Below are 49,401 nucleotides of genomic sequence, written 5' to 3' on the forward strand. Positions count from 1 at the left end.
CGCAGGCTGGGCGGCGGGCTGGGCCGCCGGTGTCGTCGGCGCCGCCTCGGGCTTGGGCGCCTCAGCGGGCGGCGCGGCGTTCTCCGCCGCCATGGCGCGGGCGGCCATCTGCTGGGCTTGGAAACGCGCGGCCAGCTTTTCGGTCAGTTCCTTGGCCTGCGCCGGCGTCATCTGGGCCATGATGGCGGCCAGGGTGCGCGGCCGCATGGCGGCGGCGACGGGAAGACGCACCCGATCCTCCAGCGACGCCATCACCGGTGCGGCCTCCTTGGGCCGCATGGCGGAATAGACCTGGACCAGGCGATCGATCTCGGCCTTTTCGCGCTCGTCGACCTGGCCCAGCATCTGCTTCATCTCGGCCTTCAGCGCCTCAAGCGCCTGAACCTTGGCGTCCAGCTTCTGCTCCGCCGCCGTCATCAGGGGCAACATGGTGGCGAAGTCCTGATCGCGCGCATCCAGCTGGGAGCGGCGCTGCGACAACGACTGGATGATGCGAAGCTCGGCCGGCGAGATGCCCGCTTGCTGGGCCAGTTGCTCCGGCGTCAGGGCGCAGGCGGCGGCCGCCGGCTTGGCGGGCGCGGCGGCGGCGGACGGCGCGGCTTCCTCGGCCCAGGCCTTGGCCCCCTCGAACAGGCCCGGCGCAACGCCGACGGCGCGCACGGCGACCACGCCGCCAATGGCGACGGCGATCAGAGGCAGAAGACGGGGAATGCGGGCCATGGGGCGGTCTTTCGGTCTCAGGCGGCGAACAGGTCGTCGTCCAGATTACGACGCGCGGCGTTTAGGCTTTGTTTGGCGGTTTGGTTAGCGTTCCGCCCGGCGGTCAGGGCCTGGACGATCGAGGCGACGTTGTCGCGCCCCGGCGCAGGCGCGCGTCGCGCGGCCGACGGCCCCGCCAGACCCTGGATCCGCTTGGCCAGCGCGGCCATGCGCATGGTGCGCGCCTCATCCTCGCTCGCGACCGGCTGAGCCGGCGCCTGCATCGCCTGCAGCTCCTCGACCGGCCTGGCCGCAGGTGTGGGCGCGCGCGCGATCAGGCCTTCTAGCTGATGCTTGATCTCGCGGGCCTTGATGATCCGGTCGTGCAGCAGATCCGTCTCCTGACCCGAGGCGCGCAGGGTGGCCAGCGCCGTCTCGGCCCGCCCTGCCGCCGCGTTGAGGTCCGTCACCGCCTGGGCGAAGGCCAGCTGGCCCGCGCGCAGGGCCGTCAGCTTGCGTTCCAGCTTCACGCCGTAGCCGACCGCCGCAACCAGCAGCAGCATCAACACCGCATCCATGATCATGCCGGCCATCACGCGCTCCTCCGGGTCAGACGCGTCGCCGCGTCGGTTGTGATCGGGCCCTCGACGCGTACGGCGACGTGCTGGCCCTTGCGGCCGATCCGACCGGTCGTCAGCGGGACCGAACCCGCGCGGATGGAGACTTCGGACTCCGGTCCGGCGTTCAGCATCAGGGTGTCGCCGACCTTCAGGTTCAGAACGCTGGACAGCGGCGCCTGCTGTTCGTCCAGCACCACCCGCACCTCGGTTTCGGTGGTCCAGAGTTCCGTCGCCAGGTGGCTTTCCCAGATGTTGTCGCGACCGAACTTCTCGCCCATGAACTGCTGCAGCAGCATCTTGCGGATCGGCTCCAGCGTCGCATAGGGCAGCAGCAGCTCGATGCGGCCGCCGCGATCTTCCATGTCGATGCGCAGCTTGATCAGGATGGCCGCGTTGGCGGGCCGCGCGATGGCGGCGAAGCGCGGATTGGTCTCCAGCCGGTCCAGGTTGAAATGCACCGGCGTCAGCGGCTCGAACGCCTGGCGGGCGTCGTTCAGCACCACCTCGATCATCCGCTGCACCAGCACCCGCTCGATGGTGGTGTAGGGCCGGCCCTCGATTCGCAGCGCCGCCGTGCCGCGACGTCCGCCCAGCAGCACGTCGACGATCGAATAGATCAGGTTGGAATCGACCGTCAGCAGGCCGTAGTTGTCCAGCTCCTCGGCCCGGAAGACCGCGAGGATGGCGGGCAGCGGGATGGAGTTCAGATAGTCGCCGAACCGGATCGAGGAGATGTTGTCCAGCGACACCTCGACGTTGTCGGAGGTGAAGTTGCGCAGGCTGGTCGTCATCAGCCGCACCAGGCGGTCGAAGACGATCTCCAGCATCGGCAGCCGCTCATAGCTGACCAGGGCCGAGTTGATGATCGAGCGGATGCCGGACCGTTCAGAGGCGTCGTCCCCGCCCAGGTCGAAGCCCAGCAGGCTGTCGATCTCGTCCTGGTTCAGGACGCGTTCGGACAAGGGGTCGCCCATGTCGCCCAGCGGCTCGAAGCCGGCGCCGCCCAGGGGATCGAGTTCGGCGGTGTCGCTCATCCCTACTGAACCAGCATTTCTTCGATCAGCACGGCGTCGACCTTGCCCGGCGCGGCGATCAGATTGACCCGGCGCAGGATCTCGGCGCGCAGCTGATAGGTGCCGGCCGAACCACTGAGGTCCTCGGGGCGCAGTTCCCGCACGAAGCCGGTGAACATATCCTGCAGGCGCGGCATCTCTTCCTGCAGATGCGTCGCCACCGCGGCGTCGTGCGTCTCGAGCGTCAGCTTCAGTTTCAGGAAGGTCGGGCGACCGTCCGCCGACTGGATGTTCATCACCATGTCGGGCAGCGTGAAGAAGGTGACGCCGTCAGGACCCTCCGCGATCTTGCCCAGCGCAGGGTCCGCCTCGGCGTCCCCGCCGCCGTGGCCGCCGCCTTCCTTCTTCTCTTCGCCATGACCGCCCTTTGCGGCCTTCTCCTCGCCGTGGCCCTCGGCCTCTGCCCCGTGCGCCTCGGCGGATTTCGGCTTCATCATGAAGAAGGCCGCCGCGCCGCCGCCGCCCAGCACCAGAAGGGCGACGGGCGCGATGATGAACAGCAGCGGCAGCTTCTTTTTCTTCGGCGCGGCGTCGCCTTCGGCGGCCTCGCCTTCCGCGACGGCGGGCAGGCCGGCGTCCGCATTCGCGTCGCCCTTCTTCTTGCCCAGCTTCAACATGCGGTCGACTCGCCCCGGATGATCCCAGGGGAAGATCGGTCGGACTTGGTTAACACGGCGTTTACAATCGGCAGGATTTGCCGGGCGCCCACAGGCCCGATCGCCCCGAAAGCCCCGGCGCGCCTGAATTAACCCTGTTGGCACGGCCGTTGCGAGGGTGGTGGCGAAGGAGCACGCCCCTCGTGGAAAACGCCGCCTACATCGGACTGTCCCGGCAGATGACCCTGCGCCGCGAACTCGACATCGTGGCCAACAACGTCGCCAATGCGGACACCACCGGCTTCAAGGTCGAGCAGCTGATGCTGGGCGCGCAGATCGGTCAGCGCGCCCGCAACGAGGCCATCCGGCCCAGCGCCAGCTTCGTTCTGGACAACGGCGTCGGCCGCGACTTCGGTCAAGGAAGCCTGCGGCAGACCGGACGCACCCTGGACTTCGCGCTCGAGGGCGAAGGCGCCTTCTTCGTGGTCCAGGACGGGGCCGGCGGCCAAGCCTATACCCGCGACGGCGGCTTCACCACCGACCCCACCGGGCGGCTGACCACCAAACAGGGCCAGCCGGTGCTGGGCGCCGGCGCGGAGATCGTTCTCGACCCGGAACTGGGCCCGCCGAGCGTCGGCCCCGACGGCACGATCACCCAGGACGGGGAGATCGTGGGCCAGTTGTCGGTCGTGCGCTTCGGCGCCCTGGGCGTGCTCGAAAAGGGCGGCGACGGGCTCTTCCGCAACGCCTCCAATGTCCAGCCGATCCAAGCCAACGACGTCCAGATCCGTCAGGGGATGCTGGAAGGCTCCAACGTCAATCCGCTGCTGGAAATGACCAGCCTCATCGAGATCAGCCGCGCCTACGAGAGCGTGACGCGGATGATCGAGAACACCACCGACCTCAGCCGTCGCGCCGTCGAGCGCCTCGGCAAGGCCGCTTAAGGAGAGCTCCCAAATGCGCGCTCTGAGAACCGCCGCCTCGGGCATGGCCGCCCAGCAGCTGAACGTGGAGGTCATCTCCAACAACATCGCCAACATGAACACGGTGGGCTTCAAGAAGCAGCGCGCCGAGTTCCAGGACCTGCTCTATCAGAACGTCGAGCGCATGGGCGCGCAGTCGTCGGCCCAGGGCAATGTGGTGCCCACCGGCATCCAGATCGGCGCGGGCGTCAAGGCCGGGGCCGTCTATCGCATCACCGAACAGGGCACGCCCCAGCACACGGGCAACCCCTATGACATGGCCATCGACGGCAAGGGCTTCTTCCAGATCACCCTGCCGTCGGGCGAGATCGCCTACAGCCGCGCGGGCAACCTCCAGGTCAATCCGGACGGCCAGATGGTCACCGACGACGGCTATCTTCTGGAGCCCGCCATCACCATTCCGCAAGACGCCGTCGACATCATCATCTCGAAGTCGGGCCTGGTGCAGGTGACCACCGCCGGCCAGGCGGAGCCGACCACCGTCGGTCAGATCGAACTGGCCACCTTCTTCAACGAAGCGGGCCTGGAAGCGATCGGCGACAACCTGCTGCTGGAAACTGCGGCTTCCGGCGCCGCGACCATTGGCGCGCCCGGCGAGGTCGGCTTCGGCCAGATCCTGCAGGCCTACACCGAGGCGTCCAACGTCGACGCCGTGTCCGAGATCAGCGCCCTGATCATCGCCCAGCGCGCTTATGAAATGAACTCCAAGGTCATCAGCACCGCCGACGAGATGCTGTCGGTCACCGCCCAGGTGAAGGGCTAGATCATGCGCCTCCTGAACCGCACGCTCGTCCTCGCCGCCCTCATCGCCGCCGCCGCGAGTCCGGCGCTGGCCGCGCCCGTGACCCTCAAGGTCAATCCCGTCGACCAGGACGGCCGCGTCACCCTGGGCGACATCTTCGACGGCGCGGGCGCGGCCGCCGACGTCATGGTCGCCCGCCGCGTCGGCCCGTCGGTGGTCTTCGAGGCCGGCCAGCTGCAGGCCCTGGCGCGCCAGGCTGGGCTGGACTGGATCAATCCCAACGGCCTGCGCCGCGTGGCCGTCCGCCAGGGCGCCGCGGAGGCCTCCGCCGCCCCGGCCGTCCAGCCCTCCGCATCGTCTCCCGCCCCGGCCCCTGCCCTGGTGCGCGCCTCTGCGCGGCGGCCTGCGGTGCGCGAGACCGTCATCAATCGCAACGACATGGTCCGCGTCACCTACGAGGTCGGCGGCGTGAAGCTGGCCGTCATGGGGCGCGCCATGCGCGACGCCGCCATCGGCGAACCGGTCGCGGTCAGCAACACCACCTCCAACCGCGTCATCGACGCCGTCGCCGCCGGTCCCGGCCAGGCGGTCGCGGGTCCCGCCGGCGACGCCATTCGCGCCAGCGCCGTCCAACAGTTCGCCGCCCGCTAGCCTCGAGCAGAGAGTGTCCGTCATGCGTAAGTCCGTCCTCGCCGCCGCCCTCCTCGCCGCCTCCGGCCTCGGCGCCTGCTCGACCGCGATCGAGGCGGTGCGCGGTCCCGAGCTGGCGCCGATCGGCTATCCGGCCGCGCTGGTGCCGGTGCAGCAGGCCTACCTGCCCGCGCCGCGCGCGGACGCCCAGCCCGCCAGCGCCAACAGCCTGTGGCGCACCGGCGCCCGCTCCTTCTTCGGCGACCAGCGCGCGCGCCACATCGGCGACATCCTGACCGTCCGGATCGACATCGACGACCGCGCCCAGACGCAGAATTCGACCCAGCGTTCGCGCTCCAACGACGCCTCGGCCGGGGTGAACAATCTGTTCGGTCTGGAAAGCGCCGCCAACCGCGCCTTCCCCAACGCCTTCGATCCCTCCCGCCTGGTGGGGCTGGAGGGCGAACTGAATGCGTCCGGCTCCGGCTCGGTCAATCGCTCGGAGCGCGTGTCGCTGACCGTCGCGGCCGTCGTCACCGAAGTGCTGGCCAACGGCAATCTGGTGATCCAAGGCCGGCAGGAGGTCCGCACCAACCGCGAAGTTCGCGAACTGACCGTCGCCGGCATCGTGCGGCCCGAGGACATCTCCTCGGCCAACTCGATCAACCACAGTCAGATCGCCGAGGCGCGCATCTCCTACGGCGGCCGCGGCGACATCAGTCGGGTGCAGGCCACCCCCGCCGCCCAAAGCCTGATCGAGCGCTTCAGCCCGTTCTAGTCGCCGCCGCCCGGCAAAAGGCGCCGGGCGGGACAAGCGGAGCCGTGAACCCTGGACGCCGACCGGCGTTAGACCGTCGGAGGTTCACGTCCGACGATGTTCAAGATTCTGATTCCCGCCGTCGCCTGTGTCGCCCTGGTCGCCGTCAGCGCCAGGACCCAGACGCCCGACGCCGCGTCCGCCGCGCCGGCCATGGCCTGGCGTTTGGCGTACGAAGGCCCGATGGCCAAGCTGACCTACGGCGCCGCGAACTCGGACCAACTGGCCGTGATGATCACCTGCGAGCCCGGCCAGGGCGACGCCGTCGTCTATGGCGAGGCGCACCCCGACAGCCCACGCCTGCTTCAGGCTTCCGCCGGCCCCGTCGCGGTCGATCCGCTGACCGGCGGCGCGGCCTATGAAACCCGCATTTCGCTGGACGACCCAAGCCTGACCGCCCTAGCCTCTCAGGGCGCCCTGCGGCTGGTCGGCGACACCGGACCCGTGGTCCTCGCCGCCGATCGCGCCGACCGCCGACTGGTCTCGGACATGCTGGCCTATTGCGGTTCTTCGCGCGCCTGACGACATTTAGCGCCGGCGCGACAGCACGCGTCGTCGGCCGGGGCTGACCCATGAACCTGTTGCTTACGGTCCTTGTGGCCGCCGCCCTCCAGGCTCCGCCTACGGCTTGGACCTGGACGCTCTACGACGGCGAGGGGCCGCTGGTGCTGGCCAATGAGACGCCCGACACGCCCGATCTTCGCGCCACCCTGCAATGCGAACGCGGCGCCGGCGCCGTCACCGTCTCCGTCTATGGCCAGGACGCCCGGCCCGGCTTCGCCCGCATCAGCGCTGGCGACGCCTCGACCGCCACCGAAACACGTCGCGGTCGTGGCCATCAGTTGAGCTTTGTGGTGCGGGCTGATCATCCTGTGTTCGCCGCCTTCGCGGCGACAGGCGTCATGACGGTCGCCGCCGGCCAGGACCAGAGCCGCGTCATCGTGCAACCGCAGCATCTGTCCAAGCTGCGCCGCTTCACCGATCTGTGCGCCGGCTGAGGGTTTCGATGCGTTTTCATCCCCTCTTGGCACTGACGCTCCTCGCCGCGCTCGCGGCCTGCGCCACCACGCCGACGGCGCCGTCGCCGAGGGCTGACGCCGCGGCGCCCGCGCCGGTGGAGGGATACGACTGGTTCATGCACGTCGAGGGCGGCGAGGCGATGCTGGCCTACGGCGTCGCACAGAGCGACGAGGTCAAGCTGCGCTTCGACTGCGGCGTGGGATCAAGCCGGCTCAATCTGATCGCGCCGGCTATGAAGGGCGAGCGCGAAATCCATCTGGAATCCGGCGGCGACACGGAACGCTATGCGGCTGTGGCCGAACCGTCCGGTCTGCACGAGGGCGACCTGCTGATCGCCGAAGCCGCAGCGGACGCGCCGGTGTTCCAGCGCTTCCGCCGGCTGGGGTGGATCGCCGCCTGGCGCGGCGGCGGCCGGGAGGTTTATGCCGCCCACCCGGGGTCCCAAAAGAGAGTCGCCGACTTCTTCGCCCGGTGCGGATGAGGAACAGGTGAGCGTTTCGCCGACTTGACGCGCCTGCCGCCCTCCGCTTGCCTGCGCGGCCTGTTCCGGAGGGGTTCCATGAAGGTTTCGCATCTGGCCGTCGCGGCCGTTCTCGCCATGGCCGCTCCGGTCGCCGGTCTGGCCCAGACCCCGCCCACGGCCGTTGCGGCCGCGCCGACGCCCGCTGACGCCGCCCTGGCCCAGATCGTCGCCGACTATGAAGCCTATCTGAAATCGATCGACCCGATGTCCGCCAGCGGCGAGGGCGACGTCGAAGCCATGGCCCGCGTGCCCGACGTTTCGCGCGACTTCGAACTGGCCCAGCGGGCGCCGATGGAAGGCTTCGTGCGCCGTCTCCAGGCCATCGACGCCATGGACCTGTCTCACGCCAATCAGATCGACCACGCCTTCCTGCTTTATGTCCTGGCGCGGGGGATCGAGGGTCTGGACTACGACACCGGCCGCCTGGCCTTCGACAGCGAGGGCGGACCCGGAACCTGGGCCATCTACATGGGCTCCAGCACCCGCCTGAACTCCGTTGCGGAGGCGGAGGCCTATCTGAAGCGGATCGAAGGCTTCGCGACCATCTACGCCCAAGTCACCGATAACGCCCGGCGAGGTCTCGACACCGGTCTGGTCCAGGCCCGTTCGGTCACCCAGAGCGCCATCGAACTGGCCCGGAACGAGGTCGAAATCGCTGCGAACGTCGATCCCCTGATCAAGCCGCTGTCCACCCTGCCCGCCACCGTCCCCCAGGCCGAGAAGGACCGGTTGACGGCGCGCGCGGCCGAGGCGATCGCGCGTCACATCGTGCCCGCCCGCCGCGCTTGGCTGACCTTCTTGGAGCGCGAGTACCTGCCCAAGGCGCCGGTCGAGCCTGGGCTTGGAAACCGCCCCGGCGGCAAGGCGATGTACGCCTATCTGGTGCGTGGCCACACCACCACGGCCCTGACGCCCGACCAGATCCACCAGATCGGCCTGGACGAGGTCGCGCGCATCCGCGCCCGCATGAATGTGGAGATGAAGGCGTCGGGCTGGACGGGCGATTTCGCCGGCTTCCTCGCCTTCCTGCGCACGGATCCCCAGTTCTATGCGACCAGCCGCGAACAGCTGCTGGAGAAGGCGTCGGAGATGGCCAAGCGCGCCGACGGCGGTCTTCCGGCCCTTTTCGCCACCCTGCCCCGCCTGCCTTACGACGTTCAGCCCGTCCCGGCGCAGATCGAGCAGAACTACACCACGGGCCGCTACAACGGCGGCTCGATGCAGAACGGCGTAGCAGCCCACTACATCGTCAACACGTCCAAGCTGGATCAGCGTCCGCTGTACGAACTACCGGCCCTGACCCTGCACGAGGCCGTGCCCGGCCACCACATCCAGATCGCCTTGCAGCAGGAGGCCGCCGACCAGGCCTACTTCCGCCGCCAGGCCAATGTCAGCGCCTTCACCGAAGGCTGGGGTCTTTACGCCGAATTCCTGGGCGAGGAGATGGGCTTCTATCGGACGCCATATGAACGGTTCGGCCGCCTGTCCTATGAGATGTGGCGCGCGTGCCGCCTGGTGGCCGACACCGGCCTTCACTGGATGGGCTGGAGCGAGGAACAGGCGCGCGCCTGTTTCCGCGACAACTCCGCCCTTGCGCCGCACAACATCGAAACCGAGCTTCAGCGCTATATCGGCTGGCCCGGCCAGGCCACGGCCTACAAGATCGGCGAAATCCGCCTGCGCGAAATCCGTGCGCGGGCCGAAGGTGAGCTGGGGCCGAAGTTCAACGTCCGCACCTTCCATGACGCCTTGCTGACGGAAGGCCCCCTGCCCCTGGCCCTGCTCGACCAACGCATGGACGCCTGGATCACGGAGCAGAAGGCGAAGTGACCGCCTAGGCCCAATCCGGAACCGGCAGACCCTTCGATGTCAGGAAGGCCGGGTTGAACAGCTTGGACGCATAGCGCGAGCCCGGGTCGCACAGGCAGGTGACGATGGTCTTGCCCGGACCGATCTCGCGCGCCAGCCGCACGCTTCCGGCGATATTGACCCCGGCCGATCCGCCCAGCGACAGGCCCTCGTGCTTCACCAGGTCGAACAGGATCGGCAGGAACTCGGCGTCCTCGATCCGATAGGCGTAATCCGGCTTGAAGCCTTCAAGGTTGCCGGTGATCCGGGCCACCCCGATGCCCTCGGTGATCGACGAGCCCTCGCCCGTCATCTCGCCCTTGGTGAACCAGTTGAACATGGCCGCGCCGGCCGGGTCGGCCAAGGCGATTTTCACCTCCGGCTTGCGCTCGCGCAGATAGGCGGCGACGCCCGAGATGGTGCCGCCCGAACCAACGGCCGAGACGAAGGCGTCGATCTTGCCGGCTGTCTGCGCCCAGATCTCCGGCGCCGTCGTGGTGTAGTGGGCGTCACGGTTGGCGGTGTTGTCGAACTGGTTGGCCCAGATCGCCCCGGCCGCCTCGCTCTCGTTCAGCTCGGTCGCCAGACGGCCGGAATAATGGACGAAGTGATTGGGGCTGGAGAAGGGGGCGGCGTCCACCTCGACCAGGCGCGCGCCCAGCGAGCGGATCGCCGACTTCTTCTCCTCCGACTGGGTGCGAGGCATGACGATGACCACCGGATGCCCCAAGGCCGCCCCGACCAGGGCCAGGCCGATGCCGGTGTTCCCCGCCGTGCCCTCGACGATGGTCCCGCCCGGCTTCAGCGCGCCCGACGCTCGCGCGGTCTGGACGATCGACGAGGCGGCGCGGTCCTTGATCGAGCCGCCGGGGTTCATGAACTCGGCCTTGCCCAGAATTTCGCACCCCGTCTCGTCAGAGAGGCGATTCAGGCGCACCAGCGGCGTGTCGCCGATCAGGTCGATGACGGAAGGCGTGACGGACAATCTGGAAGCTTTCGAGCGAGAGCGGAAATCGGGATCAGGCGGCGGCGCTGCGTCGCCCTAAGTGGATGCCGCACTCCACCTTGTCCATGCCCGACCATCGTCCAGCACGCGCGTCTTCGTCGTTTTCGACGGCCCGGGTGCAGGGCCAGCAGCCGATGGAGCGATAGCCCTGCTCGACCAGAGGATGACGCGGCAGGTCATGCGCCTCCAGCCAGGCTTCCACGTCCGCGGCGTCCCAATCGGCCAGCGGATTGATCCGCAGCACCCCGTCCAGGACCTCGAAGGCCTTCAGCTCCGCGCGGGTCGCGGCCTGGTACCGTTTACGCCCGGTGATCACGGCGTTGCAACCCACAGTCGCCCGCGCCAGCGGCCGCACCTTCCGCAGATCGCAGCAGGCGTCGGCGTCGGTCCGCCACAGGTCGTCTCGCGCGTCCAGCGTCGCCTTCTCGTCCGCGTCCGGCGTGACCAGCCGTACGTCGGTCAGACCCAGGGCCTTCGTCAGCTGGGTGCGATAGGACAGCGTCTGGAGGAAATGTTGACCGGTCTCCAGAAAGACCACCGGCACGTCCCGGTCCGTCTCGGCGACGATGTGCAGCAGGGCCGCCGATTCCGCCCCGAACGAAGATATCGCGCCGACGCGCAGCCCCAGGGCGGGGTCCAGCGCCGCCTTCAGGATCTCCGACGCGTCCTTGCCCGCGGTCTCGCGGTTCAGCCGGTCGGCCAGACCTTGCAGATCGCGGTCGTTCGACGCCGCCCGCCGCCTTTGCCAGATGGTCGGGGCCGGATCGATGGCCGGCTGATAGGACCCGCTGAAGGCCTGATCCATCCGCGCCCAGGCCGCCGTGTCGGCCCCCCGCGCCAGCTCGACCGCGTCGAATCCCGAGCGCCGCAGATGCCGCGCCTGGTCCGGCAGGACCTTGCCGGCCGCGATCAGACGTCCGGCGTAGCCGCGCTCGCGCAGCACCGCCGCCAGCGAGAAGCCGCGCCCGTCGCGAAAGGCGTCGAACTCCAGCACCAGGACGTCGGTCCCGGCGGCGGCGGCCTCGACCTCCTCCAGCGGCGTCGTCACCGACAGGCGCGGCCCGTTCTGAACTCCCTCAAGCGTTTGCAGCATCGAGCGTCTCATAGATGGCGTCGCGGAAGGGGTCGGGTCCGACGCGGCGCACCGTGTCGATGAACCGCTCGCCCTCGGCGCGGATTTGCAGATACCGGTCGAGCGTCCGCTGAATGGCCGGCGCGACCTCGTCGGCGGGCAGGCTCTTGCCGACGATGTCGCCCAGCGCCGCCTGCTCGTCCGGCGAACCGCCGACGGTGATCTGGTAGTATTCCTCGCCCTTCCGGTCGACGCCCAGCACGCCGATGTGGCCGACATGGTGGTGGCCGCAGGCGTTGATGCAGCCGCTCATGTTGATGCGGACCGGCCCCAGCTTTTCCTGATAGTCCAGGTCGGCCAGCCGCTTCGACAGGGCCTGGGCCACCGGTATCGACCGGGCATTGGCCAGGCTGCAATAGTCCAGACCCGGGCAGGCGATGACGTCGGTCGCCAGATCGGCGTTGGCCGTGGCCAGCCCCGCCTCAAGCAGCGCCCGCCACAGCGTCGGCACATCGTCCAGCTTCACATGCGGCAGGACCAGGTTCTGCTCATAGGCGGCGCGCAGTTCGTCGAAGGAATAGCGTTCGGCTAGGTCCGCCACCGCGTCCATCTGGTCCGCCGTGATGTCGCCCGGCACCCCGCCGACCGGCTTCAGCGACACCACCACCGAGGCGTAGCCCGCCTGCCGGTGACGCCGCACATTGTTCCGCGCAAAGCGGGCGAAGTCCGGATCGGCCAGCAGGGCGCGGTCGAACGGCGCGCTGGTCCTGGGCAGGTCCTCGAACGGCGGCGGGGCGAAATAGGCCTTGATCCGTTCGGCCTCGTCCTCCGGGATCCGCAGGTCTTCATGGCGCAGGGTGGCGTAATGCTTGTCCACCTCCTGGCGGAAAGCCTCCAGCCCGACTGCCGCGACCAGGATCTTGATCCGCGCCTTATGGATGTTGTCGCGCCGTCCCAAGAGGTTCCACGCCCGTAGGATGGCGGTCAGATAGGCCAGCAGGTCCGCCGCCGGCACGGCCGAAGCGATCTCCTGACCGATATGCGGCAGACGCCCCTGCCCCCCGCCGACGAAGACGCGGAAGGCCGTCTCGCCGTCCGCCCCGCGCACGATCTGCAGTCCCACGTCGTGGGTGCGGATCGCCGCCCGATCCTTCTCGGCCCCGATCACCGCGATCTTGAACTTGCGCGGCAGGAAGCTGAACTCCGGGTGGATCGTCGACCACTGGCGGATGATTTCGCACCAGGGCCGCGGATCCTCGATCTCGTCCTCCGCCGCGCCGGCGAAGACGTCGGTGGTGACGTTCCTGATGCAGTTGCCGCTGGTCTGGATGGCGTGCATCTCGACCTCGGCCAGATCGCTCAGGATCGCCGGCAGGTCGGTCAGGGCCGGCCAGTTGTACTGGATGTTCGTGCGCGTGGTGAAATGGCCGTAGCCCTTGTCATAGGTCCGGGCGATATGGGCCAGTCGCCGCATCTGCCGGCTGCTGAAGGTCCCATAGGGAATGGCGACCCGCAGCATATAGGCGTGGAGCTGCAGATAGACGCCGTTCATCAGCCGCAGCGGCTTGAACTCGTCCTCCGTGAGGGCGCCGGACGCGCGGCGCGCCACCTGATCGGAAAACTCCGTCACCCGCTCACGCACCAGGGCGTGGTCGAATTCGTCATAGCGATACATCAGGCGTTCTCCCGCCACATGGAGGGATCGAGGCTGTGGCCGACGGTCGGTCCGGCAGAGCGTATCCGCTCCTTCAGCCGGTCGCGGCCCGAAGGCGTGCGCTCCTGCACCTCGACCAGATAGGGGTTCACGAAGATGTCCGGTCGGCCGGCGACCTCGGCCAGCACGATCTCGGCCGCCGCGTCGTCCAGGACCGAGGCCTGATCGATGCCCTCGACTGGCTGGTTGTCCAGGCCCGCATAGATGACGCGGCCGTCCGACAGGCGGTTTGCGGTCACGATCTTCACGCCGCAGCCTCCGCCCGCACGTCCAGCTGGGCCGCCGAGAAGGCCGCCGTCTCGCCGACGAACAGCAAGGTCGGACCCGTCAGGTTTCCGCCGCGCGCCAGGGCGCCCAGGCCGTCCAGGCGGCCGGTCAGCACCCGCTCGTCCGGTCGGCTGCCGTTCTCGACGATGGCCACGGGGGTCGAGCCCGCCCGGCCCGCCGCGATCAGCCTGGCCGCCGTCTCCTCGGCCCGGTCCACGCCCATATAGATGGCCAGCGTATGGTTCGGCGCGGCCAGCCTGGTCCAGTCAGCGTCGACGCCGCCCGGCTTGGCCTGGGCCGTCACGAAGGTCACCGCCTGGGCGTGCTCACGGTGGGTCAACGGAATCCCGGCCGAGGCCGCGCAAGCCAGGGCCGCCGTCACGCCCGGCACCACAAAGACCGGCACGCCCGCCGCCCGCATGGCCTCCAGCTCCTCGCCGCCGCGCCCGAAGACGAAGGGATCGCCGCCCTTCAGGCGCACGACCCGGTGACCGGCCTTGGCCTCCGCGATCATCAGGGCCTCGATCTGGTCCTGAGGCACGGAATGTTCGCCGCGCGCCTTGCCGACATACAGCCGCTTGGCGTCACGTCGCGCCCGCTCCAGCACCGCTTCGGGCACCAGCCGGTCGTGAATGATGACATCGGCGTCCTGCAACACCCGCAGCGCCTTCAGGGTCAGCAGTTCCGGGTCGCCGGGCCCCGCCCCGACGATATGGACCACGCCCTGCTCCGGCGCGGCCACGTTCAGCAGCCGCAGCATCTCGCGCCGCGCCTCGGCCGTGCGGCCCGCCGCCGCCAGATCGGCCGCCGGTCCCCGGAACGCCTTTTCCCAGAACCGTCGGCGGGCCATGAAGTCGGGCACGCTGGCCTTGACCGTGTCGCGAAGCTCGCGCGCCAGCCGGGCGACATTGGCCAGGCCGGCCGGCAGCACGCCTTCGATCCGCGAGCGCACGTCGCGGGCCAGGATGGGCGCCGACCCGCCGGTGGCGACCGCGATCACCACCTCGTCCCGGTCGATCAGCGCCGGGGTCTGGAAGTCGCTCAGATGGGGCTTGTCGACGACGTTGACCTGGGCCCCCGCCGCCCGCGCCAGGGCGCCCAGCCGCGTCAGCTCATCGGCGTCGTCCAGCGCCATGAACACCAGCCGCGCGCCCGACAGATCGCGGGCTTCGGGCGCGCGCAGCAGCGGCTCCGGCGCAGCCAACGGCGTCTCGATCTTCGGCGGCACGCCGTCCGGCGCGAACCACAGCAGTTGCGACGGCGTGTTTAGGAACAGTCGCAGCTTGGCCAGCGCCGGTTCGCCGCCGCCGATGATCACGATCTTGGCGGCCTCCAGCGGGATGGAGGCGAGAAATACACGCATCGTCTTGCTTTCAGCGCCGTCGTGAGGGGAAGAAGGGACGACGGCAGGACGCAAACCTTCGGCTTCCGCGTCCAGACCCGCAAACCAGATTGCCTTTGCCTCGCTGATAGGATTTCTAACGGCGATGGCCCGATCCCTGCTTCCGCTCAACGCCCTGCGCGCCTTCGAGGCCGCCGCGCGTCACCTGAACTTCTCGCGCGCCGCCGACGAACTGGCCGTAACGCCGGGCGCCGTCAGCCAGCAGATTCGCCTCTTGGAAGACATCGTCGGCGGCCCCTTGTTCGTGCGCGAGGCGCGCGGCCTGCAACTGACCGACCTCGGCCGGTCCTCCGTCCCGCTGCTGCGCGAAGGGTTCGAACGGCTGATGGACGCCTCGGCCCTGCTGCGTGAACCGCCGCGCCGCAAGCAGGTGTCGATCAGCGTCGCCCCCGGCTTCGCGTCCAAATGGCTGATGCCGCGCATGGACGATTTCCACGCGTCGCATCCCGAGATCGAGCTGTGGATCTCCGCCGACATGGAGCCCGCCGACCTGACCGAGGGCAAGGTGGACCTGGCCGTCCGCTACGGGCCCGGCGACTATCCCGGCCTGACCGTCGACCGGTTGATGACCGAGACGGTGCTGCCTGTCTGCTCGGCTGCACTTATGGCCGGCGAGCATCCGATCCGCACGCCCGCCGACCTGGTGCGCCATACCCTGCTGCACGACATGTCCAATGACGGCGACCCCAGCCGCCCCGACTGGGCCATGTGGCTGAAGGCGCGCGGCGTACGCCATCCCGACCCGCGCCGGGGCTCGCGCTTCAACCAGTCGGGCCTGCTGATCGAGGCCGCCATGGCCGGCCGCGGCGTCGCCTTGGCCAAACGCACCCTCGCCCAGGCCGACCTCGCGTCAGGCCGCCTGGTCGCGCCATTCCCGGACGGCTCGGAAGCGGTCGGCTTCGCCTATTACGTCGTCCAGCCCCGCGACCGCCCGCCCTCGCCCAGCGCCACGGCCTTCGTCGCCTGGCTGAAGAAACAGGCCGTGGATCACGACAACACGATGGGGCAGTTGTAGGGTCTGGCCGCCGCACGCTGAACGGCGCAGGAAAGACATTCGCCATGGCCGACGAAAAGGCGCCCCGTCTCGCGGTGCTGATCGATGCGGAGAACGCCTCGCACCGGATCGCCGAGGCCCTGTTCTCCGAGATCGCCACGCTGGGCGAGGCCTCGGCGCGACGCATCTATGGCGATTTCGCCAGTCCGCAGGTTGCCGGCTGGACCAAGGTCCTGGCCCGCTTCGCCATCCAGCCCCAGCAGAACTTCGCCAACACCAAGGGCAAGAACTCGGGCGACATCGCCCTGGTCATCGACGCCATGGACCTGCTGCACTCGGGCCGGTTCGACGGCTTTTGCCTGGTTTCGTCCGACGCTGACTTTACGCGCCTCGCGGCCCGCATCCGCGAGGAAGGGGTCGATGTCTACGGCTTCGGCGAGCAGAAGACGCCGGAAAGCTTCCGCCAGGCCTGCACCCGCTTCATCTACACCGAGAACCTGAGCGCGCCGGCCGAGATCGACAACGGCGCCGCCAAGTCGCCCGCCGTCGCGGCCCCGGCCGCCAAACGCAAACCCTCGGAAGCGGCGCGGCTCATCGCCGCCATCATCGCCGACATGGACGAGGACGCGGACGGCTGGGTCGCGGTCAGCGGCATAGGCAATCGCCTGCGCAACGCCTATCCCGACTTCGACCAACGCACCTACGGTTACGCCAAGCTGTCGGACCTGATCCGCGCCACGGGACGCTTCGAGGTCGAAACTGGCGAACGCGGGGCCATGCGCATCCGCGATCGCGCCTGAGGCGCCCGACTGAAAGCACGCGGGTCGCGCAACGATCCCGCGCCCCGGCTGTTCACCGCCAATGGCGGCGCGTCTGAAAGTCTTCACCTGGTCGGACGGCTTCCACGCCTTCACCGTGGCGGCATCCTCGCGGCCCAAGGCGCTGGCGGCCTGGGGCGTGGGGCAGGACCTGTTCAAATCGGGCCTGGCCCGTCAGATCGACGAAGGCCCCGACCACGACGCGGCGCTCAAGTCGCCGGGTCAGGTGATCGAGCGCGGCCTGTCCGTCGACCCCGGCGCCGTGGCCCCCGCCCGCAGGCCAAAGCGCCCGTCGGCCGCCGCCCGCCGCAAGGTCGAGACGCTGGAGACCGAACTGGCTGAACTGGACCGCCGTCAGGCGGAAGAGACCGCCGCGCTTGAAGACGAGGCCAAGGCCTTGGCCCGCCGCCAGGCTGATCTCGAAAAGCGTCACAAGGCCGATCGCGATCGCCTGCGCGACCGGCTCAGGGCCGCGCGCGACAAGGTCTGACGCTCACGGAGCGATTGTCTCCGATCCTTCAGCGCAACGTCGCGCAGACGAAGTCGGACCGTCGCCGCCGCGACATTGCCGCCGGTTACTCACCGCCATTCTGCCTAGCTTGGGGATGAGACATGGCGATCCGACTGAAGACGCGGCTCCTGGCCGCTGCGGCCCTGACCGGCGCGATGGGCGCGGGGAACGCCGCTCTGGCGCAGGACGCCTCTCCGGCCGAGTTGGGCGAGATCGTCGTCACCGCCCAGCTGCGCGAACAGGATCCGATCGAGGTGCCCTTCGCGCTGACCGCCTATTCCGGCGAATTCCTGGAGAACCTGGGCGTTCAGGAGTTCGATCAGCTGTCGGCCTTCGTGCCGGGCTTCCTGGTTCAGAACCAGTCCCCCAACAACCCCGGCTTCGTGATGCGCGGCATCACCTCCGACTCGGGCGCCGCGACCGCCGAACCGCGCGTCTCGGTCTTCCAGGACGGCGTCTCCATCTCCAAGTCGCGCGGCTCCTACGTCGAACTGTTCGACATGGAACGGATTGAGGTGGCCAAGGGACCGCAGTCGACGCTCTACGGCCGTGGCGCCCTGATCGGCGCGGTCAACCTGGTGCAGAACCGCGCCCGGCCGGGGCGGACCGACGCCTACGCGCAGGCTGAATTCGGCGACGAGGGCTACCGTATGGTCGAAGGCGCGCTGAACCTGCCGGTCGGCGATGACGCCGGCCTGCGCCTGGCCACGCGGATGAAGACCCGCGACGGCTACGTCGAGAACCTGCTGGGCGGCGAGGACTACAACTCGATCGAAACCCAGGCCTTCCGCCTGTCGGGCGCCTGGACGCCTTGGGACGCCATGCGCTTCGATGTGATCGCCAACTATCAAACCGACGAGGCCTCGGGCACCTCGTTCAAGTCGATCGCCTATGCGCCGTTCGATCCCGCCACCGGCGCGGTCCTGGGTGACGCGGCTCCCTGGGAGGGCGCGGCCCTGACGCCGGGCGCCGACTTCGACGGCGGCAAGAGCCTGGGTCTGGATCGCGAGGTCTGGGGCGTGACGGGCCTGGCCCGCATCGCGCTGTCGCCGACGCTGACGCTGAACTCGACCACCGCCTATCGCCAGTTCGACTCCTACGAGACCTTCGACGCGGACGGCGTCTCCCTGCCGATCCTGACGGCGGCCGAGGACGCCCACGGCGAACAGTGGAGCCAGGAGTTCCGCCTGAACTACGACGACGGCGGCCGTCTCAGCGCCTTCGTCGGCGCCGGCTGGTTCCAGGAGGAAGGCCGCCAGCGCGCGCCGACCCAGTTCGACGAGCGCTACGCACTGATCCAACTGGCCGCGCCGCTGGGGCCGCAGCGCCTGAAGCTTCCCTATGTCGCGCCGTTGCCGACGGTGGTCGGCGGCGTCCTGACCGGCCTGCTGCCCGCATCGGCCGGGCCGCTGATCCCCCGCCTGCTGAACAATCTCAAGACCAATCACGTCGAGGTCTCGACCAACAGCAGCGACCTGACTTCCTACGACCTGTTCGGCGACGTGACCTACCGCTTCACCGACAGGTTCGAGATGTCGGCGGGCCTGCGCTGGACGCAGGACGACAAGACCACGGGCCTGGCGAACAGCGTCCAGAACGGCCGTTCGATCGTCGGCGGCCTGGTCGCCATCCAGACGCTGGCCGCGCGCGCCCAGGCCCTGGCCCAGGTCGGCGACCTGGCCGGCGCCGGCGCCCTCCAGGCTCAGATCAGCCAGCTTCTCGTGGGCCTGGCCACGCCGGGGGCGGCGAACCTGCCGATCGCCAGCGGCCTTCCGCTGTTCGGCCTGACCGCCCAGCCGACCGCGAACAACGGCGACTTCGTGTATCAGGACCACGAGGACGACGGCCTGACCTGGCGCGTCACCGCCCGCTACGCCCTGTCGGAAAACGCCAGCCTCTACGCCAACTATGCGCGCGGCCGTCGACCGGATGTGCTCAGCGTCAGCGCTCCCTCGGTCCCGCTGGGCGCCCCGAACTTCGAGGTCATCGAGGCCGAGACGGTCGACAGCTACGAGGTCGGCGCCAAGGCGGCCCTGCTGGACGGCCGCCTGCGGCTGGACGGCGCGGTGTTCCACTACGCCTACGAGAACTTCCAGACCACGGAGCAGATCGGCACGGCCTTCGTCACCGTCAACGCCGGCGAGGCCAAGGCCTACGGCTTCGAAGGTCAGGCCTTCTACGGGATCACCCCGGACTTCGACCTATTCGCCACCTACGGCTACAACCATTCGCGGTTCGAGAGCGGCGCGCGCGACGGCAACCGCTTCCGCCTGTCGCCCGACCACATGGCCTCGGTCGGCGCCCTTTGGCGTCTTCCCATGGCTGGCGGGGCGGTGGAGATCCAGCCCACCTACACTTGGCAGTCCAAGGTCTTCTTCGACGACGACAACGACCGTCCGGAACTGCAGACCGGCAACTTCGTCCCCGACCTGATCGTGGACGAGTTCCAGGACAGCTACGGCCTGCTGAACCTGCGTGTCCGCTATGCGCCCGACATGGGGAACTGGGGCGTCGAGGCGTTCGGCGAGAACCTCTTGGACGAGGAGTACATCAAGGACGCCGGCAACACCGGCGACGCCCTGGGCATGCCCACCTTCATCGCCGGACGGCCCGCCGCGTACGGCGTCGTGTTCAAGCTGAAGCTCTGAGGATCGACCGATGAAACTGGATCGCCGCAGCCTCCTGGGCTTGCTCGGTGCGGGCGCCACCACCGCCTGCGCCACCACGCCCGCAGCAACGCAGGCCGCACCGGTCGCCTTCCTGCATGGTGTGGCCAGCGGCGATCCTGACACCCGTTCGGCGGTCTTCTGGACGCGCGTCACCCCGGCCGATCCGGCGGCGGGCGACGTGGCCGTCACTCTGGAGGTGGCCCGCGACGCCGACTTCAGCGACATCGTGCGCCGCTCGACCGGCCTGCGCGCCCGGGCCGAACGAGACTTCACCGTAAAGCACGATCTCGACGGCCAGGGGCTGGAGCCGGGCGAAGAGTACTTCTACCGCTTCGTCTCGGGCGAGGCGATCTCGCCCGTCGGCCGGGTCCGCACCCTGCCCGAAGGCGCCACGCCCGACGTCGTCATGGCGGTGGTCTCGTGCCAGCTCTATCCGGGCGGCCTGTTCAACGCCTACGACGCCATCGCGGGACTGGAGCGGCTGGACGCCGTCGTTCACCTGGGCGACTACATCTACGAGTACGGAGCCGAGGCCGACGACTACGGCATGGTTGCGGGCCAGCGGCTGGGCCGCGTGCCGGAACCCGCGCATGAAATCGTCAGCCTGGCCGACTACCGGACGCGACACGCCCAGTACAAGTCCGATCCCGACCTGCAGGCCGCCCACGCCCGCGCGGCCTTCATCTGCGTCTGGGACGACCACGAGGTGACCAACGACGCCTGGGCCGCCGGTGCGCAGAACCATCAGCCGGCGACCGAAGGCGACTTCGCTATGCGCAAGGCCGCCGCCTTGCGCGCCTATTACGAATGGATGCCGATCCGCGAGCCGAAGGCCGGCGCGATGCGGGAGGCGATCAACCGCGCCTTCCATTTCGGCGACCTGGCCACTCTGGCGATGGTCGAGACGCGCCTGCTGGCCCGCGCGGAACAGCTGTCCTACGCTGACCTGACGATGACGGCCGAGGGGAAGCCGGACGTCGCCGCCTTCGAGGCCCGGCGACACGAACCGTCGCGTGATCTTCTCGGCGACGACCAGCGGCGCTGGCTGACCGACACCCTGGCGCAATCGAAGGCGCATGGCCGCGCATGGCAGGTGCTGGGCAATCAGGTGGTGACCGCACGGGTCAAGGGTCCGCAGATCGACCAGATGATGGCGCCCGCGCAGGTCGCGGGCCTGCTGGCCGGCCTGCCCGCCGACATCCGGGCGCAGGTCGAGGCCTCGATCCAGCTGTTCAAGCTGGGGCTGCCGTTCAACCTGGACAGCTGGGACGGGTACCCGGTCGCGCGTGAACGCCTATACGCCGCCTTCAAGTCCGCCGGGGTCCAACCGATCGTCCTGGCCGGCGACAGCCACGCCTTCTGGGTCAATGAGCTGCACGACGACGCGGGAGAGCGCCGTGCGGTGGAGTTCGGGACATCGTCGATCTCCAGCCCCTCCCCGGCCGATTCCATCGGCGGCCTGCCGCTGGGTCTGGCGCTGATGGCGGCCAATCCGCAGGAGGTGAAGTTCTGCGATCAGTCGTCGAAGGGCTTTGTCCTGCTGACGTTGACGCACGAAGACGCCACGGCCGAACTGCGCGCCGTCTCGACCATCATGGCCAAGCCGTACGAAACCACGACCGTGAAGCGCTACCGCGTCACGCGCGAAGGCGCTGGCCTGGGTCCGCTTCAGGAAGCTTGATCAGGCGCGGGCGGCGCGCACTGCTTCGATCCCCAGCGCCCTGAAAGCGGCGCCGGCGATGTGTTCGGCGTTCAGCCCAGCCTGGGCGTACATGGCGACCGGAGAATCCTGGTCCTGGAAGATGTCGGGCAGGTGCAGGGTGCGCACCTTCAGCCCGCCGTCCAGCGCGCCCTTTTCCGCCAGCAGCTGCAGCACGAAGGCGCCGAAGCCGCCCATGGCGCCCTCCTCGACCGTGATCAGGGCCTCGTGCTCACGGGCCAGGCGCAGGATCAGATCGGCGTCCAGCGGCTTGGCGAAACGGGCGTCGGCGACCGTCGCGGACACGCCGCGCGCGGCCAGAAGATCCGCCGCCTTCAGCGATTCCTGCAGGCGCGTGCCCAGCGACAGGATGGCGACCGAGGTCCCCTCGCGCACGATGCGGCCCTTGCCGATCTCCAGCGGCGCCGCCAGCTCGGGGATTTCCACGCCCACGCCGTCGCCGCGCGGATAGCGGAAGGCGCTGGGCCGGTCGTCGATCTCCAGGCTGGTGGCGATCATGGCGGCCAGTTCCGCCTCGTCGGAGGCCGCCATCAGCACCATGCCGGGCAGCGCGCCCATGAAGCCGACGTCGAAGCTGCCCGCGTGGGTCGCGCCGTCCGCCCCGACCAGGCCCGCGCGGTCCATGGCGAAGCGCACCGGCAGCGACTGGATCGCCACGTCGTGCACCACCTGGTCGTAGCCGCGCTGGAGGAAGGTCGAATAGATGGCGCAGACCGGCTTCATCCCGTCGGCGGCCAGGCCAGCGGCGAAGGTCACGGCGTGCTGCTCGGCGATGCCGACGTCGTAGGTGCGGTCCGGAAACGCCTGACCGAACAGGTCCAGCCCCGTGCCCGACGGCATGGCGGCGGTGATGGCGACAATGGCGGGATCGCGCTCGGCCCGCTTGATCAGCTCGGTCCCGAACACCTTGGTGTAGCTGGGGGCGTTGGAAATGGCCTTGGCCTGCTTGCCCGAGACCACGTCGAACTTGACCACCGCATGCAGCTTGTCTGCGCTGGATTCGGCGGGCGCATAACCCTTGCCCTTCTGCGTCACCACATGGACCAGAACCGGCCGGTCGGTGATGGCCGCCGCATTCTTCAGGATGGGAACCAGGTTCTCCATGTCGTGGCCGTCGACCGGCCCGACGTAGTAGAAGCCCAGCTCCTCGAAGAAGGTGCCGCCCACGATCATGCCGCGCGCATATTCCTCGGCCTTGCGCGCCGCGTCGCGGAACGGGCGCGGCATATGGTCGACGAACTTCTTTCCGACCTTGCGGATGTTGCGATAGGCGCCGCCCGAGACCTGTTTGGCCAGATAGGCGCTCATGCCCCCGACCGGAGGCGCGATCGACATGTCGTTGTCGTTCAGAATGACCATCAGCTGGCCGCTGGTGGCCTCGGCGGCGTTGTTCATCGCCTCATAGGCCATGCCCGCCGACATGGAGCCGTCGCCGATGACGGCCACCACCTTGTTCGTCCCGCCCTTCTGGTCGCGCGCGGCGGCGAAGCCCAGCGCGGCCGAGATGGACGTCGAGGCGTGAGCCGCGCCGAATGGGTCGTACTCGCTCTCGCTGCGCTTGGTGAAACCCGACAGGCCCCCGCCCTGGCGCAGGGTGCGGATGCGGTCGCGCCGCCCGGTCAGGATCTTGTGCGGATAGCACTGGTGCCCGACGTCCCAGATCAGGATGTCCGTGGGCGTCTCGAACACATGGTGCAGGGCGACCGTCAGCTCGACCACGCCCAGGCCGGCGCCCAGGTGCCCGCCGGTCACCGACACGGCGTCGATCGTCTCGGCCCGCACTTCGTCCGCCAGCTGCTTCAGCTGATCCACGTCGAAACCGCGCGTGTCGGCGGGAATCCGGACGATGTCGAGAAGGGGGGTGTCGGGCATCAGACGCAGGAACCTTGGAAGTCTTGATCGATCAACCCGTGAGGTCGAACGACGTTGCCTATCAGGACCGGCGCTTTAGCACAAAGTCCACGCTGGCCCTGAGGATTTCGGCGTCGTCGCCGAACAGGTCCAGATGACTGCGGGCCTGATCGGCCAGGTGCGCGACTCTGTGCCGCGCCTCCGCCAGCCCCAGCAGGGTGACGAAATTGGTCTTGCCCAACGCGGCGTCCTTGCCGCCGGCGGCCTTGCCCATCTCCTCGGGGGACCCTTCGACGTCCAGCAGATCGTCCACGATCTGATAGGCCAGGCCGATGTCATGCGAGAAGTTCATCAGCGCCAGGCGATGCGCCGGCTCGGCGTCGGCGATGATCACCGGAATCTCGAAGGCGTAGGCGAACAGGGCGCCGGTCTTCAGCCTTTGCATCCGCGCCACCCCGCCCAGGTCGTCGCGGACGCCCAGAAGGTCGATCATCTGCCCCCCGGCCATGCCCCGCGCGCCCGACGCCATCGACAGTCGCGCCGCCAGTTCGCAGCGCACCGCCGGATCGTCGTGGGTGTCCTCGTGCAGCAGGATGTCGAAAGCCGCCGTCTGCAGGGCGTCGCCGGCCAGAACCGCCGTCGCCTCGTCATAGGCGCGGTGAACGGTCGGCCGCCCCCGGCGCATGTCGTCGTCGTCCATGCACGGCAGGTCGTCGTGGACGAGGCTGTAGGCGTGAACGCATTCCAGCGCGCAGGCCGCGCGCAGCACCGCCCGCTCATCGATGTCGAACAGGCGCGCCGCCTCCAGGGCGAAGAAGGGCCGCAACCGCTTTCCCGGCCCCAGAGCCGCATAGCGCATCGCCTCGGTCAGCCGCGCCTCCGGACCGTCGGCGCGGGGCAACAGTTCGTCCAGGGCGACCGTGACCAGATCGGCGATTTCGGCCACCCGATCGATCACCGCCTGTTCGGGCGAGTTGGCGGCAAGGACGTGGGTCAAAACAGCCGCCCGCCCAGAGGGATTTCGCGATCGACGCCGACCAGCACCACTTCGCCTTCCGCATCCGGAAAGCCGAGAGTCAGCACCTCGGACATGAACGGTCCGATCTGGCGCGGAGGAAAGTTCACGACCGCGGCGACGTGGCGGCCCTCCAGCTGTTCGATCGTGTAGTGCCGGGTGATCTGGGCCGAGGACTTCCTGACGCCGATCTCGGGACCGAAGTCGATCTGCAGCTTGAACGCCGGCTTGCGCGCCTCGGGAAAGGGCTCGGCCTTGATCACCTGGCCGACACGGATGTCGACCTTCATGAAGTCGTCGAAGGTGATGGTATCCGTCATTCGAACGAAGCCGCTTCGACCCCGCGGGGCTGGCCGTCCGAACCGACGACAATCTTCTCGACACGAAGCTGGGCGGCCTTCAGCCGATCCTCGCAGTGCGCCTTCAGACGGGCGCCCTCCTCGTAAAGGGCGATCGATTCCTCGAGCGGCGCCTGGCCTGACTCAAGGCGCGAGACGATGGTCTCCAGGCGCTGGAGCGCCTCTTCGAAGCTGAGGTCGGCGGGGATCGGAACGGCGTCGGTCATGGAGGCGGACCCTAGAGGCGGCCGCGCCCGGCTTCAACCGCGACGACGGATCAGCGGCGCTCGTAGCGGCGCTGCGACCAGTATTTGAAGCCCTGGTTCTCGACCAGCTTCCACCCGTCGACCTTCAGACGCCGCCCGACCATGTGGTTGAAGTAACCATGGGCGAAGACCAGCACGTCCTTCCCGCCCGAAGCCTTGGCGATCAGCACCTGAGCGGCCTGCTCGGCCCGCGCCTCGGCCTGGTCGCGGGTTTCCTGGCCGCCGTGATGGTTGAAGGCGTGCCACCAGAAGCGCGACACCACCCCCCACCACTTGGGCGACAGCCTGATCCAGTCGGGAATGGGCGGCGGCGGCAGCGGCGCCTCGATGAACAGGGCGTCGGTCATGGTCTCGCGGCCGGCGGCGACGGCCGCAGCCGTCTCCTGCGCACGCTGGCGGGTCGAGACATAGATGGCCCCGGCGCCCTCGGCGGCGGCGACCAGGGCGGCCGGCGGCGTCTGGCCGGCCAGCAGGCCGCCGACTTCATACTTGGCCCACCAGTCGCCGTATTCGCGCGCCGTGATCAGGCATTTGCGCGACAGGGCCGGCTCGCCATGACGGATCAGGATGATCGCCCCGGGGCGCAGCGCCGCAGGCGCGGCGGCGGCCATCGGCGACGCCTCCGCGACGGAAGGCTCTGACGATTCGAGGGACAGGGCGGGGGACGACATGGCGAATGGACGGGCGTTTGGTTTCAAGGCTTTGGCGTCCTCAGTCCTCCCCAAGCGCCATCACATGGGCGACCGCCGAACGGCCGAGCCCTTCAAGGTCGTAACCGCCCTCGAGCGCGGATACAACCTTGCCCGCACACGTCCGTCGCGCGACCTCCAGCACGGCTCGCGTGGCCCAGGCGAAATCCTCGGCTTCCAGAGACTGATGCGCTAGGGGGTCGCGTCGGTGGGCGTCGAAGCCGGCCGAGATCAGGATCAGGTCGGGCCGGAACGCGTCCAGCGCGGGCATCAGTCCGCCGGCGAAGGTCGCGCGCCAGCTCTCGCGCGCCGCATGGGGCGGAACGGGCGCATTGACGATATTGCCCACGCCCGTCTCCGACGCCGCGCCCGTGCCGGGATAGAGCGGCATCTGGTGGATCGAGCCCAGGAACAGGCTGTCGTCGTCCTGAAACGCGGCTTGAGTGCCGTTTCCGTGGTGCACGTCGAAGTCGATCACCGCGACCCGCGCCAGTCCCTCCGCCTGCGCCGCTCGCGCGGCGACCGCGACCGACGAGAACAGGCAGAAGCCCATCGCCTGGTCCGGCTCCGCATGATGCCCCGGCGGGCGCACGGCGGCGAAGGCGCGGTTCGTCTCGCCCCGCGTGACCGCCCGCACCGCATTGATCGCCGCCCCCGCCGCCAGCCGCGCGGCGGGCACGCTGCCCGGAGACAGGACCGTGTCCGCGTCCAGCTGGCGCAGGCCCGTCTGGGGAGAAGCCTCCAGCAGACGCGCTACATAGGCGGCCGGATGCACCCGCTCCAGGTCTGCGACCTCGGCCTGGGCCGCTGCGCGTCGATTGCCGGCGAGCCCTGCGTCAGCCAGCGCATCCAGCACCGCCTTCAGCCGCGCGGGACTTTCTGGGTGGCCTGCGCCTGGGGAGTGTTCCAGCATGGCGGGATGGGTGAAGATCGGCACGGTCATGCCGGAATGATAGGTCGGCGCGCTGCGCCTGTCGCGTGACGAAACGCCGGCTCCGCGCTAGAGCCGCGCCATGACCGACGCCGTGATCCGCCCCGCCCGACCCGATGACGCTGAAGCGCTGGGCGCGCTGGGCCGCCAGACCTTCATCGACACCTTCGTCACCGGCTTCGGCATCCCCTATCCGCAGGCCGACCTGGACGCCTTCCTGAACGCCAGTTTCGAACTCGAGCCGACACGACGGAAGCTGGCTGAGCCCGGTGCGGCCTGGTGGGTCGCCGCGCGCGGAGACGAGTTGCTGGCCTTCGCCAACGCCGGCCCCAACACCCTGCCCCATCCCGACGCCCGGCCCGAACATATGGAGCTACGCCGCCTTTATGTGTCGAAGGCCGCGCAGGGTCTGGGCCTGGGCACGAAACTGCTGACCCTGTCTCTGGACTGGATGGAGGCCCACACCCAAGGTCCGCTGTGGATCGGCGTCTGGAGCGGCAACGACAAGGCCCAACGCCTCTACGCCGCCTACGGCTTCGAAAAGGCGGGCGAGTATCAGTATCCCGTCGGCGCCTGGCTGGATGACGAGTTCATCTTGCGACGCGGCTGATCGAAATACCGGCCGCGAGCTGATAACGTCGCCGAATGCTGCTGCCCTTCTTCACCGCCCTGCGCGACGCCAAGGTTCCGGTGTCGATGAAGGAATGGCTCCATCTGTTGGAGGCCATGGATCGCGACGTGGCCGGGCGCGAGGTTGAGGCCTTCTATCACCTGTCGCGCGCGGTGCTGGTCAAGGACGAGAAACACTATGACCGGTTCGACCAGGTGTTCGGGACCGTGTTCAAGGGCGTGGAATCGGTCGGGGCGGGCGAAGACCTGACGACCGACATCCCCGAGGACTGGCTGCGGCTGCTGAACGAGAAATACCTGTCAGACGAGGAGAAGGCCCAGATCGAGGCGCTGGGCGGCTTCGACAAGCTGATGGAGACGCTGAAACAGCGGCTGGAGGAGCAGAAGGAACGCCATTCCGGCGGCTCGAAGTGGATCGGTACGGGCGGGACCAGCCCCTTCGGCCACGGCGGCTACAATCCCGAAGGGGTGCGGATCGGGGGACCGGCGCGGCACGGCCGGGCGGTGAAGGTGTGGGAGAAGCGCGAGTTCAGGAATCTGGACGACACGGTCGAGCTAGGCACCCGCAACATCAAGGTCGCCCTGCGACGCCTGCGCCGGTTCGCCCGCGAAGGCGCTGCCGAGGAACTGGACATCGACGGCACCATCGACGGCACGGCGCGCCAGGGCTGGCTGGACGTGCGCATGCGGCCAGAACGACGCAACACCATCAAGGTCCTGCTGTTTCTGGATGTCGGCGGCTCGATGGACGGACACATAAAATTGGTCGAGGAGTTGTTCTCGGCCGCCCGGACCGAGTTCAGGAACCTGGAGTTCTTCTACTTCCACAACTGCCTCTACGAAGGCGTGTGGAAGGACAATCGGCGACGGCACGCCGAGCGGACGCCCACATGGGACCTGCTGCACAAGTATCCGGGCGACTGGCGGGCCATCTTCGTCGGCGATGCGACCATGAGCCCCTACGAAATCACCATGCCAGGCGGATCGGTCGAACACTGGAACGAGGAAGCCGGGGCCGTCTGGATGAAACGCGCCCGGCAGCAGTGGGAACGATCGGTCTGGCTGAACCCCGTGCAGGAACGATACTGGAGCTACACCGCATCGGTCGGACTTCTGCGCGAGGTGATGGACGACCGCATGTTCCCGCTGACGCTGGACGGTCTATCGCGAGCGATGCGCGCGCTCACGCGATAGTCGGGTGACCCCCGGCTCTGGCGTGGTTAGGGTCGCGAGACCAGATGCCGGGAGTCCAGGATGCTGATCGCCGCCCTCGCCTATCTTGTGATCCAGCCCGCTGCGACGGCCGTGGTGTGGGAGCAGCCCCCAGCGGCGGTCGAGGCGGCCGGTGGGGCGTCCGGCGAGGCGACGCCGGAACGCCCCGCGACCACCCTTCCCGACTGGGCCCTAGCCGATCCGTTCGGCTACGAGCGCGCGCGCTGCAATCCGATGGTCCGGGGCGCCAAGACCCTGGAAGCTTGCCAGGCGGAGACTCGCATCGCATTGGCGACCGCCCTGGGCGACGACCTGCCCGACGCCCTTCGCCCCCCGGGCATGGCCGGCGACTGCCAGATGATCCAGGCGGCCGGCGGCGGGTCCGCCTATGCGCTTCAGTGCGGGAGCCAGTCGCGCAGCGCCTCGACTTCCACCGTGCCCCAGGAGATGGACTGCCGGCCACGCCCCGAGCGCGGCGGCTTCAGTTCGGAATGCAGGCCGCTCAATCAGGAAGAGAAGGGCCTGAAGCTGCGCCTGTGGGGCGGCGACGACGACTGAGCATGCAAAACGCCGCCCGCGATCGGTCGCGGGCGGCGCTTCGAAGCGACTTTCAGGATCAGTTGCGGTTGTCGCGCAGGCTGTCCTTGACGCCGCCGACGGTGTTCTGGACCTTGCCTTCCACCTGGTCGGCGCGGCCTTCGGCCTTCAGCTTTTCGTCGCCGGTCACCTTGCCGGCCGCTTCCTTCAGCTTGCCGCCGAGGTTCTTGCCGGCGCCTTCGACACGATCATGATCGGGCATGTGAATTCTCCTTTCCTGGTCAACGCCTTGATGGCGCAGAGAGGTAGACAGAGAACCGGCCGGGAAGCCGTGGAGTTCCATACGGCCTAGCTGTCGCGGCGCATCCAGACCGCCACCGCCCAGGCGTGGGCGTCGTGTCGCAGACGAGACAGGGCCTGGGCGGGCTCCAGCCACGTCAGGGTGTGATCGTCTTCCGTCTTGGTCTCGGGCCGTTCGGCGACGACCGTCGCGGTCCAGTAGCCGCCGACGTTGTTGAGCGCCTCGCCGGTGGTCTTCACGAAGTACTGGCCCGCCTCGGTGATGCGATCCTGGGGCCGGATCGCCAGGCCGGTTTCCTCCACGAATTCCCGCACCAGCGCCTCGGCCTCGGTCTCCTGGCCGTCCACCGCCCCGCCGGGCAGATCGAAATAGCTCTGGTGGCCGCGCTCCACCCGCACGCAGGCGATCAGCCCGTCGCGCACGACAAGACCGAAGGCGGTCGGTCGGCGACGGTGGTCGAGCGCAGGATCCGGCGTTCCGAATTGCAGCATGGTCAGGACGGAACGCGCGAGACGTCTAGAGGTCGAAGGCCAGCCGGGCGCGCACGCCCTTGTGCGCGGCGTCGAACTCGACGGCCGAGCGCAGACCCGAGGCCATGGCCGAGATGATCTTGCCGCCCAGCCCGGTGCCTTTCGGCGTGCCGTCGCCCAGGCCGGGGCCGTCGTCCTCGACCGTCAGAATGGCGCGTTGCTCGCCGTCCGCCTTCAGGCGAATGCGGATTTCGCCGCCCTGGCCGGGCGCATAGGCGTATTTGACGGCGTTGGTGACCAGCTCGGTCACCACCACGCCCAGCGACACGGCCTGGTCGGTCGTGACGTTCATCGGATCGGCGTCCAGCACCAGCCGCGGCGAGCCCTCGTTCGGCCCAACCGACTTGGACAACTCGTCCATCAGCCCGCACAGGTATTCGTCCATGGCGACCTGGCTCATGTCGCCGGACGTATAGAGCCGCCGGTGCACGTGTGCGACAGCCTCGATCCGCGCCTGGGATTCTCTCAGCGCATCCCTCGCGCCCTCGTCCGACACGTGCCGCATCTGCAGCGACATGAAGCTGGACACCAGTTGCAGCGAGTTGCCGACTCGATGGTTCACCTCGCGCAGCATGGCTTCGGCGCGGTCACGGGCCAGGCGGATTTCCTCCTGAGCCTGTTCATTCTCGCGTTGCAGACGACGGCGCAGGACCGCATCCTCCAGCGCCGAGCGCAACAGGGAGGTGAAGTCCTCGGACACGTCCTTGATGACGTAGTCGGCGGCGCCCGCGCGAAGCGCCGCAACCGCGATGCGGCCCTCCTGGGCCCCGGTCACATAGACGACGGGCGGCGGAGCCGGCAGGGCCTGGATGTCCGGCAGCACGTCCAGGCCGTCGCGCGCCGGCATATAGTGGTCCAGCGCGCAGACATCGTATTCGTTCGCCTGCAGCAACGCCAACCCCGCGTCCCCATCGGGCGCGCAGGTAACGGCGTAGCCGTGACGCCCCAGCTCCTTCTCGACCAGCCGCGACAGGGCGCGGTCATCATCGATGTAGAGCAGGCGGATCATCGCCTCTCTCGTCTCGCTCACTCGATCTCCGGGGCCTGCATGACCGAAAGGAACAGGCCCAGCTGACGAATGGCGCCGGCGAAGGACTCATAGTCCACCGGCTTGGTGATGTAGACGTTGCAGCCCAGATCGTAGCAGCGCTGAATTTCGACCTTGTCGTCGGTGGTGGTCAGAACGACCACCGGCGCACGCTTCAGACGATCGTCCGACTTCACCCGCTCCAGAATGTCAGTTCCCGACATATCGGGCAGATTCAGATCCAGAAGGATCAGCAGCGGGCCGTTAGCCAGGATCTCCGGGCTGAACAGATACTCCAGCGCCGCGCCACCCTCATCGAAATGCTTGATTTCGTTGTTGATATTGGCGCGACGAATGTTCTTTTCGATCAGCTTCGCGTGACCGTGGTCGTCCTCGACCATGATGATTTTGACGGGTTGCGTCACAGCGCGCCTCCGGGTTCCGACAGGATCAGTCGTTTGGGGAATTTCAGGATGAAAGTCGACCCCTTACCGAGTTCCGACTCCACGTCGATGGTGCCGCCGAGCCGGCGCACGCTGTTTCGCACGAAAGCCAGCCCCAGCCCCTCGCCCGTCCGATCCTGTCGGCCCGATCGGCGGAACAGTTCGAAAATGCGTTCGTGGTCACGCGGCGCGATGCCCCGGCCGTTGTCGGTGACGCGATAGACGACCCAGCCGCCGGGCACGTCCTGGCCCGACACCACGATCTCGCCGGGCCGGTCGTGATCCAGATATTTGACCGCATTGTCGATCAGGTTGCCGACGATCTGCTCCATCGAGAGCCGGTCGCTCTCGACCTGCGGCAGCGTCTCGACGCGGATCTCGGCCCCCGCCTCGGCGGTCTGGTGCTGGACGGCGTCGGCCATCTGCTGCGCCATCGCCGTCATGTCCAGCGTCTCCGCCACCAGATTGCGCCGCCCCTCGCGCGACAGCTTCAAGATGGCGGTGATCAGCCGGTCCATCTTGGCGGTGGAGGCGCGGATGAAGCCGATCGCCTCCGGCAGGTCCTCGCGCACGGCCACGACGGCGTCGCGTTCGATCAGGTCGGGATCCGCAGTTTCTAGACGGGATATCTGCTGCTCCAGCACCTTGCCGGTCTGTTCCAGCTCGGAGGTATAGCCCATCACATTGACCAGCGGCGCGCGCAGGTCGTGGCTGACGATGTAGGCGAACCGCTGGATTTCCTCATTGGCGCGGATCAGGTCCCCGGTACGCTCTTGCACGGTGGCTTCCAGGTCCGCGTTCATCCGGTCCAGCTGGTTGCGAGCACTCTGGATTTCCCCGACGTAGCGCCGCACGAGCCAGGCCGACAGGCCGGCCAGGACGAGGACGAGCAGGCCTGCAAGGGCGTTCATGGCCACCGTGGCGCGCGCCGAGGCTTCGGACGATTCAACGCGGCTGGCGATGCGCGAGGACTTCAGGGCGTCGAAGTCGGTGATGGCGGCGCGCAGGGCGTCCATCATCGCCTTGCCCTCGCCCGAACGGACGGCCTGGATCGCCGGTCCGATCCGGCCGTCGCGCGCCATCGTCAGGGTCTCCGCCATCTCGGTCTGTTTGGCGGTCGCCAGCTCCTCGATACGCCGCACCGCGGGCCACAGCGAGGGATCCTGCATCGCGCCCCGGTGCAGGCGCGCGACCGCCGGCCCCAGCACCTCCTGGGCGTCGCGGTACGGCTGAAGAAACTCGGGTCGCCCGGTCAGCAGGAAGCCGCGCTGAGCCGTCTCGGCGTCCAGCATGGCGATTAGGATCGTCCGCGAATCGCGGCGCATCTTCTGGGCCTGCTCGATCTGGTCGTTCGCCTCCGCCGTGCGCTGGATCATGATGAAGGTCGCGACATTGACCGTCAGCATAAGAGCGAAGGCCAGCGTCAGCAGCGCGGTGACCGACCGCGCCAGCGATGGCGTACGCAGAAAGAAGCCGACGCGGCTGAGGGTCGAACGAGCGGAAATATCCATGGCGCGGAGCTTTAGCGGCGCCGCGAGCCCCGTCAAACCGATTGTCGGCTTAGACCTGTCCCAGGGTGCGCAGGCGCGCACGCGGATGGATCTCGTTCTGACTCATCACCACCGTCTGTCCGCGGAACCGCTCGATGATGGATCGAACATAGGGCCGCGTCTGCGGACCGGTCAGCAGGACGGCGTTCTCGCCCGTCATCGCGATGCGCTCGAAGGTGTCGCGCACGGCGCGGATGAAGTCCTGAAGACGCGAGGGCGCCATGGCGAGTTGCTTGTCCTCGCCGCCGCCGATCAGGCTTTCGGCGAAGGCGCTTTCCCATTCGGGCGACAGGGTCACGATCGGCAGGGCGCCGTCGCCGCCCTGATGCTGCCAGCACAGCTGGCGCGCCAGACGGGCGCGGACATGCTCGACCAGCGTGGTCACGCTGGTCGTATGCGGCGCGGCCTCCGCCAGTCCTTCCAGGATCGCCGGCAGATCGCGGATGGACACCTTCTCGCGCAGCAGCGCTTGCAGCACCCGCTGCAGCGTCGTGACCGTGACCACGGTCGGGATCAGTTCATCGACCAGCTTCTGCTGCTCCGGGCCCAGTTCCTTCAGCAGCTTTTGGACCTCGCCGTAGGACAGCAGCTCGGCCATATTCTCCTTCAGGATCTCGGTCAGATGCGTGGTCAGCACCGTGGCCGGGTCGACGATCGTGTAGCCGCGGAAGGTGGCCTCCTCGCGCAGATTCTCGTCGATCCAGGTCGCCGGCAGGCCGAAGGCCGGCTCTTTCATGTGCTCCCCCGGCAATTCGACCTGACGTCCCGCCGGGTCCATCGCCATCAGGTGACCCAGCCGCACCTCGCCGGCGCCCGCCTCCATCTCCTTGATGCGAATGGCGTAGCCCTGGGTCGCCAGGCGCATGTTGTCCAGGATGCGCACCTGCGGCATCACGAACCCGTACTCCTGCGCCAGCGAGCGGCGCAGGGCCTTGATCTGATCCGTCAGGCGACGCCCTTCCAGGTCGTTGATCAGCGCCAGCAGAGAATAGCCCAGCTCGATCTTCACCTCGTCGATGGTCAGGATGTTGGCGATGGGCTCCTCGACCTCGGGCTGCGGCTTGGCGGCTTCGATCTCCTCGGCCGTCGGCTGCGGCTTCAGGCGCTCGCGCCCCAGGCGCCAGGCCATGAACCCCGACCCCAGGGCCAGGGCCGCGAACGGCAGCAGCGGCATGCCGGGGATCAGCCCGATCAGGCCCGCCGCGCCGGACACCACGCCCAGCGACACCGGATTAGTGGCCAGCTGGGTGACCAGGGCCTTGTCCGCCGTGCCTTCGACGCCCGCCTTCGACACCAGGAAGCCGGCGGCGATCGAAATGACGATGGCCGGGACCTGGGTCACCAGGCCGTCGCCGATGGTCAGCTGGACGTAGGTGTTGGCGGCGTCCATCGCCGGCATGCCGTGCTGCAGCGTGCCGATCAGAATGCCGCCGATGGCGTTGATGAAGGTGATGATCAGGCCGGCGACGGCGTCGCCCCGCACGAACTTCGAGGCGCCGTCCATGGCCCCGAAGAAGGTGGATTCCTGCTCCAGCTCCTTGCGGCGCAGCTTGGCCTGGTCCTCGTTGATCAGGCCGCTGGACAGGTCGGCGTCGATGGCCATCTGCTTGCCGGGCATCGAGTCCAGGGTGAAGCGGGCCGAAACTTCCGCGATCCGGGTCGAGCCCTTGGTGATGACCACGAAGTTCACCACCAGGATGATGGCGAAGATGATCACGCCGATGATGAAGTTGCCGCCCATCATCAGTTCGCCGAAGGCCTGGATCACCTGACCGGCGGACGCGTGGCCCTCCTGCCCGTGAGTCAGGATCAGGCGCGTCGACGCCAGGTTCAGACCCAGCCGGAACAGGGTCGAGACCAGCAGCACCGTCGGGAAGATGGCGAAGTCCAGCGGCCGCTTCATCATCACCGCGGTCATCAGGATCAGCACGGACGAGACCAGCGAGACCGCCAGCAGCAGGTCCAGCAGCATCTTGGGGACCGGCAGGATCAACAGCATGATCACGCCGATCACGCCGACCGCCATCAGCACCTCGCCGCGGTTGACCCAGCCCAGGACATCGCGCCCGGTGGGGCGCGCCATGCCGTCCTTCATCAGCAAAGAAGCGTCAGCCACGGCCCAGCGTCTCCAGTGCGCGGCGAGCGGCGTCGGCGATGACGGCGTCGCGCTGCTCCTCAGTCGCCTGAGTCGCGCCCGTCAGATAGACGGCCATCAGCACCGGCGCGCCGCTGACCGGGATCAGCATGCCGATGTCGTTGGCCGTGCCGTTCTCTCCGGTGCCGGTCTTGTGCGCCACGGTCCAGCCTTCCGGCGCCGCGGCCTTCAGCCGTTTCGGCCCGGTGGGCGAAGCGACGAGCCAGCCTTGCAACAGGGCGTCGTGGTCGGGCGTCAGCCGGTCGCTGAACGCCATCAGCCGGATGTTGGCCAGTGTCTGTTCAGGCAGGCAGGTGTCACGCGGGTCGTTCGCCACCGCCGTGTTCAGCTCGGGCTCCAGGCGCGAGATCAGCGTGGTGGTGTCGCCGAACGCGGGCCACCACTGACGCCACACCGCTAGACCGCCCATCTCCCGGATCAGGATGTTGGCGGCGGGATTGTCGCTGAGCTCGACCGTCGCCTGCATCAGCTCGCGGATGCTCAGGGCGCCGCCGACGGCCGGACCGGTGACCGGCGCGTGGGGGATCATGTCCGCCTCGGTGACGCGGACCCGACGCTCAAGCTGCTCCTCGCCGCGCTGCACGCGCTGCAGGGTCGCCGCGGCCAGGAAGGCCTTGAAGGTGGAGCAGAAGGGAAAGCGTTCCTGCGCCCGCCACAGCGCCCGGCGACCGGAAGCGACGTCCATGGCCGCCAGCCCCAGGCGGCCGCCGCTTTGCTGCTCCAGATCGGTCAGATGCAGGTCCTGCGCCTTCTCCTGCGCCTGCGGCTCCTCGCGGCGATAGCAGCCCGCCAGACCCAGTGCGCCGACGCCGCCCAGGACAAACCTGCGATCCAGCTCCCGCCTCATGTCAGGCGGCGTAGCCGGCGCCCGGGACGCCGCCCGAAACGCCGCTCTGCGGCGCCGGAATGGCCGCGCCCTCGTCGGCGTATTCGTTCAGCTTGTTGCGCAGGGTGCGGATCGAGATGCCCAGGATATTGGCCGCATGGGTGCGATTGCCCAGGCAGTGGGTCAGGGTGTCCAGGATCAGCGTCTTCTCCATCGCCGCGACGGTCTGGCCGACGAAGCTGCGGGTGACGGCGTCGGCGGCCTGGGCCGCGCGGGCGGCAGGCCCGGCGTCCAGGGCCGAGGGCGCGGCCGATGCCGGCGTCGCGGCATCCATCATTAGGGGGCGACCGTCCGGCAGACGGATGGCCTCGACGTCGATCTCCATGCCGGACGCCAGCAGAACCGCCCGGTGCATGGCGTTCTCCAGCTCGCGGACGTTGCCCGGCCAACGATGCGCCACGATGGCGCGTTGGGCGGCGGCGGACAGGGGACGGGCGGGCACGCCGTTGGCGGCGGCGTACTTCTTGACGAAGTGATCGGCCAGCACGGCGATGTCGCCCGGACGCTCGCGCAAGGACGGCAGGCGCAGGTTCACGACGTTCAGCCGGTACAGCAGGTCCTCGCGGAAGGTCCCTTCGGAGACGGCGCGGGCCAGGTCGCGGTTGGAGGTGGCGATGATGCGGATATCGACCTTGACCGGCTTGGTCCCGCCCACGCGATCGATGACGCGTTCCTGGATGGCGCGCAGCAGCTTCGCCTGAAGCCGGGCGTCCATCTCCGAGATTTCGTCCAGCAGCAGGGTGCCGCCGTCGGCCTCCTCGAACTTGCCGATGCGGCGGGCGACGGCGCCAGTGAACGCGCCCTTCTCGTGGCCGAACAGTTCCGATTCCAGCAGATTGTCGGGAATGGCCGCGCAGTTGACGCTGATGAAGGGCTTGTCCTTGCGGCGGGAGTTCTCGTGCAGATACCGCGCCATCACCTCCTTGCCGACGCCGCTTTCGCCGGTGACCAGGATCGAGGCTTCCGAGCGCGCGACCTGGTCCGCCAGCTGGATGACGTGCTTCATCGACGGGTCGGCCGAGATCATCGGCTTTTCGTCGTCAGCGACGGCCGACAGGACCGCGGCGATCAGATCCGCCTCGGGCGGCAGGGGGATGAACTCCTTGGCTCCCGCCTTGATCGCGGCCGCCGCCTCGCGCGCGTCGGCGTCGATGCCGAAGGCGACCACCGGCACGCTGATCCGCTCGGCTTCGTTCGCCCCGATCAGGGCGGCGATGTCCAACTTGTAGTCGACCATCAGCAGGTCCGCGCCCTGCCCTCGACGCAGCAGGTCCGTCGCCTGATCGCATCGCTCGACGTGATTGACCTTGGCGCCGTGCGCCATCGCCATCTTCACCGCCGAGGCCAGTTGCCCGCTCAGCCTGCCAACCACCAGAAGACGCATCGTTCTTCTCCTCTAATCTCTCGCCCGGTCGCCGATCAGGCGCCCGCATCCTCGGTCTTGATGATTTCCGTCATGGTCACCCCCAGCCGGTCGTCGACGACGACGACCTCGCCGCGCGCCACCAGCCGGTTGTTGACGAAGATGTCGATCGCCTCGCCGACCTTGCGGTCCAGCTCCAGCACCGAGCCCTTGTTCAACTGCAGCAGCTGAGCCACCGACATGTGCGACTTGCCCAGCACGGCCGAGATGTTGACCGGCACGTCGAAGACGGTGGCCAGGTCGGCAGCGCTCTTCTCGCCGTGATCGTCCAGGGACGGCAGGGCGGCGGGATCCGCAAACTCCTCCAGCGACAGATCGTCGGAAGCCATCAGAAGTCACTCCTGTCCAGGACGGGATTTTCGGCGTGGCCAGCCTCGGCGGCCAGGGCCGCGGCCAGCGCCTCGGTCACCCGGCGAACGGAATCCTCCGGGTCATGTTCGGCGCGGCCGTCGGCCCATTCCAGATGGAAGGCCGCGACCGGCATGGCCGGCTCGTCTCGGAAGGCCACGGCTCCGGTGAAGCCGCCGTTCGCGGCGGCCTGCTCGATCATGGCGCGCGCGGGCTCGTCCAGCCCCGCGCCCCGCACCACCAGTCGCGGCGAAGCGTCGATCTCGTGGGCCAGCATCTCCAGGGCAGCCTTCAGGGGCGCCGCCGGAAAGGCGTCCAGCGCCGCGCCGCCGATGGCGCGGGCGGCCGCCAGCGCCAGGTCGGCCGACTGTTCACGGTGCGCCTGGGCCACAGCCTTCAGACCGGGAAGGGCCGAGGTGGCGGCATGGGCGATCGCGCTCAGGGCGGCGGCGCGCACGTTCTCGATTTCGGCCAGCGCCTGCTCGCGCGCCTCCAGCCGCGCCTGGGCGACCAGGGCCTCGACCTCGGCGGGCAGATAGCTGCGCTTGACCGGCCGCCATTCCGACGGCCGCACGATCTCGCCGCGGGCGTCGAACTCGGTGTCGAAGATGAAGGGCTTGGCGCTCATGTCAGTAGATCAACTCGTCGTCGGAGCCCTGGCCCGCCAGCATGATGTCGCCCTTGGCGGCCAGGTCCTTGGCCACCTGGACCATCGCCATCTGGGCGGCGTCGACATCCTTCAGGCGCACCGGCCCCATCGACTCCATGTCCTCGCGCATGATTTTCGAGGCGCGCTCGGACATGTTGGAGAAGAACATCTCGCGCAGCCCTTCCGATGCGCCCTTCAGCGCCAGGCCCAGCTGGTCCTTCTCGACCGCCCGCAGCAGGGTCTGAACGCCACCCGGATCCAGCCTGGACAGGTCTTCGAACACGAACATCAGCGCGCGGATGCGCTCGGCCGACTCGCGGTTGCGCTCTTCCAGGGCGCCGATGAACCGGGCCTCCGTCTGGCGGTCGAAGGCGTTGAAGATATCGGCCATCATCTCGTGGCTGTCGCGCTTGGACGTGCGCGCCAGGTTCGACATGAACTCCGTCCGCAGGGTCTGCTCGATCTTGTCCAGGATCTCGCGCTGCACCGGCTCCATGCGCAGCATCCGTTGCACGCACTCCAGAGCGAAGTCCTCGGGCAGGCTGGTCAGCACCCGCGCGGCGTGATCGGACCGCACCTTGGACAGGATGACGGCGACGGTCTGGGGATATTCGTTCTTCAGATAGTTGGCGAGGACCGCCTCGTTCACATTTCCCAGCTTGTCCCACATCGTCCGGCCGGCGGGACCGCGGATTTCCTCCATCAGGCCATCGACGCGGTCCTTGGGCAGGAAGGCGCTCAGCAGCTTCTGGGTCTGCTCATAGCTGCCCATGACCGAGCCCTTGCCCGACAGACCCGAGACGAACTCGATCAGCAGGGTCTCGACCGCCTCGGCGGTGACGTTGCCCAGGGTGGCCATGGCCTGCGAGATCTCCTTGACCTCGTCGTCGTCCAGCCGCTCCCACAGGGCGGTGTGCTCCTCGCCGAGCGCCAGCAGAATGACGGCGGCCTTTTCCGGCCCCGTCAGCTTGTTGGCGTCCTCGATCGCGGCCCTTTTGTTGACGAGCTTGGCCATCAGCCCTCCGCCACCCAGTTGCGCAGGATGCCAGCGGCCTCATCGGGATGGGCGTGTACGAAGTCGGCGACCTTCTTGACCGACGACGCCTTCACCTGGCCCTCGATGCGCGCGATGTCGATCTTCTGGTCCATCTCCGACGGCGGCGGCAGCTGGACCAACTGCGGCTGGCCGTCCGGACCGATCACCGTAGTCTGCAACTGGGTCACGGGCGCGCCCTCGACGGCGGCCAGCGCCGGCACGCCGCCGCCGCCCGTCGCGGTCTTCAGCAGCGGGCGCAGCACGAAGAAGATCAGCAGGACGCCGGTGATCAGCAGCACCAGCAGCTCGACGCCGCGCATGATGTCGTTCTTGGAGAAGTCCAGCAGCGAAGAGCCGCCGTCCAGCTCGCCCAGTCCGGCGTCGCGGTTGAAGCGGACGTTCACCACCTCGATCTTGTCGCCTCGCGCCTCGTCGATGCCGACGGCGGCGGCGACCAGGGCCCTGATCTGTGCGATCTCCTCGGCGGTGCGCGGCGTGTAGGTCGGCTCGCCCTGGCCGTTGGCGGGCGGGGTCAGCTTTCCATCGACGGCGACGGCGACGGCCAGCTTGCGCACCTCGCCCGGCTCGCGGGTCGTGGTCGTGGTCGTGTTCGAGATCTCGTAGTTGGTGGTCTCGGTGTTCTCGGCGCTGTTGGAGCCGATCGGCGTCGCGTTCGGCGGCGCGCCGCCGGGGATGTTGTTGGCCGCGGTCACCGCGCCGTCCGGCTGGCCCGTCGTGTCCGACGACTGCGACCCGTTGGTGGAGGTGGAGCGGACGACCTGGCCGTCGGGATCGAACTTCTGCTCCTGGGTGGTCGAGCGGCTGCGGTCGATGTCGGCCGTCACCTGGACCCGCGCAGCGCCCACCCCGACGACGCCCTCGACGATGTCCTTAATGCGCGCCTGCAGCTGCGCCTCGGTCGTGTTCTTGGCCTCCAGCGCCGAGGCGGTGGTGAATTCGCCGCCGTCGTTGCCCGCCGCCAGCGTGCGGTTGTTCTCATCGGCCACGGTGACGCGGTCCGGCTTCAGATTGGGCACCGAAGAGGCGACCAGGTTGCGGATGGCGTTCACCTGGTCGCCCGACAGGTCGCGTCCGCCCAGTCCGACCAGCACGGCGGCCGTGGGTTCGGCGGCGGCCGAGGTGAACATCTCCCGGCGCGGCATGGTGATGTGAACGCGCGCGGCGGTGATGCCGCGCATCGACATGATGGTGCGCGACAGTTCGCCCTGCAGCGCCCTCTGCTCGTTCAGCTGCTGCTGAAACTCGGTCTGACCAAGGACCGACTGGTTGTCGAAGATTTCGTAGCCGACCGAGCCCGAGGTCACGAGGCCCTGCCCGGCCAGCATCATCCGCGCCGTGCCGACCTCGTCGCGATTGACCATGATGGTCGAACCGTCGCCCTTGGAGGAATATTTGATGCCGGCCTGGTCCAGCGCGGCGGTGATTTCGCCGGCCTCGCGCAGGTCGAGGTTGGAATAGAGCAGCGCGTCCGGCGCTTGGCCCATGCGCAGCATGACGGCGACCAGAACGGCGGCCACGCCCGCGGCGACGCCGAGAATGGCCGCCAGGCGGCCGATCCCGAACTTCTTCAACGCCTCGGTGAAACCGCCCACGCGTCCCCGCCCCATACACGCGGAAGACCCTGACGACCCCGCTAGGCAGAAAATGCCGCCCGGATGGTAAACGCCGCGTTAAGAGACGGTTACGCGCCGTCCCTCACCGCGTGGCCCTGGGAGTTCAGGCCGCCTTGCGAAGCTTCTCCGCGCCCGCCGCCGCGATCCGCGCCTCGGCGATGGCGTCGGCGATCTCGTGCGTCGGCCGACCCTCGGCGACCGAGCGATCGAGGATTTCCTCGAAGGTTTCGATCAGACGCGCCAGCTTCATCTCGACCCAGTTCGGGTCGAAGGCGCCGCGCGTCTGGCGCGCATTCATTTCGGCCGCAACATTGATGATGCCGCCGCCGTTGACGACGTAATCGGGCGCATAGAGCACGCCGCGCTCGAACAGGACGCGGCCGATCTCGGGCGTGGCCAGCTGGTTGTTCGCCGCGCCGACCACCGCCTTGGCGCTGATGCGATCCAGGGTCTGCGGGTTCAGCGTCGCGCCGAGCGCGCACGGCGCATAGATGTCGGCCTGGACGTCGTAGATGGCGTCCGGCGCGACCACCTCGGCGCCCGTGCGGGCCGCGACTTCGGCCAGGACAGCGGCGTTGACGTCCGTCATCACCAGCTTGGCGCCGGCGCCCGCCAGCTTGTCGGCGAGGTAGCCGCCGACATGGCCCACGCCCTGCACGGCGATGGTCAGGCCGGTCAGGTCATCCTGCTTGAACAGCCGTCGCGCCACGGTGAGGGTCGAGCGATAGACGCCCTCGGCGGTCACGGGGCTGGGATCGCCCGACGCTTCCGGACCGTCCTTCAGGCCCAGGACCCGCGTCGTCTCCTTGCGCGCCTCGGCGATGTCGGCGACCGACACGCCCACGTCCTCGGCGGCGTAATAGATTCCGCCCAGCGTATCGACAGCGCGACCGAAGGCGCGGAACAGCTCGGGCGTCTTCTGCGTGCGGCTGTCGCCGATGATGACCGACTTGCCGCCGCCCATCTCCAGATCCGCCACCGCGTTCTTGTAGCTCATGCCCTTGGACAGCCGCAGCACGTCCTCCAGCGCCTCGGCCGACGAGCCGTAGCTCCACATCCGCGTGCCGCCCACGGCCGGGCCGCGCGCGGTCGAGTGAACGGCGACGATCGCCTTCAGGCCTGTTTTCTCGTCGAAGAAGGCGTGAACGCCCTCATGATTCGCGAAAGACGGAGAATCGAACAGCGTCATGCCCATGATAGGCGCTCCCTGGGTAATATTCTTGTTGCCCGGCAGATAGGCCGCCTGCCTCTAGTGGGCAAGCATGACCGTTTCGCGTCAGCGCCTCGCCAAGGCTTCAAGTTCGGGGAGCACCGGCCCGGCTCCGGACGGCAGCGGCCCGTCCGGCTCGCGCAGGAAGGCGACGACGTCGCGATAGACCACCCCGGCGTCCAGGTCGCGATTCAGCAGGTGCCAACCGTCCGGATACCAGGCGGTGCGCAGGGCGGCGTCCGCAGGCATCTGCTCCAGGGCGCGCCGCATCGGCCCCTTCTCCACCACCTCGTCGTGGGCGCCGTACATCAGGATCGCCGGCGCCCGGATAAGCCCCAGCCGCCGCGATGAGGTCTCCATCAGATCGACGAGGCCGTATAGGGTGTCGAACCGCGTCGACAGCAGGCTCTCGGGATCGCGCCCGTTGCGATAGAGCTCCAGCACATTGGACGAGGCCTGAATGCGATCGGCGATGAAGCGGGGCGGCTCCACCGCCTTGGACCCGGTCATCCGGGCGGCGATGTTAAGGGCTGCAGTGTTCAGCCACCCTTGCGTGGACCAGCCCCAGACGCCGGGCGCCAGCAGCACGACACGGTCCGCGTCCGGCGGCCGATCAGAACCGAAGGCCGCCGCCGCGACCGATCCCCCCATGCTCTCGCCCACCACGGCGATCATCGCGCGGGGATGGCGCGCGCGAGCCAGGGCGACGGCCTCGCGCAGATCTTCGACCATTCGCGCCTGCCCGGCCCATTCGCCCCGGCCAGGCGCCGCGCCGAAGCCGCGCTGGTCATAGGCCCAGGTCTCGATCCCCTGCTCGGCCCACCACGGTCCCGCCAGCCGGAAGGAGGCGGCGTGATCGTTCATCCCGTGCAGCGCCACGATCACCGCCCACGGCTCGCCTTGCGGCGCCCATCGCATCAGCGGAAGTCGCGCCCCATCGGCCATCACCAGCGCCCGCTCCTGGACCGACGGACCGGCGAAGTCCGGCGGCGGCGTCAGCGGCGGCTGCACATAGGGCGTGGCGCAGGCGGACAGAGCGAGCACGGCGGCAACGGCGGGGAGAAGCCTCATTCTCGTGAAATGCGCCCTCGACAACGGAGTTTCTAGAGCAGCCGGCCCGCCTCGTGCGCCAGCAGCCAGCGCTTGCGCTCCAGGCCGCCGGCATAGCCGGTCAGCTTGCCTCCTGAACCGATCACGCGGTGACACGGCACGATGACCCCGACAGGATTGGCGCCGTTCGCCAACCCGACCGCCCGCACCGCCTTGGGTATCCCGATGGCCGCGGCCAGCTGGCCGTAGCTGCGGGTCTCTCCGGCCGGAATGTCACGCAGCGCCTTCCAGACGGACCGCTGGAAATCAGTGCCGCCGGTGCGCACCTCGACCCGATCGAAGGCGGCGAGGTCGCCGGCGAAGTAAGCGATGACCGCGTGGCGCACCGCCTCCGGCGCTCGACCCGACGTCAGCACGACCTCGCCGTAATGGCGGCGCAGCAGCCGACGCATCCGGTCTTCGTAGTCGTGAAAGTCCAGCGCCCGAACGGCGCCGTCGGCGTCGACCACCACCAGCACCTCGCCCACCGGGGACGGAATGCGGTCCAGCGTCAGCGGCGTGAGGATCTCATGTGGCCTGGGCATCGCGAGCCTCCTTGCTCAGAGTCCAGTAAAGGGCGCCGTAGGACCGCCAGGGCCGCCAGCGTTCGGCGCGCGCGGACAGGACCGGGTTCTCGCTCGACAGCCGGTCGCTGGGCGGGTCGTCCGCCTCGTCGATCCAATCCCCCGGCAGGCGCAGGCCGGGGTGTGCGGCGACCGCCGCGGCCAGCGCCGGATCGGCCGAGAGATCGCGGGCGATGGCTTCGGGGTCCGCGGCCAGGTCGAAGACGCGACGCACGCGGGCCAGCACGCCCGGCAGGGCCGACAAGGTACCGACCTGCGCCTCGACCATCAGGCGTCCGACCTCGCCCGCACGCACCTCGACCCGGCCGTCCGTGCCGTCGATGTCGGGCTGCAGTTCGCGGCGCCAGCCGCCGTCGGCGACCGCATCGCCGCGCGCGGCCAGGGCCGTCAGCATGGCCTCCCAGTCATAGGGCGGGCGATAGGCCAGGCCCAGCCGGATCGGACCCGTAGCCTCCGGCGCGCGTCGTCGGCGAAGGGCCGAGGGCGGCCGGTCGTACAGCGCCTGGAAGGCCTCGTTGAAGCGCCGCACGCTGCCGAACCCGGACGCCAGGGCGACCTCGGCCATGGACAGGCGGCTCTCGTGGATCAACTGCTTGGCCAGCAGCACACGGCGCGTCTGGGCCACGCTGACAGGGGCCGCGCCCAGATGCTGGCGGAACAGGCGACGCAGATGCCGCTCGCCCACGCCCAGCCGGGTCGCCAGGGCGTCCACGTCCGCGCCGTCCAGCGCGCCGCCCTCGATCAGGGCCAGCGCCCGGCTGACGGTATTGGACGTGCCGCGCCAGGCCCCCATGTCCGGCGCGGTTTCGGGCCGACAGCGCAGGCAGGCGCGAAAGCCGGCCGCCTCGGCCGCCGCCGCGCCGGCATGGAAGGTGACGTTTTCACGCCGGGGCGTACGGGCCGGGCACACCGGCCGGCAATAGATCCCCGTCGAGGTCACGCCGGTGAAGAACCGGCCGTCGAAACGGGCGTCGCGCGCCACGACGGCGCGCCAGCAGGCCTCGAAATCCAGGGTCGGTTCCATAGACGCAGGAATGCGCCGTCCCCGCCGCGATGTCTCGCGGTTTTCGGACATGGATCGTCAGACCGCCTTGGGCGGCAGGTCGAAGAAGGTCGCGAACCGCTCGGCTGCGGCCCGGTCGCCGGTCAGGGTCAACAGGCCGTCCGCCTCCAGAACTGCGAACGGCGCACCGCCGTAGACGGCGCCCGCCAGCACAGACGGCTGGGTGTCGAACACGACCTGCGCACCTTCGGCCCCCCCCCGTTCAGCCGACAGGGCGCCGTCGGCGATGCGGATGCGGAAACTCTCGTCCGCGAAGACTAGACCGACCTCGATGCGCGCGTCGCCGGCCTTGGCCGCGTCGAACATCGTCTCCAGCGACATCACCATCGACACCGGGCTCAACGGCAGGGTCGGATCGTGCGCCGGCGATCGCGCCGCCCATCCGCCCAGCAGCGCATAGAGCGGCTTCAGCTCACGCCCCCAATCCGTCAACTCATAGACCTGCACCGACGCCGGCGGCGGCAGCCGCCGGCGCCGCACGATGCCCGAGGCCTCCAGCCCCTCCAGCCTCTGGGTCAGGACATTGGCCGACAGACCGCACAGGTCCTTCTTCAGGTCGCCGAACCGGCGCGGCCCGAACATCAGCTCGCGCATCACCAGAAGCGCCCAGCGTTCTCCGATCAGGTCCAGCCCGTGCGCCGCTCCGCAAGCGTCATGGTACTTGCGGCCGGCCTTTTCAGTTACTTTTTCTAACTTCATCGTTGACTAACATAATCTCGCGCGGCATGAGTCGCAAACCAGGGAGTGGAGGAACGCCATGCCGAAGATGATTTTCATCAATCTGCCCGTGACCGAGCTTGACCGGTCGATCGCCTTCTACGAGGCGGTGGGCGCGACGAAGAACCCGATGTTCAGCGACGACACGGCCGCCTGCATGGTGCTTTCCGACACCATCCACGTGATGTTGCTGACCCACGAAAAGTGGAAGGGCTTTACCGACCGGGCGATCCCCGACGCCCACGTCTCGGCCCAGGTGATGCTCTGCCTGTCGCAGGACAGCCGCGATGCGGTGGACGCCGTGGTCGACCAGGCCGCCCAGGCCGGCGGCCAGGCCGATCCGAACGCGACCCAGGACTACGGCTTCATGTATGGGCGAAGCTACGCGGACCCCGACGGCCATATCTGGGAAACCATGTGGATGGATCCCGCCGCCGTCGCCGCCGGTCCGGAGGCGTTCGCCGCCGACGAACTTCAGCCCGCCTGAGGACGCGCGCCATGGCCGACAAGATCGTTCCGTGCCTTTGGTTCGACGGCGATGGAGAGGAGGCGGCGCGCTTCTATGTCTCCCTGCTGCCGGACAGCCGCATCGACGGCGTTCATCGCTCCCCGGTCGACACCCCATCCGGCCCCGCCGACAGCGTGCTGATGGTGGAATTCACCCTGGCCGGCCGATCCTATCTGGCGCTGAACGGCGGGTCCGCGTTCAAGTTCGACGAGGCCGTGTCCTTCATGGTCATGACCGAGGATCAGGCCGAGACCGACCGGCTGTGGGACGCGCTGATCGCGGACGGCGGACAGGAGAGCGCCTGCGGCTGGCTGAAGGACCGCTGGGGCCTGTCCTGGCAGATCACTCCCCGCCGCCTGATGGAGTTGACGACCGACCCTAACCGTGAACGCGCCCGGGCCGCCATGCAGGCCATGATGACCATGCGCAAGATCGACATCGCGGCATTAGACCGCGCCGTCGCCGAGATCTGAAATCCCGTCGTAGAAGGACTAACGCCATGACCTATGTCAGCGGCTTCGTGACTCCGGTTAAGACCAAGGACCGGGACGCCTATGTGAAATCCGCCCAGCTCGCCGCGCCCATCTTCAAGGAGTTCGGCGCCCTGGCGGTGGTCGAGAACTGGGGCGTGGACATCCGCGACGGCAAGGTGACCGACTTCAAGATGGCCGTGAAGGCCGAACCCGACGAGGCCGTCGTCTTCTCCTGGATCCTGTGGCCTAACAAGGCGACCAGCGACGCGGCCGAGCAGAAAATGATGACGGACCCGCGCTTCCAGGACATGGAGATGCCCTTCGACGGCAAGCGTATGATCGTCGGCGGCTTCGAGACGATCTTCCAGGCCTGAGGTCCGTCAGGCGGGCGCCGCCAGCATCGCCGTCGTCGGGCGGGGAATGGACAGGAAGGGCGCCGGGGCCGCGGGCTTCGGCTCGATCGGCGCCGCGGTCAGGGCCTGCGCCTGAACGATCACCGGATGCGGCGCCGTCGTCTCGGGCGTCGCCAGAAGGTCGTCGCCGACGGCGCGCGCCGTCACGACTGACAGCCAGAAGGCGCCCGCAAGGCCCAGCGCGGGCGGCGCGGCCCACAGCAGCGCGGCGGGATTCAATGTCAGGCACAGCGCCACGAGCGCAAGGCCGAAACCGAGCTCCGCCCGATGCGTGGCGAAGGCTTCAGCCAGCGACAGGCCGTCCCCGTCGCGGCGCTGCGGCTTCCAGCCGGAGTCGCGCCCCGACAGCACAGAGACCACCGACCGCGTCTGGGCGAACAGCGACACCGGCGCCAGCAGGGTCGACAGCGCCGTCTCGATCAGGATGTTGCGGACCGCCGCATCAAGGCCGCCGAACCCGGCCAGGTCGCCCCGCACCGTCGCGGCCGCCAGGGCCATGAACTTGGGCAGGATCAGAAAGGCGGCCGACACCGCCATCACGCCCAGCAGCACGGCGCCCGAGGGCGACGCCGCGCCGATCTCGGCGCCCGCCAACATCTCGGGCGCCACCATCAGGCCGACGCTCAACGCCAGCAACGCGATCCACATCGGCGCCGCCAGATAGGTCGACAAGCCCCGCACCAGATGGAAGCGGCTGACCGGATTCAGCCCGCGCGCCGTCACCACGCCCAGGTGCTGCAGATTGCCCTGGCACCACCGGCGATCCCGGACGATCTGATCGATCAGGCTGGGCGGCCCCTCCTCCCACGATCCGGCGAGGTCCGGCTCCAGCCGCACCTGCCAGCCCGCGCGCCGCATCAATGCCGCTTCGACGAAGTCATGGCTCAGGATATGGCCGCCGAACGGCTTTTTGCCCTTCAGATGCGGCAGGCCGGCGTGCTCGGCGAAGGCCCGGACACGGATGATGGCGTTGTGGCCCCAGTAGTTGCCCTCTGAGCCGCACCACCACGCCATGCCGCGCGCGAACATCGGGCCGTAAAGGCGGCTGGCGAACTGTTCCAGGCGGGCGAACAGGGTGCGCGCGCCGATCACCACCGGCACGGTCTGGATCAGGCCGGCGCGCGGATCGGCCTGCATCATGCCGGACAGGCGGCCCAGCGCCGCGCCCGTCATCAGGCTGTCGGCGTCAAGCACCACCATGTGGTCATAGGCGCCGCCGAAGGCCTGGACCCAGTCGGCGATGTTGCCGGCCTTGCGGTCGGTGTTCTCGGCCCGTCGGCGGTAGTAGACCCGCGCACGGTCCCCCAGCGCGCGGCGCAGCCGCCGGAAGGCCGCCTGCTCCGCCACCGCGATCATCGGCGCCCGCGTGTCGCTGAGGATGAACAGGTCGAAGCGATCCGCCAGCCCTTCGGCCTCGACATCGCGCATCATGGCCTCCAGCCGCGCGAACACGGGCCCGGGCGTCTCGTTGTAGATCGGCGCCAGGATGGCGGTCCGCACGGTGACCGGGCCGTCTACCCCCGCGGCGTTCTTGCGGCCGGCCAGGCTTACGACGAAGCCGGCGAAGGCCGAGGCGAAGGCGAAGGCGGTCCAGGCGAACAGCGAGGCGAACAGCATCAGGTGCACGAGTTCGGCGACCGTCAGCCGGTCCGCCGCAAAGACGTCATGCAGGGCCAGCACCGCCAGCGCCGTCGTCGCCAGGGTGAAAGCGACCAGGCCCCAGCGCCGCGCCCAAGGCTGGCCAGCGGTCGGGCCGAAGTCGCGCGTCGGGGCCTGATGCAGCGTCTGCACCGGCATCGACAGCGGCGAAGGCCCGGGCAGATCATCCAGGAACTCGCGGGGCTCGGACGCGGACAGGTCCACGTCCCGGAGCGATGCCGAAACAGACGCCATGATCGATCCTGTTGTGTGCGGAATGGGGAGGCCGCGCCCGCGAAACGCCGCGCTACATCTCAGGTTGCGCGATCCGCGAAAATTTGAGCCGTCCACACCTCGGTGAGGCGTCGGCCGTTCCGTGTTCGCAAGAAAGCTCTCACGTCGGCCGGTTCATCCGATGTCGGCGCCACGTCGAAAATGAGGCGCCACATCCGCTCGAATCCCGTCTCCGCCGGGTCGCCGACGGCCAGTTCGATATTGGAGACCGCGCCCCGGCTGGCCGTCACCACCGCC

Annotated in this window: 53 protein-coding genes; 19 read left to right on the plus strand and 34 right to left on the minus strand. The window is 68.8% G+C overall.

What is annotated here, in order from left to right; translation table 11 throughout:
- The 4 genes from ACE3PU_RS14915 to ACE3PU_RS14930 all read right to left on the minus strand — a co-directional run.
- Positions 1-720: MotE family protein (locus ACE3PU_RS14915; protein WP_374390942.1), on the minus strand; the 720-nt coding region annotated here is incomplete at its 3' end.
- Between the two features lie 17 nt (positions 721-737).
- Positions 738-1,292: a DUF6468 domain-containing protein gene (locus tag ACE3PU_RS14920; protein WP_374390944.1), complete on the minus strand. Its 555-nt coding sequence runs from the start codon at positions 1,290-1,292 to the stop codon at positions 738-740.
- Positions 1,292-2,353: a flagellar motor switch protein FliM gene (gene fliM, locus ACE3PU_RS14925; RefSeq protein WP_374390946.1), complete on the minus strand. Its 1,062-nt coding sequence runs from the start codon at positions 2,351-2,353 to the stop codon at positions 1,292-1,294. The genes ACE3PU_RS14920 and fliM overlap by 1 nt, the downstream gene beginning before the upstream one ends.
- 2 nt (positions 2,354-2,355) lie before the next feature.
- On the minus strand, positions 2,356-3,009 hold the full coding sequence (locus tag ACE3PU_RS14930) for a flagellar basal body-associated FliL family protein (protein WP_374390948.1): 654 nt from the start codon (positions 3,007-3,009) through the stop codon (positions 2,356-2,358).
- Between the two features lie 182 nt (positions 3,010-3,191).
- On the opposite strand from ACE3PU_RS14930, the gene flgF reads away from it, so the two are divergent.
- From flgF to ACE3PU_RS14970, 8 genes are all read left to right on the plus strand, one after another.
- Positions 3,192-3,932, plus strand: a complete 741-nt coding sequence (flgF, locus tag ACE3PU_RS14935; protein ID WP_374390950.1) for a flagellar basal-body rod protein FlgF — start codon at positions 3,192-3,194, stop codon at positions 3,930-3,932.
- A 13-nt stretch (positions 3,933-3,945) separates the two neighbouring features.
- Complete coding sequence (flgG, locus tag ACE3PU_RS14940) at positions 3,946-4,734, plus strand: flagellar basal-body rod protein FlgG (RefSeq protein ID WP_374390952.1); 789 nt, start codon at positions 3,946-3,948, stop codon at positions 4,732-4,734.
- A 3-nt stretch (positions 4,735-4,737) separates the two neighbouring features.
- Positions 4,738-5,364 carry a flagella basal body P-ring formation protein FlgA gene (locus ACE3PU_RS14945; protein WP_374390954.1) on the plus strand — a complete coding sequence of 209 codons (627 nt, stop codon included), beginning with the start codon at positions 4,738-4,740 and terminating at the stop codon, positions 5,362-5,364.
- 22 nt (positions 5,365-5,386) lie between these two features.
- Positions 5,387-6,121 (plus strand): flagellar basal body L-ring protein FlgH, encoded by a 735-nt coding sequence (gene flgH / locus ACE3PU_RS14950; protein ID WP_374390956.1) that lies wholly within the window; start codon positions 5,387-5,389, stop codon positions 6,119-6,121.
- 96 nt (positions 6,122-6,217) lie between these two features.
- A complete protein-coding gene (locus ACE3PU_RS14955; protein WP_374390958.1) occupies positions 6,218-6,682 on the plus strand; it encodes a hypothetical protein in 465 nt (154 codons plus the stop codon).
- Between the two features lie 50 nt (positions 6,683-6,732).
- Positions 6,733-7,158 (plus strand): hypothetical protein, encoded by a 426-nt coding sequence (locus tag ACE3PU_RS14960; RefSeq protein ID WP_374390960.1) that lies wholly within the window; start codon positions 6,733-6,735, stop codon positions 7,156-7,158.
- Between the two features lie 8 nt (positions 7,159-7,166).
- Positions 7,167-7,661 carry a hypothetical protein gene (locus tag ACE3PU_RS14965; protein WP_374390962.1) on the plus strand — a complete coding sequence of 165 codons (495 nt, stop codon included), beginning with the start codon at positions 7,167-7,169 and terminating at the stop codon, positions 7,659-7,661.
- Positions 7,662-7,739: 78 nt separating this feature from the next.
- Positions 7,740-9,533 carry a DUF885 family protein gene (locus ACE3PU_RS14970; protein WP_374390964.1) on the plus strand — a complete coding sequence of 598 codons (1,794 nt, stop codon included), beginning with the start codon at positions 7,740-7,742 and terminating at the stop codon, positions 9,531-9,533.
- 4 nt (positions 9,534-9,537) lie between these two features.
- Here ACE3PU_RS14970 and ACE3PU_RS14975 read toward each other — a convergent pair whose 3' ends face one another.
- From ACE3PU_RS14975 to cysG, 5 genes are read right to left on the minus strand one after another with little or no spacing between them, the layout of a single operon-like run.
- Entirely contained in the window at positions 9,538-10,536 is a 999-nt protein-coding gene (locus tag ACE3PU_RS14975; RefSeq protein WP_374390966.1) for a cysteine synthase A, read from the minus strand.
- Between the two features lie 34 nt (positions 10,537-10,570).
- Positions 10,571-11,650, minus strand: coding sequence for a phosphoadenylyl-sulfate reductase (locus ACE3PU_RS14980; RefSeq protein WP_374390968.1), 1,080 nt, complete (start codon positions 11,648-11,650; stop codon positions 10,571-10,573).
- The gene (locus ACE3PU_RS14985) at positions 11,634-13,304 is read right to left on the minus strand and encodes a nitrite/sulfite reductase (RefSeq protein WP_374390970.1); all 1,671 of its coding nucleotides are present in this window, start codon (positions 13,302-13,304) and stop codon (positions 11,634-11,636) included. Before ACE3PU_RS14985 ends, ACE3PU_RS14980 begins: the two co-directional genes overlap by 17 nt.
- Positions 13,304-13,591: a DUF2849 domain-containing protein gene (locus ACE3PU_RS14990; protein WP_374390972.1), complete on the minus strand. Its 288-nt coding sequence runs from the start codon at positions 13,589-13,591 to the stop codon at positions 13,304-13,306. Before ACE3PU_RS14990 ends, ACE3PU_RS14985 begins: the two co-directional genes overlap by 1 nt.
- Positions 13,588-14,973, minus strand: a complete 1,386-nt coding sequence (cysG, locus tag ACE3PU_RS14995) for a siroheme synthase CysG (protein ID WP_374390974.1) — start codon at positions 14,971-14,973, stop codon at positions 13,588-13,590. Before cysG ends, ACE3PU_RS14990 begins: the two co-directional genes overlap by 4 nt.
- 124 nt (positions 14,974-15,097) lie before the next feature.
- Between cysG and gcvA the strand changes: the two genes are divergently transcribed.
- The 5 genes from gcvA to ACE3PU_RS15020 all read left to right on the plus strand — a co-directional run bounded on the left by gcvA (position 15,098) and on the right by ACE3PU_RS15020 (position 21,685).
- Positions 15,098-16,027, plus strand: a complete 930-nt coding sequence (gene gcvA / locus ACE3PU_RS15000) for a transcriptional regulator GcvA (RefSeq protein WP_374390976.1) — start codon at positions 15,098-15,100, stop codon at positions 16,025-16,027.
- Between the two features lie 44 nt (positions 16,028-16,071).
- Positions 16,072-16,806, plus strand: a complete 735-nt coding sequence (locus tag ACE3PU_RS15005) for an NYN domain-containing protein (protein ID WP_374390978.1) — start codon at positions 16,072-16,074, stop codon at positions 16,804-16,806.
- Positions 16,807-16,867: 61 nt separating this feature from the next.
- On the plus strand, positions 16,868-17,314 hold the full coding sequence (locus ACE3PU_RS15010; protein WP_374390980.1) for a hypothetical protein: 447 nt from the start codon (positions 16,868-16,870) through the stop codon (positions 17,312-17,314).
- A gap of 122 nt (positions 17,315-17,436) precedes the next feature.
- The gene (locus tag ACE3PU_RS15015; protein ID WP_374390982.1) at positions 17,437-19,983 is read left to right on the plus strand and encodes a TonB-dependent receptor; all 2,547 of its coding nucleotides are present in this window, start codon (positions 17,437-17,439) and stop codon (positions 19,981-19,983) included.
- Positions 19,984-19,993: 10 nt separating this feature from the next.
- The gene (locus ACE3PU_RS15020) at positions 19,994-21,685 is read left to right on the plus strand and encodes an alkaline phosphatase (protein ID WP_374390984.1); all 1,692 of its coding nucleotides are present in this window, start codon (positions 19,994-19,996) and stop codon (positions 21,683-21,685) included.
- On the opposite strand, the gene dxs is transcribed toward ACE3PU_RS15020, so the two are convergent.
- From dxs to ACE3PU_RS15050, 6 genes are all read right to left on the minus strand, one after another.
- Positions 21,686-23,599 (minus strand): 1-deoxy-D-xylulose-5-phosphate synthase, encoded by a 1,914-nt coding sequence (dxs, locus tag ACE3PU_RS15025; RefSeq protein ID WP_374391040.1) that lies wholly within the window; start codon positions 23,597-23,599, stop codon positions 21,686-21,688. It abuts the gene before it with no gap.
- A gap of 58 nt (positions 23,600-23,657) precedes the next feature.
- The gene (locus tag ACE3PU_RS15030) at positions 23,658-24,533 is read right to left on the minus strand and encodes a polyprenyl synthetase family protein (RefSeq protein ID WP_374391042.1); all 876 of its coding nucleotides are present in this window, start codon (positions 24,531-24,533) and stop codon (positions 23,658-23,660) included.
- A 35-nt stretch (positions 24,534-24,568) separates the two neighbouring features.
- Positions 24,569-24,910 (minus strand): tRNA-binding protein, encoded by a 342-nt coding sequence (locus ACE3PU_RS15035; RefSeq protein WP_374390986.1) that lies wholly within the window; start codon positions 24,908-24,910, stop codon positions 24,569-24,571.
- The gene (locus ACE3PU_RS15040) at positions 24,907-25,155 is read right to left on the minus strand and encodes an exodeoxyribonuclease VII small subunit (RefSeq protein ID WP_374390988.1); all 249 of its coding nucleotides are present in this window, start codon (positions 25,153-25,155) and stop codon (positions 24,907-24,909) included. The genes ACE3PU_RS15035 and ACE3PU_RS15040 overlap by 4 nt, the downstream gene beginning before the upstream one ends.
- Before the next feature lie 50 nt (positions 25,156-25,205).
- Positions 25,206-25,805, minus strand: coding sequence for a histidine phosphatase family protein (locus tag ACE3PU_RS15045; RefSeq protein ID WP_374390990.1), 600 nt, complete (start codon positions 25,803-25,805; stop codon positions 25,206-25,208).
- A gap of 100 nt (positions 25,806-25,905) precedes the next feature.
- On the minus strand, positions 25,906-26,826 hold the full coding sequence (locus tag ACE3PU_RS15050; RefSeq protein WP_374390992.1) for a histone deacetylase family protein: 921 nt from the start codon (positions 26,824-26,826) through the stop codon (positions 25,906-25,908).
- Between the two features lie 70 nt (positions 26,827-26,896).
- Between ACE3PU_RS15050 and ACE3PU_RS15055 the strand changes: the two genes are divergently transcribed.
- Genes ACE3PU_RS15055 through ACE3PU_RS15065 form a run of 3 tightly spaced genes read left to right on the plus strand, consistent with a single transcriptional unit; the run spans position 26,897 to position 29,214 of the window.
- Positions 26,897-27,424, plus strand: a complete 528-nt coding sequence (locus ACE3PU_RS15055) for an N-acetyltransferase family protein (RefSeq protein ID WP_374390994.1) — start codon at positions 26,897-26,899, stop codon at positions 27,422-27,424.
- Positions 27,425-27,459: 35 nt separating this feature from the next.
- Positions 27,460-28,638 carry a VWA domain-containing protein gene (locus ACE3PU_RS15060; RefSeq protein WP_374390996.1) on the plus strand — a complete coding sequence of 393 codons (1,179 nt, stop codon included), beginning with the start codon at positions 27,460-27,462 and terminating at the stop codon, positions 28,636-28,638.
- A 60-nt stretch (positions 28,639-28,698) separates the two neighbouring features.
- On the plus strand, positions 28,699-29,214 hold the full coding sequence (locus ACE3PU_RS15065) for a hypothetical protein (RefSeq protein WP_374390998.1): 516 nt from the start codon (positions 28,699-28,701) through the stop codon (positions 29,212-29,214).
- A 58-nt stretch (positions 29,215-29,272) separates the two neighbouring features.
- On the opposite strand, the gene ACE3PU_RS15070 is transcribed toward ACE3PU_RS15065, so the two are convergent.
- The 17 genes from ACE3PU_RS15070 to ACE3PU_RS15150 form a co-directional block, all read right to left on the minus strand.
- On the minus strand, positions 29,273-29,455 hold the full coding sequence (locus tag ACE3PU_RS15070) for a CsbD family protein (protein ID WP_374391000.1): 183 nt from the start codon (positions 29,453-29,455) through the stop codon (positions 29,273-29,275).
- A gap of 86 nt (positions 29,456-29,541) precedes the next feature.
- A complete protein-coding gene (locus tag ACE3PU_RS15075; protein ID WP_374391002.1) occupies positions 29,542-29,985 on the minus strand; it encodes an NUDIX domain-containing protein in 444 nt (147 codons plus the stop codon).
- Positions 29,986-30,010: 25 nt separating this feature from the next.
- Positions 30,011-31,054, minus strand: a complete 1,044-nt coding sequence (locus ACE3PU_RS15080) for a sensor histidine kinase (RefSeq protein WP_374391004.1) — start codon at positions 31,052-31,054, stop codon at positions 30,011-30,013.
- The gene (locus tag ACE3PU_RS15085) at positions 31,051-31,452 is read right to left on the minus strand and encodes a response regulator (protein ID WP_374391044.1); all 402 of its coding nucleotides are present in this window, start codon (positions 31,450-31,452) and stop codon (positions 31,051-31,053) included. The genes ACE3PU_RS15080 and ACE3PU_RS15085 overlap by 4 nt, the downstream gene beginning before the upstream one ends.
- A gap of 20 nt (positions 31,453-31,472) precedes the next feature.
- Positions 31,473-33,005, minus strand: coding sequence for a CHASE3 domain-containing protein (locus ACE3PU_RS15090; RefSeq protein WP_374391006.1), 1,533 nt, complete (start codon positions 33,003-33,005; stop codon positions 31,473-31,475).
- 49 nt (positions 33,006-33,054) lie between these two features.
- On the minus strand, positions 33,055-35,139 hold the full coding sequence (gene flhA / locus ACE3PU_RS15095; RefSeq protein WP_374391046.1) for a flagellar biosynthesis protein FlhA: 2,085 nt from the start codon (positions 35,137-35,139) through the stop codon (positions 33,055-33,057).
- 13 nt (positions 35,140-35,152) lie between these two features.
- Positions 35,153-36,046 (minus strand): class A beta-lactamase, encoded by an 894-nt coding sequence (gene bla, locus ACE3PU_RS15100; protein ID WP_374391008.1) that lies wholly within the window; start codon positions 36,044-36,046, stop codon positions 35,153-35,155.
- 1 nt (position 36,047) lies between these two features.
- Positions 36,048-37,469: a sigma-54 interaction domain-containing protein gene (locus ACE3PU_RS15105; protein ID WP_374391010.1), complete on the minus strand. Its 1,422-nt coding sequence runs from the start codon at positions 37,467-37,469 to the stop codon at positions 36,048-36,050.
- A 35-nt stretch (positions 37,470-37,504) separates the two neighbouring features.
- Positions 37,505-37,837, minus strand: coding sequence for a flagellar motor switch protein FliN (gene fliN / locus ACE3PU_RS15110; protein WP_374391012.1), 333 nt, complete (start codon positions 37,835-37,837; stop codon positions 37,505-37,507).
- Positions 37,837-38,484: a flagellar assembly protein FlbE gene (locus ACE3PU_RS15115; protein WP_374391014.1), complete on the minus strand. Its 648-nt coding sequence runs from the start codon at positions 38,482-38,484 to the stop codon at positions 37,837-37,839. The genes fliN and ACE3PU_RS15115 overlap by 1 nt, the downstream gene beginning before the upstream one ends.
- 1 nt (position 38,485) lies before the next feature.
- Entirely contained in the window at positions 38,486-39,520 is a 1,035-nt protein-coding gene (gene fliG / locus ACE3PU_RS15120) for a flagellar motor switch protein FliG (protein ID WP_374391016.1), read from the minus strand.
- Positions 39,520-41,154 (minus strand): flagellar basal-body MS-ring/collar protein FliF, encoded by a 1,635-nt coding sequence (fliF, locus tag ACE3PU_RS15125; protein WP_374391018.1) that lies wholly within the window; start codon positions 41,152-41,154, stop codon positions 39,520-39,522. Before fliF ends, fliG begins: the two co-directional genes overlap by 1 nt.
- 124 nt (positions 41,155-41,278) lie before the next feature.
- A complete protein-coding gene (locus ACE3PU_RS15130) occupies positions 41,279-42,364 on the minus strand; it encodes a Glu/Leu/Phe/Val dehydrogenase (protein ID WP_374391020.1) in 1,086 nt (361 codons plus the stop codon).
- Between the two features lie 87 nt (positions 42,365-42,451).
- Positions 42,452-43,456 carry an alpha/beta fold hydrolase gene (locus ACE3PU_RS15135; protein ID WP_374391022.1) on the minus strand — a complete coding sequence of 335 codons (1,005 nt, stop codon included), beginning with the start codon at positions 43,454-43,456 and terminating at the stop codon, positions 42,452-42,454.
- 32 nt (positions 43,457-43,488) lie between these two features.
- Entirely contained in the window at positions 43,489-44,019 is a 531-nt protein-coding gene (locus ACE3PU_RS15140; protein ID WP_374391024.1) for a methylated-DNA--[protein]-cysteine S-methyltransferase, read from the minus strand.
- Positions 44,003-45,082 carry a bifunctional transcriptional activator/DNA repair enzyme AdaA gene (locus tag ACE3PU_RS15145; protein ID WP_374391026.1) on the minus strand — a complete coding sequence of 360 codons (1,080 nt, stop codon included), beginning with the start codon at positions 45,080-45,082 and terminating at the stop codon, positions 44,003-44,005. Before ACE3PU_RS15145 ends, ACE3PU_RS15140 begins: the two co-directional genes overlap by 17 nt.
- A gap of 57 nt (positions 45,083-45,139) precedes the next feature.
- Positions 45,140-45,820, minus strand: a complete 681-nt coding sequence (locus ACE3PU_RS15150; protein ID WP_374391028.1) for a winged helix-turn-helix transcriptional regulator — start codon at positions 45,818-45,820, stop codon at positions 45,140-45,142.
- Positions 45,821-45,878: 58 nt separating this feature from the next.
- On the opposite strand from ACE3PU_RS15150, the gene ACE3PU_RS15155 reads away from it, so the two are divergent.
- Genes ACE3PU_RS15155 through ACE3PU_RS15165 form a run of 3 tightly spaced genes read left to right on the plus strand, consistent with a single transcriptional unit; the run spans position 45,879 to position 47,193 of the window.
- Complete coding sequence (locus ACE3PU_RS15155; protein ID WP_374391030.1) at positions 45,879-46,325, plus strand: VOC family protein; 447 nt, start codon at positions 45,879-45,881, stop codon at positions 46,323-46,325.
- 11 nt (positions 46,326-46,336) lie between these two features.
- Positions 46,337-46,819: a VOC family protein gene (locus ACE3PU_RS15160; protein ID WP_374391032.1), complete on the plus strand. Its 483-nt coding sequence runs from the start codon at positions 46,337-46,339 to the stop codon at positions 46,817-46,819.
- 26 nt (positions 46,820-46,845) lie between these two features.
- Positions 46,846-47,193: a DUF1428 domain-containing protein gene (locus ACE3PU_RS15165; protein WP_374391034.1), complete on the plus strand. Its 348-nt coding sequence runs from the start codon at positions 46,846-46,848 to the stop codon at positions 47,191-47,193.
- Between the two features lie 6 nt (positions 47,194-47,199).
- Here ACE3PU_RS15165 and mdoH read toward each other — a convergent pair whose 3' ends face one another.
- Together mdoH and ACE3PU_RS15175 are read right to left on the minus strand one after the other, a co-directional pair.
- Entirely contained in the window at positions 47,200-49,095 is a 1,896-nt protein-coding gene (gene mdoH / locus ACE3PU_RS15170; protein ID WP_374391036.1) for a glucans biosynthesis glucosyltransferase MdoH, read from the minus strand.
- Positions 49,096-49,184: 89 nt separating this feature from the next.
- On the minus strand, positions 49,185-49,401 hold a 217-nt coding region (locus ACE3PU_RS15175; RefSeq protein ID WP_374391038.1), incomplete at its 5' end, for a glucan biosynthesis protein.

This window comes from Brevundimonas sp. (assembly GCF_041911375.1).
Classification (GTDB): Bacteria; Pseudomonadota; Alphaproteobacteria; order Caulobacterales; family Caulobacteraceae; genus Brevundimonas.

What these genes read in the sequence shown, in the direction of transcription:
- ACE3PU_RS14920 (WP_374390944.1), bottom strand. Translation starts at nt 1,292, where the DNA reads ATGGCCGGCATGATCATGGATGCGGTGTTGATGCTGCTGCTGGTTGCG.
- fliM (WP_374390946.1), bottom strand. Translation starts at nt 2,353, where the DNA reads ATGAGCGACACCGCCGAACTCGATCCCCTGGGCGGCGCCGGCTTCGAG.
- ACE3PU_RS14930 (WP_374390948.1), bottom strand. Translation starts at nt 3,009, where the DNA reads ATGTTGAAGCTGGGCAAGAAGAAGGGCGACGCGAATGCGGACGCCGGC.
- flgG (WP_374390952.1), top strand. Translation starts at nt 3,946, where the DNA reads ATGCGCGCTCTGAGAACCGCCGCCTCGGGCATGGCCGCCCAGCAGCTG.
- ACE3PU_RS14945 (WP_374390954.1), top strand. Translation starts at nt 4,738, where the DNA reads ATGCGCCTCCTGAACCGCACGCTCGTCCTCGCCGCCCTCATCGCCGCC.
- flgH (WP_374390956.1), top strand. Translation starts at nt 5,387, where the DNA reads ATGCGTAAGTCCGTCCTCGCCGCCGCCCTCCTCGCCGCCTCCGGCCTC.
- ACE3PU_RS14955 (WP_374390958.1), top strand. Translation starts at nt 6,218, where the DNA reads ATGTTCAAGATTCTGATTCCCGCCGTCGCCTGTGTCGCCCTGGTCGCC.
- ACE3PU_RS14960 (WP_374390960.1), top strand. Translation starts at nt 6,733, where the DNA reads ATGAACCTGTTGCTTACGGTCCTTGTGGCCGCCGCCCTCCAGGCTCCG.
- ACE3PU_RS14965 (WP_374390962.1), top strand. Translation starts at nt 7,167, where the DNA reads ATGCGTTTTCATCCCCTCTTGGCACTGACGCTCCTCGCCGCGCTCGCG.
- ACE3PU_RS14970 (WP_374390964.1), top strand. Translation starts at nt 7,740, where the DNA reads ATGAAGGTTTCGCATCTGGCCGTCGCGGCCGTTCTCGCCATGGCCGCT.
- ACE3PU_RS14980 (WP_374390968.1), bottom strand. Translation starts at nt 11,650, where the DNA reads ATGCTGCAAACGCTTGAGGGAGTTCAGAACGGGCCGCGCCTGTCGGTG.
- ACE3PU_RS14985 (WP_374390970.1), bottom strand. Translation starts at nt 13,304, where the DNA reads ATGTATCGCTATGACGAATTCGACCACGCCCTGGTGCGTGAGCGGGTG.
- cysG (WP_374390974.1), bottom strand. Translation starts at nt 14,973, where the DNA reads ATGCGTGTATTTCTCGCCTCCATCCCGCTGGAGGCCGCCAAGATCGTG.
- gcvA (WP_374390976.1), top strand. Translation starts at nt 15,098, where the DNA reads ATGGCCCGATCCCTGCTTCCGCTCAACGCCCTGCGCGCCTTCGAGGCC.
- ACE3PU_RS15005 (WP_374390978.1), top strand. Translation starts at nt 16,072, where the DNA reads ATGGCCGACGAAAAGGCGCCCCGTCTCGCGGTGCTGATCGATGCGGAG.
- ACE3PU_RS15010 (WP_374390980.1), top strand. Translation starts at nt 16,868, where the DNA reads ATGGCGGCGCGTCTGAAAGTCTTCACCTGGTCGGACGGCTTCCACGCC.
- ACE3PU_RS15015 (WP_374390982.1), top strand. Translation starts at nt 17,437, where the DNA reads ATGGCGATCCGACTGAAGACGCGGCTCCTGGCCGCTGCGGCCCTGACC.
- ACE3PU_RS15020 (WP_374390984.1), top strand. Translation starts at nt 19,994, where the DNA reads ATGAAACTGGATCGCCGCAGCCTCCTGGGCTTGCTCGGTGCGGGCGCC.
- ACE3PU_RS15035 (WP_374390986.1), bottom strand. Translation starts at nt 24,910, where the DNA reads ATGACGGATACCATCACCTTCGACGACTTCATGAAGGTCGACATCCGT.
- ACE3PU_RS15040 (WP_374390988.1), bottom strand. Translation starts at nt 25,155, where the DNA reads ATGACCGACGCCGTTCCGATCCCCGCCGACCTCAGCTTCGAAGAGGCG.
- ACE3PU_RS15045 (WP_374390990.1), bottom strand. Translation starts at nt 25,805, where the DNA reads ATGGCCGCCGCCGCGCCTGCGGCGCTGCGCCCCGGGGCGATCATCCTG.
- ACE3PU_RS15050 (WP_374390992.1), bottom strand. Translation starts at nt 26,826, where the DNA reads ATGACCGTGCCGATCTTCACCCATCCCGCCATGCTGGAACACTCCCCA.
- ACE3PU_RS15055 (WP_374390994.1), top strand. Translation starts at nt 26,897, where the DNA reads ATGACCGACGCCGTGATCCGCCCCGCCCGACCCGATGACGCTGAAGCG.
- ACE3PU_RS15060 (WP_374390996.1), top strand. Translation starts at nt 27,460, where the DNA reads ATGCTGCTGCCCTTCTTCACCGCCCTGCGCGACGCCAAGGTTCCGGTG.
- ACE3PU_RS15065 (WP_374390998.1), top strand. Translation starts at nt 28,699, where the DNA reads ATGCTGATCGCCGCCCTCGCCTATCTTGTGATCCAGCCCGCTGCGACG.
- ACE3PU_RS15070 (WP_374391000.1), bottom strand. Translation starts at nt 29,455, where the DNA reads ATGCCCGATCATGATCGTGTCGAAGGCGCCGGCAAGAACCTCGGCGGC.
- ACE3PU_RS15075 (WP_374391002.1), bottom strand. Translation starts at nt 29,985, where the DNA reads ATGCTGCAATTCGGAACGCCGGATCCTGCGCTCGACCACCGTCGCCGA.
- ACE3PU_RS15085 (WP_374391044.1), bottom strand. Translation starts at nt 31,452, where the DNA reads ATGGTCGAGGACGACCACGGTCACGCGAAGCTGATCGAAAAGAACATT.
- ACE3PU_RS15090 (WP_374391006.1), bottom strand. Translation starts at nt 33,005, where the DNA reads ATGGATATTTCCGCTCGTTCGACCCTCAGCCGCGTCGGCTTCTTTCTG.
- flhA (WP_374391046.1), bottom strand. Translation starts at nt 35,139, where the DNA reads ATGAAGGACGGCATGGCGCGCCCCACCGGGCGCGATGTCCTGGGCTGG.
- bla (WP_374391008.1), bottom strand. Translation starts at nt 36,046, where the DNA reads ATGAGGCGGGAGCTGGATCGCAGGTTTGTCCTGGGCGGCGTCGGCGCA.
- ACE3PU_RS15105 (WP_374391010.1), bottom strand. Translation starts at nt 37,469, where the DNA reads ATGCGTCTTCTGGTGGTTGGCAGGCTGAGCGGGCAACTGGCCTCGGCG.
- fliN (WP_374391012.1), bottom strand. Translation starts at nt 37,837, where the DNA reads ATGGCTTCCGACGATCTGTCGCTGGAGGAGTTTGCGGATCCCGCCGCC.
- ACE3PU_RS15115 (WP_374391014.1), bottom strand. Translation starts at nt 38,484, where the DNA reads ATGAGCGCCAAGCCCTTCATCTTCGACACCGAGTTCGACGCCCGCGGC.
- fliG (WP_374391016.1), bottom strand. Translation starts at nt 39,520, where the DNA reads ATGGCCAAGCTCGTCAACAAAAGGGCCGCGATCGAGGACGCCAACAAG.
- ACE3PU_RS15130 (WP_374391020.1), bottom strand. Translation starts at nt 42,364, where the DNA reads ATGACGCTGTTCGATTCTCCGTCTTTCGCGAATCATGAGGGCGTTCAC.
- ACE3PU_RS15135 (WP_374391022.1), bottom strand. Translation starts at nt 43,456, where the DNA reads ATGAGGCTTCTCCCCGCCGTTGCCGCCGTGCTCGCTCTGTCCGCCTGC.
- ACE3PU_RS15140 (WP_374391024.1), bottom strand. Translation starts at nt 44,019, where the DNA reads ATGCCCAGGCCACATGAGATCCTCACGCCGCTGACGCTGGACCGCATT.
- ACE3PU_RS15145 (WP_374391026.1), bottom strand. Translation starts at nt 45,082, where the DNA reads ATGGAACCGACCCTGGATTTCGAGGCCTGCTGGCGCGCCGTCGTGGCG.
- ACE3PU_RS15150 (WP_374391028.1), bottom strand. Translation starts at nt 45,820, where the DNA reads ATGAAGTTAGAAAAAGTAACTGAAAAGGCCGGCCGCAAGTACCATGAC.
- ACE3PU_RS15155 (WP_374391030.1), top strand. Translation starts at nt 45,879, where the DNA reads ATGCCGAAGATGATTTTCATCAATCTGCCCGTGACCGAGCTTGACCGG.
- ACE3PU_RS15160 (WP_374391032.1), top strand. Translation starts at nt 46,337, where the DNA reads ATGGCCGACAAGATCGTTCCGTGCCTTTGGTTCGACGGCGATGGAGAG.
- ACE3PU_RS15165 (WP_374391034.1), top strand. Translation starts at nt 46,846, where the DNA reads ATGACCTATGTCAGCGGCTTCGTGACTCCGGTTAAGACCAAGGACCGG.